The 54,124-nt window shown below is 61.7% G+C and carries 48 protein-coding genes, 1 tRNA gene and 1 pseudogene (1 of these 50 running past the window's edge); 36 read left to right on the forward strand and 14 right to left on the reverse strand.

Annotated features, from left to right (window positions below; all coding sequences use genetic code 11):
• The 7 genes in view from ACZM22_RS04645 to ACZM22_RS04675 are tightly spaced (at most 27 nt apart) and all read left to right on the forward strand, a layout consistent with a single transcriptional unit that may run on beyond the window.
• Nucleotides 1-203: the 3' end of a UDP-N-acetylmuramoyl-tripeptide--D-alanyl-D-alanine ligase gene (locus ACZM22_RS04645; RefSeq protein WP_489543257.1), read on the forward strand. The gene continues 1,153 nt to the left of window position 1, outside the view; only the last 203 of its 1,356 coding nucleotides appear in the window; its start codon lies beyond the left edge, outside the window; the stop codon is at nt 201-203.
• Nucleotides 200-2,104: a ribosomal protection-like ABC-F family protein gene (gene abc-f, locus ACZM22_RS04650; protein WP_489543258.1), complete on the forward strand. Its 1,905-nt coding sequence runs from the start codon at nt 200-202 to the stop codon at nt 2,102-2,104. Before ACZM22_RS04645 ends, abc-f (ACZM22_RS04650) begins: the two co-directional genes overlap by 4 nt.
• A gap of 1 nt (nt 2,105) precedes the next feature.
• On the forward strand, nt 2,106-2,594 hold the full coding sequence (locus ACZM22_RS04655; RefSeq protein ID WP_489543259.1) for a flavodoxin family protein: 489 nt from the start codon (nt 2,106-2,108) through the stop codon (nt 2,592-2,594).
• Nucleotides 2,595-2,603: 9 nt separating this feature from the next.
• A complete protein-coding gene (gene prfA, locus ACZM22_RS04660) occupies nt 2,604-3,674 on the forward strand; it encodes a peptide chain release factor 1 (protein ID WP_489543260.1) in 1,071 nt (356 codons plus the stop codon).
• A gap of 3 nt (nt 3,675-3,677) precedes the next feature.
• The gene (locus ACZM22_RS04665) at nt 3,678-4,316 is read left to right on the forward strand and encodes a lactate utilization protein (RefSeq protein ID WP_484437073.1); all 639 of its coding nucleotides are present in this window, start codon (nt 3,678-3,680) and stop codon (nt 4,314-4,316) included.
• Nucleotides 4,317-4,343: 27 nt separating this feature from the next.
• On the forward strand, nt 4,344-5,972 hold the full coding sequence (locus ACZM22_RS04670) for an L-threonylcarbamoyladenylate synthase (RefSeq protein WP_489543261.1): 1,629 nt from the start codon (nt 4,344-4,346) through the stop codon (nt 5,970-5,972).
• The gene (locus tag ACZM22_RS04675; RefSeq protein WP_483269193.1) at nt 5,965-7,359 is read left to right on the forward strand and encodes an aminopeptidase; all 1,395 of its coding nucleotides are present in this window, start codon (nt 5,965-5,967) and stop codon (nt 7,357-7,359) included. The genes ACZM22_RS04670 and ACZM22_RS04675 overlap by 8 nt, the downstream gene beginning before the upstream one ends.
• A 53-nt stretch (nt 7,360-7,412) precedes the next feature.
• On the opposite strand, the gene ACZM22_RS04680 is transcribed toward ACZM22_RS04675, so the two are convergent.
• Nucleotides 7,413-7,916, reverse strand: coding sequence for a Crp/Fnr family transcriptional regulator (locus ACZM22_RS04680; protein WP_489543262.1), 504 nt, complete (start codon nt 7,914-7,916; stop codon nt 7,413-7,415).
• Between the two features lie 142 nt (nt 7,917-8,058).
• On the opposite strand from ACZM22_RS04680, the gene ACZM22_RS04685 reads away from it, so the two are divergent.
• The 3 genes from ACZM22_RS04685 to ACZM22_RS04695 are packed head-to-tail and all read left to right on the forward strand — an operon-like array spanning nt 8,059 to nt 11,018.
• Nucleotides 8,059-8,472, forward strand: coding sequence for a Mini-ribonuclease 3 (locus tag ACZM22_RS04685; RefSeq protein WP_484424409.1), 414 nt, complete (start codon nt 8,059-8,061; stop codon nt 8,470-8,472).
• Nucleotides 8,463-10,199: an Rqc2 family fibronectin-binding protein gene (locus tag ACZM22_RS04690; protein WP_489543263.1), complete on the forward strand. Its 1,737-nt coding sequence runs from the start codon at nt 8,463-8,465 to the stop codon at nt 10,197-10,199. The genes ACZM22_RS04685 and ACZM22_RS04690 overlap by 10 nt, the downstream gene beginning before the upstream one ends.
• 12 nt (nt 10,200-10,211) lie before the next feature.
• Complete coding sequence (locus ACZM22_RS04695) at nt 10,212-11,018, forward strand: hypothetical protein (RefSeq protein WP_483269062.1); 807 nt, start codon at nt 10,212-10,214, stop codon at nt 11,016-11,018.
• 36 nt (nt 11,019-11,054) lie between these two features.
• On the opposite strand, the gene abc-f (ACZM22_RS04700) is transcribed toward ACZM22_RS04695, so the two are convergent.
• Nucleotides 11,055-12,551: a ribosomal protection-like ABC-F family protein gene (gene abc-f, locus ACZM22_RS04700; protein WP_489543264.1), complete on the reverse strand. Its 1,497-nt coding sequence runs from the start codon at nt 12,549-12,551 to the stop codon at nt 11,055-11,057.
• A gap of 697 nt (nt 12,552-13,248) precedes the next feature.
• On the opposite strand from abc-f (ACZM22_RS04700), the gene ACZM22_RS04705 reads away from it, so the two are divergent.
• Together ACZM22_RS04705 and ACZM22_RS04710 are read left to right on the forward strand one after the other, a co-directional pair.
• Nucleotides 13,249-14,877 carry a hypothetical protein gene (locus tag ACZM22_RS04705; RefSeq protein WP_489543265.1) on the forward strand — a complete coding sequence of 543 codons (1,629 nt, stop codon included), beginning with the start codon at nt 13,249-13,251 and terminating at the stop codon, nt 14,875-14,877.
• Nucleotides 14,874-16,478, forward strand: a complete 1,605-nt coding sequence (locus tag ACZM22_RS04710) for an InlB B-repeat-containing protein (protein WP_489543266.1) — start codon at nt 14,874-14,876, stop codon at nt 16,476-16,478. The genes ACZM22_RS04705 and ACZM22_RS04710 overlap by 4 nt, the downstream gene beginning before the upstream one ends.
• Nucleotides 16,479-16,643: 165 nt before the next feature.
• Here ACZM22_RS04710 and ACZM22_RS04715 read toward each other — a convergent pair whose 3' ends face one another.
• A complete protein-coding gene (locus ACZM22_RS04715; protein ID WP_417306323.1) occupies nt 16,644-16,853 on the reverse strand; it encodes a DUF378 domain-containing protein in 210 nt (69 codons plus the stop codon).
• A gap of 187 nt (nt 16,854-17,040) precedes the next feature.
• Between ACZM22_RS04715 and ACZM22_RS04720 the strand changes: the two genes are divergently transcribed.
• The 17 genes from ACZM22_RS04720 to ACZM22_RS04800 all read left to right on the forward strand — a co-directional run bounded on the left by ACZM22_RS04720 (nt 17,041) and on the right by ACZM22_RS04800 (nt 37,662).
• On the forward strand, nt 17,041-18,324 hold the full coding sequence (locus tag ACZM22_RS04720) for a DUF1015 domain-containing protein (protein WP_483268244.1): 1,284 nt from the start codon (nt 17,041-17,043) through the stop codon (nt 18,322-18,324).
• A 46-nt stretch (nt 18,325-18,370) separates the two neighbouring features.
• A complete protein-coding gene (ispE, locus tag ACZM22_RS04725; RefSeq protein WP_489543267.1) occupies nt 18,371-19,219 on the forward strand; it encodes a 4-(cytidine 5'-diphospho)-2-C-methyl-D-erythritol kinase in 849 nt (282 codons plus the stop codon).
• Between the two features lie 55 nt (nt 19,220-19,274).
• A complete protein-coding gene (locus ACZM22_RS04730) occupies nt 19,275-19,889 on the forward strand; it encodes a stage II sporulation protein R (RefSeq protein ID WP_489543268.1) in 615 nt (204 codons plus the stop codon).
• Nucleotides 19,890-19,991: 102 nt separating this feature from the next.
• Nucleotides 19,992-21,008: a FecCD family ABC transporter permease gene (locus tag ACZM22_RS04735; protein WP_489543269.1), complete on the forward strand. Its 1,017-nt coding sequence runs from the start codon at nt 19,992-19,994 to the stop codon at nt 21,006-21,008.
• The gene (locus ACZM22_RS04740; RefSeq protein WP_489543270.1) at nt 21,005-21,799 is read left to right on the forward strand and encodes an ABC transporter ATP-binding protein; all 795 of its coding nucleotides are present in this window, start codon (nt 21,005-21,007) and stop codon (nt 21,797-21,799) included. Before ACZM22_RS04735 ends, ACZM22_RS04740 begins: the two co-directional genes overlap by 4 nt.
• Nucleotides 21,780-22,541: a class I SAM-dependent methyltransferase gene (locus tag ACZM22_RS04745; RefSeq protein ID WP_489543271.1), complete on the forward strand. Its 762-nt coding sequence runs from the start codon at nt 21,780-21,782 to the stop codon at nt 22,539-22,541. The genes ACZM22_RS04740 and ACZM22_RS04745 overlap by 20 nt, the downstream gene beginning before the upstream one ends.
• A gap of 42 nt (nt 22,542-22,583) precedes the next feature.
• The gene (locus ACZM22_RS04750; RefSeq protein ID WP_489543272.1) at nt 22,584-23,699 is read left to right on the forward strand and encodes an ABC transporter substrate-binding protein; all 1,116 of its coding nucleotides are present in this window, start codon (nt 22,584-22,586) and stop codon (nt 23,697-23,699) included.
• 89 nt (nt 23,700-23,788) lie between these two features.
• Nucleotides 23,789-24,766 carry an XdhC family protein gene (locus ACZM22_RS04755; protein WP_489543273.1) on the forward strand — a complete coding sequence of 326 codons (978 nt, stop codon included), beginning with the start codon at nt 23,789-23,791 and terminating at the stop codon, nt 24,764-24,766.
• Entirely contained in the window at nt 24,747-25,244 is a 498-nt protein-coding gene (locus ACZM22_RS04760) for a nucleoside-triphosphatase (protein WP_489543274.1), read from the forward strand. The genes ACZM22_RS04755 and ACZM22_RS04760 overlap by 20 nt, the downstream gene beginning before the upstream one ends.
• Before the next feature lie 197 nt (nt 25,245-25,441).
• Nucleotides 25,442-28,756 (forward strand): PD-(D/E)XK nuclease family protein, encoded by a 3,315-nt coding sequence (locus ACZM22_RS04765; RefSeq protein WP_489543275.1) that lies wholly within the window; start codon nt 25,442-25,444, stop codon nt 28,754-28,756.
• A complete protein-coding gene (addA, locus tag ACZM22_RS04770; protein WP_489543276.1) occupies nt 28,749-32,312 on the forward strand; it encodes a helicase-exonuclease AddAB subunit AddA in 3,564 nt (1,187 codons plus the stop codon). Before ACZM22_RS04765 ends, addA begins: the two co-directional genes overlap by 8 nt.
• Nucleotides 32,313-32,419: 107 nt before the next feature.
• Entirely contained in the window at nt 32,420-32,623 is a 204-nt protein-coding gene (gene rpmE, locus ACZM22_RS04775) for a 50S ribosomal protein L31 (RefSeq protein ID WP_021859148.1), read from the forward strand.
• Between the two features lie 108 nt (nt 32,624-32,731).
• The gene (gene hflX / locus ACZM22_RS04780; protein WP_489543277.1) at nt 32,732-34,042 is read left to right on the forward strand and encodes a GTPase HflX; all 1,311 of its coding nucleotides are present in this window, start codon (nt 32,732-32,734) and stop codon (nt 34,040-34,042) included.
• The gene (locus tag ACZM22_RS04785; RefSeq protein WP_489543278.1) at nt 34,039-34,581 is read left to right on the forward strand and encodes a GNAT family N-acetyltransferase; all 543 of its coding nucleotides are present in this window, start codon (nt 34,039-34,041) and stop codon (nt 34,579-34,581) included. Before hflX ends, ACZM22_RS04785 begins: the two co-directional genes overlap by 4 nt.
• A complete protein-coding gene (locus tag ACZM22_RS04790; RefSeq protein ID WP_484425128.1) occupies nt 34,574-35,206 on the forward strand; it encodes a YigZ family protein in 633 nt (210 codons plus the stop codon). Before ACZM22_RS04785 ends, ACZM22_RS04790 begins: the two co-directional genes overlap by 8 nt.
• Nucleotides 35,207-35,375: 169 nt before the next feature.
• Nucleotides 35,376-36,950 carry a DUF1538 domain-containing protein gene (locus ACZM22_RS04795; protein WP_489543279.1) on the forward strand — a complete coding sequence of 525 codons (1,575 nt, stop codon included), beginning with the start codon at nt 35,376-35,378 and terminating at the stop codon, nt 36,948-36,950.
• Nucleotides 36,951-36,963: 13 nt separating this feature from the next.
• Entirely contained in the window at nt 36,964-37,662 is a 699-nt protein-coding gene (locus tag ACZM22_RS04800; RefSeq protein WP_489543280.1) for a P-II family nitrogen regulator, read from the forward strand.
• A gap of 26 nt (nt 37,663-37,688) precedes the next feature.
• Here ACZM22_RS04800 and ACZM22_RS04805 read toward each other — a convergent pair whose 3' ends face one another.
• The 4 genes from ACZM22_RS04805 to ACZM22_RS04820 are packed head-to-tail and all read right to left on the reverse strand — an operon-like array spanning nt 37,689 to nt 40,874.
• A complete protein-coding gene (locus ACZM22_RS04805) occupies nt 37,689-38,138 on the reverse strand; it encodes a S24/S26 family peptidase (RefSeq protein ID WP_483268852.1) in 450 nt (149 codons plus the stop codon).
• Complete coding sequence (locus ACZM22_RS04810; RefSeq protein WP_489543281.1) at nt 38,135-38,401, reverse strand: PqqD family protein; 267 nt, start codon at nt 38,399-38,401, stop codon at nt 38,135-38,137. Before ACZM22_RS04810 ends, ACZM22_RS04805 begins: the two co-directional genes overlap by 4 nt.
• Nucleotides 38,401-39,162, reverse strand: coding sequence for a hypothetical protein (locus tag ACZM22_RS04815; RefSeq protein ID WP_489543282.1), 762 nt, complete (start codon nt 39,160-39,162; stop codon nt 38,401-38,403). The genes ACZM22_RS04810 and ACZM22_RS04815 overlap by 1 nt, the downstream gene beginning before the upstream one ends.
• An 11-nt stretch (nt 39,163-39,173) precedes the next feature.
• Nucleotides 39,174-40,874, reverse strand: coding sequence for an ABC transporter ATP-binding protein (locus tag ACZM22_RS04820; protein WP_489543283.1), 1,701 nt, complete (start codon nt 40,872-40,874; stop codon nt 39,174-39,176).
• Nucleotides 40,875-41,099: 225 nt separating this feature from the next.
• On the opposite strand from ACZM22_RS04820, the gene ACZM22_RS04825 reads away from it, so the two are divergent.
• A tRNA-Arg gene (locus tag ACZM22_RS04825) sits at nt 41,100-41,176 on the forward strand.
• 116 nt (nt 41,177-41,292) lie between these two features.
• Here the strand turns inward: ACZM22_RS04825 and ACZM22_RS04830 are convergent.
• Entirely contained in the window at nt 41,293-42,444 is a 1,152-nt protein-coding gene (locus tag ACZM22_RS04830) for a tyrosine-type recombinase/integrase (protein ID WP_489543284.1), read from the reverse strand.
• A 251-nt stretch (nt 42,445-42,695) separates the two neighbouring features.
• Nucleotides 42,696-42,899: a hypothetical protein gene (locus ACZM22_RS04835; protein WP_489543285.1), complete on the reverse strand. Its 204-nt coding sequence runs from the start codon at nt 42,897-42,899 to the stop codon at nt 42,696-42,698.
• Nucleotides 42,900-43,174: 275 nt separating this feature from the next.
• Between ACZM22_RS04835 and ACZM22_RS04840 the strand changes: the two genes are divergently transcribed.
• The 6 genes from ACZM22_RS04840 to ACZM22_RS04865 all read left to right on the forward strand — a co-directional run bounded on the left by ACZM22_RS04840 (nt 43,175) and on the right by ACZM22_RS04865 (nt 47,765).
• Nucleotides 43,175-44,164, forward strand: coding sequence for an O-acetyl-ADP-ribose deacetylase (locus ACZM22_RS04840; protein WP_489543286.1), 990 nt, complete (start codon nt 43,175-43,177; stop codon nt 44,162-44,164).
• 9 nt (nt 44,165-44,173) lie between these two features.
• On the forward strand, nt 44,174-44,980 hold the full coding sequence (locus ACZM22_RS04845; protein ID WP_489543287.1) for an Nmad3 family putative nucleotide modification protein: 807 nt from the start codon (nt 44,174-44,176) through the stop codon (nt 44,978-44,980).
• A 16-nt stretch (nt 44,981-44,996) separates the two neighbouring features.
• Complete coding sequence (locus ACZM22_RS04850) at nt 44,997-45,353, forward strand: arsenate reductase family protein (protein ID WP_489543288.1); 357 nt, start codon at nt 44,997-44,999, stop codon at nt 45,351-45,353.
• Nucleotides 45,354-45,431: 78 nt separating this feature from the next.
• Complete coding sequence (locus ACZM22_RS04855; RefSeq protein WP_489543289.1) at nt 45,432-46,067, forward strand: vWA domain-containing protein; 636 nt, start codon at nt 45,432-45,434, stop codon at nt 46,065-46,067.
• Nucleotides 46,068-46,071: 4 nt separating this feature from the next.
• On the forward strand, nt 46,072-46,893 hold the full coding sequence (locus tag ACZM22_RS04860; protein WP_489543290.1) for an ADP-ribosylglycohydrolase family protein: 822 nt from the start codon (nt 46,072-46,074) through the stop codon (nt 46,891-46,893).
• 29 nt (nt 46,894-46,922) lie between these two features.
• Nucleotides 46,923-47,765, forward strand: coding sequence for a GIY-YIG nuclease family protein (locus tag ACZM22_RS04865; protein ID WP_489543291.1), 843 nt, complete (start codon nt 46,923-46,925; stop codon nt 47,763-47,765).
• Between the two features lie 703 nt (nt 47,766-48,468).
• On the opposite strand, the gene ACZM22_RS04870 is transcribed toward ACZM22_RS04865, so the two are convergent.
• The 5 genes and pseudogenes from ACZM22_RS04870 to ACZM22_RS04890 all read right to left on the reverse strand — a co-directional run.
• Nucleotides 48,469-49,932, reverse strand: a complete 1,464-nt coding sequence (locus tag ACZM22_RS04870; protein WP_489543292.1) for a cobyric acid synthase — start codon at nt 49,930-49,932, stop codon at nt 48,469-48,471.
• The gene (locus tag ACZM22_RS04875; protein WP_489543293.1) at nt 49,923-50,987 is read right to left on the reverse strand and encodes a pyridoxal phosphate-dependent aminotransferase; all 1,065 of its coding nucleotides are present in this window, start codon (nt 50,985-50,987) and stop codon (nt 49,923-49,925) included. The genes ACZM22_RS04870 and ACZM22_RS04875 overlap by 10 nt, the downstream gene beginning before the upstream one ends.
• Nucleotides 50,988-50,998: 11 nt before the next feature.
• Complete coding sequence (cbiB, locus tag ACZM22_RS04880) at nt 50,999-51,961, reverse strand: adenosylcobinamide-phosphate synthase CbiB (RefSeq protein ID WP_489543294.1); 963 nt, start codon at nt 51,959-51,961, stop codon at nt 50,999-51,001.
• Nucleotides 51,958-53,946 carry a precorrin-6A reductase gene (gene cobK / locus ACZM22_RS04885; protein WP_489543295.1) on the reverse strand — a complete coding sequence of 663 codons (1,989 nt, stop codon included), beginning with the start codon at nt 53,944-53,946 and terminating at the stop codon, nt 51,958-51,960. Before cobK ends, cbiB begins: the two co-directional genes overlap by 4 nt.
• Nucleotides 53,939-54,124: pseudogene (locus tag ACZM22_RS04890) on the reverse strand (precorrin-3B C(17)-methyltransferase); the annotation flags it as partial. The gene cobK and the pseudogene ACZM22_RS04890, both read right to left, overlap by 8 nt.

Here is a 54,124-nt window from a genome sequence, read left to right on the forward strand (position 1 = left end):
TGCATATCGACGCCGTCATCGCCGTAGGGGAGAAGGCCCGCGGCATCGCCGCCGAAGCCCCCAACGCCCAGTGGTACGCCGCAGCGGAGGACGCGCTGCCCGCCGTCCGCGCCGCCTTCGGCCCCGATACGGCTCTGTTGGTGAAGGCGTCCCACGCCATGCACATGGAGACTATTGTCAAGGAATTGGAAGCACAGACATGATCGACATTCGCGTAGAGGGACTGGTGAAGTCCTTCGACCTGGAAAAGAAAATACTGGACGGCCTGACGTTTCAGGTGGACACCGGCGAGCGGGTGGGCCTGCTGGGCCGCAATGGCGCAGGCAAGACCACGCTGTTCAAAATACTTACCGGCGAGCTGGACTACGACAGCGGCACGGTGCAGATCGCGTCGGGCCGCCGCGTGGGGCTTATCTCCCAGATCCCTGTCTATCCCGAGGGCTACACGGTGGAGGATGTGCTGCGCACCGCCTTTGCCCGCATGTTTCGCATGAAGGACGAGATGGACGCCCTGACCCTCGCCATGGAGCAGGGCGCCTCCGACGACGCCACCCTCCGGCGTTACGGCGAGCTGAATGCCCGCTTCGAGGGACTGGGCGGCTGGGATACCGACACCGCAGTGAACAAGGTGGCCAACGGCCTGAGCATCTCCGATGAGATGCGCACCCGCCTCTTCGACCGCCTGTCCGGCGGCGAAAAGACCCGTGTGAACCTGGGCCGCCTGATTCTGGAGGACACGGACGTTCTGCTGCTGGACGAGCCCACCAACCATCTGGACCTGCAGGCCACGGAGTGGCTGGAGGACTACCTCCGCAACTTCCGCGGCACCGTGGTCACCATCAGCCACGACCGTTACTTTCTGGACCGCACTGTCACCCGCATCATCGAGATACAGGACGGCAAGGCCGAGTTTTACAGCGGGAATTACAGCTTTTACGCCATTGAGAAGGAGCGTCGCTATCAGGAACGCATGAAGCAGTACCTGAAGGAGCAGGCCAAGATCCAGCAGCTGGAAAAGGCGGCGGAGCAGATGCACCTCTGGGCTTTTATGGGCAACGATGCTCTGCACAAACGGGCCTTCTCCATGGAAAAGCGTATCGAGCGGATGCGTACCACCCAGAAGCCCACCAAGGCCCGCCGACTGGAGGCCCGCTTCCAGAGCCGGGAGTTCAAGGGCGACGAGGTCCTGCAGATCAAGGGCGTCTCCAAGTCCTTTGGGGGGCGTAGACTCTTTGAGGACGTGTACCTCCGCGTGGAGGGAGGGGAACGCATTGCTCTGCTGGGCGAGAACGGCACCGGCAAGACCACCCTGCTGAACATGATCGTGGGGCTGGACGGGCCCGACACCGGTATGATCCGGCTGGGCCCCTCCGTCAAGGCCGCCTACCTGCCGCAGGTCATCCACTTCGACCATCCGGAGCGCAGCATTCTGGACACCATGCTCTACGAGCTGGACATCACGCCCCAGTCGGCCCGCAACCGTCTGGCGGCGTATCAGTTTACCGGCGAGGATGTGTTCAAGTCCGTCTCTGTGCTGTCCGGCGGCGAACTCAGCCGTCTGCGGCTGTGCATGCTGATGGACGAGAGCATCAACCTCCTGATCCTGGACGAGCCAACCAACCATCTGGACATCGACTCCCGCGAGTGGCTGGAGCAGGCAGTGGAGGACTTTGACGGCACGCTGCTGTTCGTCAGCCACGACCGCTATTTCATCAATCGCTTCGCTACCCGTGTCTGGGAGCTGGAGGACCGCGCCGTCACCGACTACCCTATGGGCTTCATGCAGTACCGCCAGGTGCGGGAGGAGGCCCGCCGCGCCGCGCCGCCCGCCGCCGTACCGGCCCAGCCGAAGAAGCCCGCCCCTGTCGGCAGGGGCAGCCGCAGTCGGCAGGCGGCCCGTAAGCAGCTGACCATCTGCGAGACGGCCATCTCCCGTTTAGAGGCGTCCGTTGCTGCGTTGGACCGCGACATGGAAGCCGCCGCCTGCGACGCGGAGAAGCTGGGCGAGCTGTACCGGCAGCGTCAGGAGGTGGAGTCCCAGCTGGAGCAGGAGATGACCCGCTGGGAGGAGCTGAGCCTGCAACTGGAGGAACAGGAGAACTGATATGAGTGATATTTTGTGCATTTACTATTCCCGCACCGGCAATACCCGCCGTGCGGTCAAGGAGATCGCCGAGGCGCTGGACGCGGAGATCGTGGCCATCACCGATGGCCGCGACCGCAGCGGCTGGAAGGGCTACCTGCGCAGCGGCATGGACGCCATGAAGCTGTCCACAAAGCCCCTGAATCCCTTTGAGACAGCCAGACCGCTGGAGGAGTACAAGCTGGTGATCGTGGGAAGCCCTGTGTGGGCGGGCCGCATGGCCAGCCCCATCCGCTCCCTCCTGAAGCGCCGCGGGCTGGAGCTGCACCGCGTGGCCTATGTGGTCACCCGCAGCACCGAGCAGCGCAGCGAGGAGGTTTATGACCAGATGGATCTCTATACCGCGGAGAAGCGGCTGTTCGCTGTGTCCCTCCGCCCGGGCAGCGAGGGCTACGAGTTCTGGCGCAACGACTTTGTGCAGAACGTCCAGCGCTGGCTGGAGCAGAACTGAGGACCCGCCATGCTGGAGAAGATGAAGGCTATCGAGGCTCGTCTGGCGGAGGTGGAACGCCAGCTGTCCGACCCCACGGTGTACACTGACCGCGAGAGGCTCACCGCCCTCAGCCGCGAGCAGAAGGAGCTGACGCCCATCGCGGCCTGCGCCCGAGCCTATGCCCAGACGGCGCAGACGGCGGAGGACGCCTGCGCCATGCTGTCGGACCCCGAGCTGCGTGAGCTGGCACAGGAGGAGCTGTCCGCCGCCAAGGCGGAGCTGGAGCGGCTGACGGAGGAGTTGAAGCGCCTGCTGCTTCCCAAAGACCCCAATGACGACAAAAACGTGATATTGGAGATACGCGCCGGCATCGGTGGGGAAGAGGGGGCCCTGTTTGCCGCCGACCTCCTGCGGATGTACACCATGTATGCCGAGCGCAAGGGCTGGACACTGAGCATCGTCAACGAAAACGACACGGAGCTGGGCGGCGTCAAGGAGGTCAGCGCCGAGGTGGAGGGCGCGGGCGCGTGGTCCCGCCTGAAGTTCGAGGCCGGCACCCACCGCGTCCAGCGCGTACCGGAGACGGAGTCCTCCGGCCGCATCCAGACCTCTGCCGCCACTGTGGCCGTCATGCCGGAGGCGGAGGAAGTGGAGTTTACCATCGACCCCAAGGATCTGCAGATCGACACGTTCCGTTCCTCCGGTGCCGGCGGCCAGCACGTCAATAAGACGGAGTCCGCCATCCGCATCACCCACCTGCCCACCGGTACGGTGGTGGAATGTCAGGACGAGCGCAGTCAGTATAAGAACAAGGACCGCGCTATGAAGATCCTCCGCTCCAAGCTGTACGAGGCGGAGCAGGCCCGCCAGAACGCCGCCATCGCCGCCACCCGCAAAAGCCAGGTGGGCACTGGCGACCGCAGCGGCAAGATACGCACCTATAACTTCCCCCAGAACCGCGTCACCGACCACCGGCTCACGGGGGACAATAAAAACTTCAACATTGCCGCCGTCATGAACGGCGACCTGGACCCCATGATCGATGCGCTGATCCTGAACGATCAGGCGCAGCGCCTGCAAGAGAGTAAGGAGGAATGAACCATGCTGGAACCCAAGAAAAAGATGTACGACAAGGCTGGCCCCCGTGTGGCCGCCGCACTGCAAAAGCGCAATATGGAGGCCTACTACTGTCCCACCGCCGCTGAAGCGGTGGAGAAGGTGCTGGAGCTGATCCCCGCCGGCGATGTGGTGAGCTGGGGCGGTGTGGCCACCGTGGACGAGTTGGGCATCAAAGGCCGCCTGCGCAGCCGGAACCAGCCGGTGATCGACCGCGACACCGCCCGCACGCCGGAGGAGCGCACCGCCATGCTGCATCAGGCCCTGACCTGTGACACATTCCTCATGAGCAGCAACGCCATCTCCGAGGACGGGCAGCTGGTGAACATCGACGGCATCGGCAATCGCGTGGCCGCCCTGTGCTTCGGACCGAAGCAGGTCATCGTGGTGGCCGGCATGAACAAGGTAGCCGCCGATCTGGATGGTGCCGTCTCCCGCGCCCGTCACATCGCCGCCCCTGCCAACGCCCAGCGCTTCGACGGCAAGACGCCCTGCGCTGTCAACGGCCAGTGCGGCGACTGCACCAGCCCCGACTGCATCTGCTCCCAGATGGTCATCACACGCTTCTGCAAGCCCGCCGGCCGCATCAAGGTGGTGCTGGTAGGCGAGGAGCTGGGCCTGTAAGTAAACTGCCGAAAAGAGGAAATTTCTTTGGAGACCAGGATATTCCATCCGGAACATGACACAAACGCCGTGGCGGAAGCGGCGGCTATCCTCCGCCGCGGCGGCCTGCTGGGCATCCCCACAGAGACGGTGTACGGCCTGGGTGCCGACGCCCTCAACGAGGATGCGGTGCGCCGCATCTTTGAGGCCAAGGGCCGCCCGCAGGACAACCCCCTCATCATCCATGTTCCCTCGGCGGACTGGCTGGAGCGGTACTGCCAAAATGTGCCTGCCGCCGCTTATCGGCTGGCGGAGAAATTCTGGCCCGGCCCGCTGACCATGATCCTGCCCCGCCGCGAGATCGTGCCCCTGCGCACCACCGGCGGACTGGAGACGGTGGGCGTCCGCTGCCCGAACCATCCCGTCACGCTGGCCATCATTGAGGCCGCCGGCGTGCCCATCGCCGCGCCCAGCGGCAACACATCCGGACGTCCCAGCCCCACCACCGCCCAGCACATGATGGACGATATGGCGGGCAAGATAGACGGCATCGTGGACGGCGGCCCCTGCGCCGTGGGGGTGGAGAGTACCATCATCGATCTGACGGTACAGCCGCCCCGCCTGCTGCGCCCGGGCGGCTTGCCGCTGGAAGCGCTGGAGCGCGTGCTGGGCGAGGTAGCCGTGGACGACGCGGTGCGCCGCAAAATGGGAGAGGGGGAGCGCCCCCGTGCCCCGGGCATGAAGTACCGCCACTACGCGCCGAAGGCCCCTGTTACGGTGGTCACCGGCCCCGCCCGCCGCAGCGCCGCCTACATACGCGACCACCTGCCGGATCACGCCGGCGTCATCTGCTTCGATGAGTACGCCCCACTGTTCGCGGGCCACATCGTCCACCGTCTCGGTGCCGCAGACGATAAGCTGTCCCAGGCCCAGCATGTGTTTGACGCCCTGCGTACCTTCGACGATACGGACGTGTCGGAGATATACGCCCAGTGTCCCGATGAATCCGGCCTGGGTTTGGCGGTGGCCAATCGTCTGAAAAAGGCGGCGGGCTTCCATGTGGTGGACGTATCGCCGCTGATCATCGGCTTTACCGGCCCCACCGGCGCGGGTAAGACCAGCGCCCTTCGTGCGCTGGAGCGTCTGGGTGGACTGGTGCTGGACTGCGACGCCGTCTATCACCAGCTGCTGCGCACCGATGCGTCCCTGCGCGCCGCCATCACTGCCGCCTTCGGCCCCGTGTTCACCCCTGACGGTGCGCTGGATCGCCAGAAGCTGGGTGCTGCGGTGTTCAGCGATCCCGCTGCACTGGACCGGCTCAACGCCATTATTTTCGACCGCCTGCCCCGCGAGCTGCTGCGCCGCGTCAACGAAAGCGACGCCGCCATGGTGGGTATCGATGCCATCAATCTGGTGGAGAGCGGTCTGTACCGTCTCTGCCGCCGCACGGTGGCCGTACTGGCTCCCACGGAGACACGGGTCCGCCGGATCATGGCCCGCGACGGTATTTCGGAGGACTATGCCCGCCTGCGGGTGCAGGCCCAGAAGCCCGACGAGTTCTACCGCGCCCGCTGTACGGACGTGCTGATGAACGACGCCGCCTCGCCGCAGGTGTTTGAAGAAATAGCCTATCAGAGATTACAACATATATTTGAGGAGGAAGCAGATCATGAGTGAAGAACTGAAGGCCCTGAAGAAGCAGCTGCTGAAGGATGACCGCAACGGCTACGATGTGCTGAGCGCGGCGGATCTGGAGAAGATGGAGGCATACTGCACCGTCTACAAGGCGTTCCTGGACGCCGGCAAGACGGAGCGCCTCAGCGCCCGCGCCGCCATCGCTCTGGCGGAGAAGCATGGCTTCGTGGAGTACAAGCGCGGCATGTCCCTGTCCGCCGGCGATAAGGTCTACTCCTGCAACCGCGGCAAGGGTCTGGTGCTGGCCGTCGTCGGCCGCCGCAGCCTGGCGGAGGGCGCCCAGATCACCGCCGCTCACATCGACTCTCCCCGTCTGGACCTGAAGCCCACCCCCCTGTATGAGGACAGCGAGCTGGCCTACTTCAAGACCCATTACTACGGCGGCGTCCGCAAGTACCAGTGGGTCACCATTCCTCTGGAGCTGCGCGGCACCGTGGTCCTGCGTGACGGCTCCGTGGTGGATGTCTGCATCGGCGAGGGTGATGAGCCCAAGCTGGTGATCACCGACCTGCTGCCCCATCTGGGCGCGGAGCAGAGCAAGAAGCCCCTGAGCGAGGCCATCCCCGGCGAGACGCTGAACATCCTGCTGGGCAGCCGTCCTCTGGGCGACGATGATGACAGCGACCGCGTGAAGATGCAGGTACTCAAGCGCCTGTACGACAAGTACGGCATCACCGAGGCCGACTTCGCCTCCGCCGAGCTGGAGACGGTGCCTGCCGTCAACGCCACCGATATCGGCCTGGACGGCAGCCTCATCGGTGCCTATGGCCACGATGACCGCGTCTGCGGCTTCGCTGCTCTGCAGGCCATTCTGGACATCGGGACGCCGGAAAAGACCGCCGTCTGCGTTCTGGCCGACAAGGAGGAGATCGGCTCCATGGGCGTCACCGGCATGCAGTCCGCCGCCTTCGACACCTTCATGAACGACCTGTGCGAGAGCCAGAACGTGGCCCTGCGCGTCTGCTATGAGAACGCCTTCTGCCTGTCCGCCGACGTCACCGCCGCCTACGACCCCAACTTCGCCGATGTGTATGAAAAGCGCAACGCCGCCTTCGTCAACCACGGCGTGGGCCTGTGCAAGTACACCGGGGCCAGGGGCAAGTCCGGCTCCTCCGATGCCAACGCCGAAACCGTGGGCTATGTCCGCGGCGTGCTGGATAAGGCCGGTGTCCGCTGGCAGATCTGCGAGATGGGCAAGATCGACGCCGGCGGCGGCGGTACGGTGGCCCAGTACATGGCCAACCGCAATATCGCCACACTGGACGCCGGCGTGCCGGTGCTGAGCATGCACGCCCCCTTCGAGGTGGTGGCCAAGCTGGATTGCTACGAGATGTACCGCGCCTGCAAGGCCCTCTACGAGTCCCTGTAAGCGTTCCTGCAAACAAAAAGAGAGACGGCTCCGCCGTCTCTCTTTTTGTTAATTTACTTTTCTTCGTCGTTTTCGGTCTTGCCCAGCATATAAGGGAACATGGCCTCGATATAGTGTACCATCTTGCTGTGCTGGGCGTACCACTCGCCGTGCTCCGCCTGAAGCCGCTCCTTGTCGCTGTAGGCCTCCAGCGCGTGGCACGTCTCCACATAGGCTTTCTGGAGCTGCCGGATGCGGGCGCTCATGTGCTGCAGGAGGCTCATGATCTTGGCGGGCCGCTCACTGAAATACTTCCCGAAGTTCTCCATGGTGATCTCGCTGACCACCAGCGGCTCCAACGCCACCACCGTGGTGTTGCGGGGACGGGACTCCAGAAAGCTGATGACGTTGAAGAAATCCCCCTCGCTGAGCGTCACCACCTCCACCTCCTCCGGCGTACCGTAGTCCTTGTAGACGACCACGCTGCCATAGAGGATGTTATACATGTTCATATCCATTTCGCCGGGCTTACAGATGATCTGACCTCTCTTGAACCGGCGCTCGCCTGTATTGGGCATATCCCTTACCTCCTGCTCTCATTTATATCACGCTGCCATATTCTATCATGCCCGCTTCGGCCTGTCGATACTTGTTCTTGCCAAATGCGCCGGAAAGTGGCATACTGTTGCAGGTAAATACGCACAAAGGAGAGGTTCTCTCATGGATTATTTTCATATCGCCCTGCCTGCCGACCAGCTGCGCACCGTCAGCTCCATCGGCTTGGCCCATGTGGGCGACGGCGTGTATGAGCTGCTGGTGCGCACGTGGCTCTGCGCCCACGGCAAGGCCACCGGCAAGGACCTGCACCGCGCCGCCATCGCTCTGGTCTGCGCGCCGGAGCAGGCCCACAGGGCCCAGCGCATCCTGCCGTTGCTGACGCCGGAGGAGGACGCCGTATTCAAGCGCGGCCGCAACGCCGCCGTCCACGGTATCCCTAAAAACGCCACCACCGCTCAGTATCATCAGGCCACAGCGCTGGAATGCCTGCTGGGGTGGCTGTACCTGCGGGGCGACACCAAGCGTGTCAACCAACTGTTCACCGTGATGATGGAGGAGGATCAGCCATGCCGTTAGACGCCATCTGCCTGCAAGGCGTAGTGGAGGAGCTGTCGCCCCAGATCACCGGCAGCCGCATCGAGAAGATCCAGCAGCCCGCCAGGGATCAGGTGGTTCTGCTGCTGCGGGGGAGCCGCCGCCTGTACCTGAACGCCGGCGGCAGCCAACCCCGCCTGCACCTGACAGAGCAGGTGCGGGACAACCCGTCCCAGCCGCCCATGTTCTGTATGCTCCTGCGCAAGCACCTGTCCGGAGGCGTCATCGAGTCCGTCCGGCAGGAGCCGCTGGAGCGCGTGGTGACGCTGACCGTGCTGGCTGCCGACGAGCTGGGGGAGCGCAGCCGCTTCACGCTGGTGTGGGAGGGTATGCCCCGCCGCGCCAACCTGATCCTCTGCGACAGGGACGGCCGTATCATCGACTGCCTGCGCCGCATTGACCTGGAGTCAGAGCAGGACCGCCAGGTGCTGCCCGGCCTTTTCTACCGCCTGCCTGCCCGTCAGAACAAGAACTCACCGCTGGATGTCACGGAGGAGGAGTTCGCCGCCCTGCTGCGGCGCGCCGCGCCGGACGCGCCGCTGGACGGCTGGCTGCTGGATACCTTCACCGCCCTGCCGCCGCTGGTGGCCCGTGAGCTGGCTTACCGCGCCTGCGGTGCCACCGACGCCCCCGTTTCGCAGGGAACACCCCTGTGGAGCGTCTTCTCCCAGTGGCAGAACGCTGTGAATGAAAATCGCTTTACACCGACTGCAATCAAACGGAACGGAGCGCTTTCTGACTTCACCTATGGCCCCATCCTCCAGTACGGTGCCTACGCCCAGTCGGAGCCCTGCGACAGCTTTTCCCACCTGCTGGATGGCTTCTATGAAAAGCGGGAGCAGGCGGAGCGGGTGAAGCAGAAGGGGCAGGATCTCCTAAAGACTGCCACCACTGCCAGGGACCGCGTCCGCCGTAAGATCGCCGCCCAGGAGAAGGAGCTGGCCGCCTGTCTGGACCGTGACCGCCTGCGCATCTGCGGCGAGCTGATCACCGCCAACCTCTATCGTATGACGCGGGGACAGAGCCGCCTCACCGCCCAGAACTACTACGACGAAAACTGCGCCGACATCGACATCCCGCTGGACGTGCGCCTGTCGCCGCAGGAGAATGCCGCCCGCTACTTCAAGCAATACACCAAGGCCAAAACGGCGGAGAAGTACCTGACGGCCCAGCTGCAAAAGGGCAGGGAGGAGCTGCAGTATCTTGAGAGCGTTCTGCAGGAGCTGTCTCAGGCCGAATCGGAGCAGGACTTCAACGATGTCCGCATCGAGCTCACCGACGGCGGCTATATCCGCCAGCGGGGCAAAAAGCAGCCCGGCTTCCAGCGGGCCTCCCGGCCACGGGAGTTCCGCACCTCCGCGGGCCTGCGTGTCCTGGTAGGCCGCAACAACCGCCAGAACGACCGTCTGACCACAAAGGACGCCGACAAGCGGGACCTCTGGCTCCACACCCAGAAGATCCATGGCAGCCACGTGATCCTCTGCACCGGCGGCGCGGAGCCGGACCAACAGAGTCTTATGGAGGCCGCGTCGCTGGCGGCGTACTTCTCCCAGGCGCAGGGCAGCACCAAGGTCCCCGTGGATTACACGCCGGTGAAGTTCGTGAAAAAGCCCGCCGGTGCCCGCCCGGGCATGGTCATCTACACCACGTACCAGACCCTGCTGGCCGACCCGGACGAGGAGTTGGTCAAGCGCTTGGCGGGGAAATAAGGAGGTATCGCCGTGAAACTCTACACCGACATCGTAACGGACTATCTGGCGGGGAGAAGCCTTGCCGCGCACGCGCAGGAGTGGTTTTTCACCCAGCCCGGCTACTGCTTTCAGGAGCCGGACGGCTCCGATGCGCAAAAGGCGGCGGTCATGCAGGTCTACGAGCAGGTGCTGCGGACTGTGGAGACGTTCGTTCCCGGCAACCGTCCGGTCTGGGACGCGCTGTTTCCGGACTGGCAGGACATTCTGCGCGGTGCGGAGACAGCGCTGATCGTGGGCTATCCGCCGCCCAACGACGCGGTGGTGCTGAAAAGCCCCGCCGGGGTGGATACCGCCGTTCTGGACATGGGCCTGTGGGTCCAGTATCTGGGCGCCGTACCGGTGGAGCGCGTGGCGCATAACCTGCTGACTCACGAGCTGTGCCATGTCTGCATCCACCGGCACCGGCCGGAGCTGGATGCGGCGCAGGAAACAGGTGACTATCTGTCCCGGCTGGATGCCTTCACTTTCGACGAGGGCTTTGCCCACTTCGTCTCCTATAATGACCGCGAAGCCAATCAGGTGGATTGGGATGCGCCTGAACTGCGGGCCGTCTGGACGCGGAGTGCCGCCGCGATGCGTTCTGCCAGACAGGAGACGCAGCCTGCACAGCAGCAGGAGCAGCTGCACAGCGCCGTCTTTGGCAGCTATTACGATAAGTATGCCTGCATGTGTGGCCTGTATTATCTGGCTCGCTGCTGGCAGGGGGGCGGCTCTGCCCGTCTGGCGGAGGAATTTGCCGCCGGTTGGCAGGGCTTTGCAGAAAAAACACTGTCCTGAAAATCAAAACCTCCGGCTTGGCCGGAGGTTTTGATTTTACAGCTCCACGGTTTTCGTGGCGATGTTCTCACAGAACACGCGGTCGTGCTCCACGAACAGCAGAGTAGGCCGGAATGCTTGCAGCAGCTCCTCAATCTGGATGCGGGAGAGAACGTCGATATAGTTCAGCGGCTCGTCCCAGACGTACAGATGGGCGGACTGGCACAGGCTTCGGGCCAGCAGCACCTTTTTCTTCTGTCCGGCAGAGTAGTCGCCCATGTCCTTCTCGAACTGCACCCGCTCGAAGCCCAGCTTCCGCAGGATCGTCAGGAACAGGCTCTCATCGAGACCGTACCCGGCGGCGTAGTCCCGCAGCCGGCCCCGCAGACCGGAGGCGTCCTGCGGCACGTAGGAGATGACCAGCCGGCTGGCTGTCTCCAAGGTGCCGGAATAGGGGATATCCTGCCCGCACAGCAGCTTGAGAACACTGGACTTGCCGCAGCCGTTTGCCCCGCACAGCGCCACGCGGTCGCCCTGCGTCACGGTGAAGGATACGCCGCTGCACACGACCCCACCGCCGTAGTCGATGGACACCTCCCGCAGCGCTGCCAGCCGCTGGGCGTGATGGGTCAGCGGATGCAGCTTCAAAGCATCGCTGCGTTCGATGTCCTTCAGCAGCGCGGACTTCTCCTCGATGGCGTTTTGCTGCCGCCGTTCCAGATTTTTCCGCCGCTGCTGCATCCGCCGGGACTGCTCGGCAACGAAGTCGCGGCCGCCCATGGCATCGGCGAGTCCCTTGACCTTGGCGGAGTTTTTCCCGATTTTCGTCCCCTCCACCCGGTCGGCCCAGTCGCTGGACTGCCGCGCCGCCTCCTTCAGCCGCCCGATCTCCTTTTTGAGCCGCTCATTCTGTGACAGCTCAAAGGCGTCCTGCCGCCGCTTGTTCTCGTACCACGAGGAAAAATTCCCCTTCTGCACCTCGATACTGCTGCGGTTGATGGACAGGATGTGATCCACGCAGCCGTCCAGAAAGGCGCGGTCGTGGGACACCAGCAGGAAGCCCTTTTTGCCGCGGAGATAGCGGCTCACCAACGCCCGCCCCAGCTGATCCAGATGGTTGGTGGGCTCGTCGATGAGGAGAAAGCGGTTTTCCCGGGAAAAGAGCATGGCCAGCAGGAGCTTGGACTGCTCGCCGCCGGACAGCGTGGAAAAGGGACGGGACAGTGCGTCCTCCGACACCTCCAGCGGCGTCAGCTCCCGCAGGAACCGCCACGGGGCCACGTCGGGACAGACGCGCTCCAGCAGCTCCATGGGACACAGCGATGGGTCCTCCACGGCGTAGGGAAAATAGTCGAAGCCCACGCTGGCGTGTATTGTGCCTTGATAGGGATACCTTCCCTCTAAGAGCCGCAGCAGCGTGGTTTTGCCTCGCCCGTTGCGGCCTGTCAGCCCCAGCCGCCAGTCGGTATCCAGCTGAAAGCTGACGTTTTCAAAGATGTTGTCGTAGCTGCCTTCATAGCAGAACGTAAGGTCGGATACTTTAATAATGGACATGGTCATGCCTCCTATACGAAAAAATGGCTGCGGGAAACAGCTCCCACAGCCAAAAACGCACACCACACCCGCCGATAGGCAGGCTATGACCACGCACAGAGCTGAGAGATACGCCAATTTCCCGCGAAAGGCACAACAAACAGGACGGTCAGCGCCGCCCGATACAATGTCGTGCCGTAGTTCAGCAGGAAATCAGGTTCATCCTCTCAACTCCTCTCTTCTTTTTTCTTATCCTACCACACGCGCCGCAAAAAAGCAACCCCGTCCTCTCCCCGCGGCCCTATCGGCTTTCCGCCGGACAGCGGAGAAGAACAGCATAATTACCAAAATAAGGGAGAAGGTGCAATTACCTTCTCCCTCAATGTTTGCGGTTTAAAAAGAACCTGATACGAGGCTTTCCATGCGTCTGTTTTTCGGCTGCTGCGGCAGACGGACTTTTTGTGTTTGCAGCGGGAATTTCTGAAAACCAGTTGAAAAGTTGATAAAAATATGCCATACTAAAATTATGCACTTGCGGGGAAAGGAGTTTTGTACCATTTGTGCCGCAAAATAATTACAGAGGGAGGACTTGATAACGGCGATGGACAAGCTGATGTTCCTATAAAAGTTAGACGATTGCCAAATTATGATTTTCGATTCATCGGACGCTTGCAATTACAACGGAACACAAAACAAGAAATAGAAAGGGGAATGTTCTATGCGAAAATTGTTGTTAAGTGTCTTACTCTGCTCTGCGTTGGTGATGGGGTTACTGCCCACTGCCGCTTTTGCGATGGAGCTGGGTAATACCTCTGAGTCGGTGGAAGAGGCTCCGACTTCCGCATTGGAGGAACAAACCGTCAACGAGGAGCTGTTGTCCGAATATGGAGAACAGAAAAATGCGCCGGGGGAAGCGAATCCGGCAGCACAGAATGATGCTGCGGAGATCTATGTCAGCAGCACCGGTAACGACGAACAGAATACCGGCACAAAAGATCTCCCTTTCGCCACGCTGGCTAAGGCGGTCGATGCCGCGGCTGACGGTGCAGCGATCTATGTCATGAGCGATCTGATCATGGATCAGTGTGCTCGTTTTTATGATAAGAGTCTTAAAATCACCAGTGGAGAGGGCGGCCCTTACACCATTACACGCAGCGCTGATTTTAACCTGCAAAGTGACACAGCCCGCAGCTGGTATAATCCCGCCATGATCGAGGTTCAGTCTTTATCGGCGAGTTCTGTCGGCCTGACTCTTTCCAAAATCATTCTGGACGATGCAGGGATGCACGAGGGTACTGTATTCGCACAGGCTGTCAGCGGTGACGGCAGCGCGGATAATACGGTTTATGTGCAGGACGCTATCATTGCCTCCAACGCTACTGTGCCCTGCACCGTGACACTGGGTAGTGGTGCTGTGCTGCGCAACTTTGGCGGTATGTCCGCTGTACGCGCCACCGACCAGGCAAAAATCGTCATGGAAAGAGGCAGTGTGATAGAGGATACCATGGCTGGCTATACGAGAACAAAAGACTCTGCGGCAGGCTCAGTCGGTCCGGCAGGTGCGATCTGGCTTCAGGGCGGTACACTCGTGATGAAGGAAGGCTCGAAGATCCAGAACATTGACGGCCGCGGAGTTTATGCAGACGGCGGTAAGGTCGAGATCGGCGGCGCCATCAGCAGCATTGCTGCAAACAAGAGCGCAATGTGGCAGGCGAATAGCGGCATCGTAATTCATCTGCGCAATAGCGCAGAGGGAGCGCTGACCTCCACCGCTCTGATTGAGAAAATCTCCGGCGGCAGCATGATCTACTGTGCGGGTGGCGCCAGATCCTTCAAAATGGAAAACGGCTCCAAAATCACGGATTGCCCCAGTCTAAACGGCAATGTCATCTTTGCACAAAACTGCACCGTCGTGATTGACGGTGAAATCAGCAATGTGCATGCCACAGGCAACCATATCCTGCAAACTGACGGCGGTACAGCGGTGACAATTGGAAAAAACGGAAGGATTCTCAATAATCGCGCGTACTATGGCGCGGTTTATATCAACGGAACGGATGAGCACTTAGATATTTACGGAAAAATCAACGGTAATATTTCTACGGATCGCGGCGGCGGTGTGGTGCTGTCCAATAATGGCGGAAACCACAACGCAGCCATGTATGAGGGTGCTGAGATCTGCAACAACAAAGCCGAGCAAACAGGCGGCGGAACCATGATATCCAAAGGCATCTTCACAATGGCGGTACGATCTCCGGCAACATTTCCGGTACAAACAGTGCAAAAGGCGAAGCTGACCGGATCGGCGGCGGCGTATTTGTCCGCAGAGGCGGCCAATTCATTATGAATGGCGGCGCGATCGAGAACAACGCCGCAACAGCCTTTGGCGGCGGTATCTGCTTTGATGCCAGTGATTATGGCGGCATGGTGCCGAAGATCGAGCTGAATGCCGGTACCATCAAAAACAATCTCAGGCAGGTCACCGTCACCGTCAATGACGAATATCAGATCACAGGCGGCATATCAAATGATTTGGCCGTCACCGGTAAAGACTATGGAAAGTGCGATCGTTACCTCTATATCTCCCGTGAGGCAGCTGTTGGAGATCGGGCAGTTTATTTCCAGACTGACAGTAAGACCGTTACCCCGGCTGACAGCAGCCTTGACATCAGGCTGGGGAACACCAGTGCTGCAAATGTAACCGCTTTGACCTATGCTTCGGATAGCATGGGCTGGAGTGATCCGTTGGCCACCTTCTGGGTTCAGCGCGACGGCGCAGCTAAGCTGACGGTGCGCGGCCTGACACTGAACGATCTGCCGGTTTATGTGCTGTCCTTGCCGGTGGATGAAACCGGAAAGGTTCTCGATGCCTCGGAGGCGCAGGTTTATGCAGCTCGGAAGACAAACACAGAAGATACAAACCCAAGAGATATAGACGTCACGCTTCCGGATGTGTCTGGAAACGGCTATGCCGTAGCCGTTGTCCAACCCTCACAGGACCACGGTGAACTGGTCATACAAGGGCCTGAAACCATTGAGAGAAATAAAACCGGTGAACACTATCCCGTGACATATACCGTAACGTATGATATGTCTGAAAGCATGGAAAGCATTATTGAACAATCGGGTGGTAAAGCTGAATATGTCCTTACGATCGATCAGGATGCCCGCCTTGTAGGAAATCCCGGCCGTTTCAACGGAGAAAGCATCAGTGTGACATATCGTCTGCCCCACTCTGAGTTCAGAGTAGGTGATGTGCTGCTTGCCTCCGCAATGCTGAGGATCACTGTCGGACAGCGCGACTATGTCATTCCCTCTAATGTGACGAAAACACGGAAGGTTGAGACGACCTATAGCCTGACAACACAGGTGAATGGTGGGAATGGAACGATTTCTGCAAGTAAAGCAGGGCTGGCGGCCGGATCGCATGAAACAATTGTTTTCACTCCCGATAGCGGCTATCAAATTGACACTGTTACGGTGAATGGTGTTAAAGCAGAGGTGCGCTCCAATATGCTGGAAGTTATCATGGACGCCGACAAGACCGTTATTGTAACATACAAGAGTATTCCGCATATCCATAACCATGGAACGGCCTGGAAGTCAGACGCAGACAACCATTGGCATGAATGCCCCTGCGGTGACAGGAAGGACATAGCGGCGCATAGCTTCAAGTGGGTGATCGATAAGGAACCCACCGCAACCAGGAAAGGCTCCAAACACGAGGAATGCACCGTCTGTGGCTATAAGAAGGCCGCTGTTGCAATTCCCGCAAAGGGTTCTACGGTGAAGCCGAGCGACCACCCCGACAAGCCCGGAAATACTGCCTCGTCAAATACCGGTGACAGCAGCGATCCCGTTTTGTGGAGCGCACTTCTGTTCATCAGCGGCGGTGCTGTTATCGGCACAACGGTTGTAAGCCGAAAGAAAAAGTACAACAGATCATAAAGCAATACGGTACCATCGATTGGCAAGGGCGTGTTTTTTCTGCCGCGGCGGCCCAGAAAGGAAAACCGTTCTCCACTTGTACCGCACCGCAGCATGTTTTGTCCATAATGATAACTAAGCGATAAACACAGAAAAAGACCGCCGAGAGGCGGTCTTTTTCTGTGTTTATGTGTTCTCCGTCCCATCCTCGCGGAACAGCAGGGTGATGCACCACAGTCCCGCGATGCCCACCAGCGTATAGATGATGCGGCTGACGGCGCCGGTCTGCCCGCCGAACAGGAAGGCCACGCAGTCGAAGCTGAAAAGCCCCACGCCTCCCCAGTTCAGCGCACCGATGATGACCAGTACCAGCGCAATGCGGTCTACGATCTTCATGAGAGTCCCTCCTTGTGTCAAGACTGCTTTCTCTCATAGTCTCCCCGCGCCGCATCGGACTATACGCAAAAATTTGTCAGCCTGCCTGAAAAATTTTGAAAATCGATTGCAAACACCGGTGATTTTTGGTAGTATGACGGGTAGGAACAAATGCATCTGCACCTTTTGATGAAAGAGGAGGAACACCATGAACAAGAAATTCGAAAAGCTGGGCTTTTATCCCGCCGACATCCTGCTGCCCAAGGGACAGGACATGACCAAGTGGGCCGTGGTGGCCTGCGACCAGTTCACTTCCGAGCCGGAGTACTGGCAGGCGGTGGAGGAGAAGGTGGGCGACGCCCCCTCCACGCTGCGTCTCATCCTGCCGGAAGCCAACCTGAAGGCCCCCAACGTGGACGAGTATATTGACGATATCAACGCCGCCATGCGCAAGTATATGGCAGACGGCGTGTTCGAGACGCTCTCCGATTCCCTGATCTACATCGAGCGCCAGCAGTCCGACGGCCGCATCCGCCACGGCCTTATCGGCATGGTGGATCTGGATGCCTACGACTTCACCCCCGGCTCCGGCGCGCTGATCCGCGCCACCGAGGGCACCGTGCTGGATCGTATCCCGCCCCGTGCCCGCGTCCGCCGCAACGCCCCCATTGAGCTGCCCCACGTCATGCTGCTGATCGATGACCCCGATAAGACCGTCATCGAGCCCCTGACCGCCGCAGCCTCCGCCATGGAGAAGCTCTACGACTTCGACCTGATGCAGAACGGCGGACACATCACCGGCTACAAGCTGTCCGACAAGCAGATCGACGCCGTGGCCGCGTCTCTGGAGGGCCTGACCACCGACGAGGCTATGCAGAAGAAGTATGGCGTCTCCGGCGTAGCACCCCTGCTGTTCGCCGTGGGCGACGGCAACCACTCTCTGGCCACCGCCAAGGCCTGCTACGAGGAGCAGAAGAAGGGCAAGACCCCCGAGGAGTACCTGGCCCTGCCCTCCCGCTTCGCGCTGGTGGAGGTGGTGAACAACCACGACGATGCTTTGCAGTTTGAGCCCATCCACCGCGTGCTGTTCGGCGTGGACCACAAGAAGTTCATGGATGCCTTCCGCGCCGCCTATCCCAACGCCTACGAGGGCAAGGGCGACGGCCACACCATCGAGTTCGTCTGGAACGGTGAGAGCCACTTCATCACCGTCCCTGACCCCAAGGTCCAGCTGGCCGTGGGCACGCTCCAGAACGTCATCGATCCCTACCTGAAGGCCAACGGCGGCGAGGTGGACTATATCCACGGCGATGACGTGACCCGCGAGCTGGGCGGCAAGCCCGGCAACATGGGCTTCCTGCTGCCCGCTATGGGCAAGGAGCAGCTGTTCAAGACCGTCATGGCCGACGGTGTGCTGCCCCGCAAGACCTTCTCCATGGGCCACGCTCAGGACAAGCGCTATTACATCGAAGCCCGCAAGATCGTGAAGTAACACCGCAAAAAAGCGCCCATCGGGCGCTTTTTTGTCAGGAGGAGCTATGGAACCACTGACCCTGTACGCCCCCGCGAAAGTGAATCTTACCCTGACCGTCGGCGACCGTCGTCCCGACGGCTACCACGACGTATCCACCGTCATGCAGGCCGTGGGCCTGTACGACACCCTGATCCTGACGCACGGCGGCGCCGGCCTGACCCTGACCTGCACAGACCCCGCCGTCCCGTCGGATGCCACCAATCTGGTGCTCCGCGCCGCCGGCAGGTTTTTCGAAGAGACGAAGCTGCCCGTGCCGGACCTGCACCTGCACCTCCGGAAGCGTATCCCGTCCCAGGCGGGACTGGGCGGCGGCAGCAGCGACGCTGCATCCACACTGCTGGCCCTGCGCACCCTGTACGCGCCGTCCCTGCCGGACGTCCAGCTGGAGCACATGGCTGCGGCGCTGGGAAGCGACGTGCCATTCTTCATCCGCGGCGGCACCGCGCTGGCCCGGGGCAGGGGAGAGCGCCTGACGCCCATGCCCCGCTTACGGGATGGCTGGTTCGTCATCGTCAAACCGCCGGAGGGCTTCTCCACCCCCGCCATGTACCGCCGTCTGGACGACCTGCCGCCGGAGCTGCCCCGCCCCGACGCCATGCCCGCCGCGCTGGCGGCGGAGGATATCCGCGCTGTGGCCGCCGCGCTCTATAACAGCTTCGAACGCGCCGTCCCACCGGACAGCGCCGTATGGGACATCGAGAGCGCCCTCCGCGCCCACGGCGCACTGGCTGCCCTGCTCAGCGGCAGCGGCAGCGCCGTGTTCGGCCTGTTCGCCCGCGAGGACACCGCCCGCGCCGCCGCCGAGACCCTGCGGGAGCGCTGGCCCATGACATTTGCGGCCCAACCTGTATAAAATCCGAAAACACCGTCCAAAATGCAGGAAAATTCCTAAATAGGACGGTGTTTTTATGCGTAAATTCCATACCTTTGAGTTGGCACTGCTGCTGGCGCTGGCCGCCGCACTGCTCTGGGGAGCCTGGTCCCTCCACCGGCAGGACGATCTGCAGGCCAAAATGATCCGCCTTCACGTTATCGCCAACTCCGATAACGCCGCCGATCAGGCACTGAAGCTTCAGGTCCGCGATGCGGTGTTGACCCGTGCGGAGGCCATATTACGGGAGTCCGCCGACATGAACGATGCCCGCCGGCGCCTGACGGACGCCCTGCCCGCCATTGGGGATGCCGCCGCGGCGGAGCTGGCGGCGCAGCACCGCGACGATCTCGTCTCCGTCTCACTGGAGGAAGCGGAGTTTCCTCTCAAGGCATACGACGGCTTTGCCCTGCCCTCCGGCGGCTATCTGGCCCTGCGGGTAGTGATCGGCGCGGGGGAGGGCCGCAACTGGTGGTGCGTGGTGTACCCGCCCCTGTGTACCGCCGCCGCGTCCGACCTGTCCCGGACCGCGCTGGGCGCCGGCCTGACGGAGGATGACCTGTCTCTCATCACCGGCGACGGCGATGGCTATGTCCTGCGATTCCGGTCGCTGGAGCTGTGGGAGCGGCTGCGGCAGTGGCTGGGTAAATAGATTTGCCGCACAACTATCCGACAATATCGCACACCGCTCCTTGCATTTTGCCCCGTTATCCTGTAAAATAGAGCACGTATTTTACAGGAGAGGAGGGGCGCCATGTCGACGCACCGGAAGCGGCCGCTGGGCCGCGTGTGCCTGATGGCGCTGGCATTGGCGGCGCTGTTCCTCCTGTCCTTCGTCTGGGGGCGCTACGATGTGCCGCTGGGCGAGGTGGTGCGCATCCTGCTGTCCCGCCTGTTCCCCCTCACCCAGACGTGGACGGACAACATGGCCATCGCCGTCCACAACGTCCGCCTGCCCCGCATCCTGATGGCCTGCCTGGTGGGCTGTGCCCTGTCCGCCGCCGGTGCCAGTTACCAGACGGTGTTCCAGAACCCCATGGCCGCGCCGGACATTCTGGGCGCGTCCTCGGGAGCCTGTTTCGGCGCGGCGCTGGCCATCCTGCTGGGACAGGGCAGCGTCATGACCACGATTTTCGCCTTTTGCTTCAGCCTGCTGACGGTGGTGCTGGTCTACCTCATCGGCAGCCGTACCAGGGGCAGCAGGGTAGTGAGCATCCTGTTGGCCGGCATCATGGTGGGCTCGCTGTTCTCCGCCGGCACCTCCTACATTAAGCTGGTGGCCGACCCCGCCAACCAACTGCCTCAGATCACCTATTGGCTCATGGGCAGCCTGTCCGGCACGCGGCTGAAAACAGTGGGCTTCGCTGCCGCCTGCATGGCGGTTGGCTTGGTGCCCCTTCTGCTGCTGCGCTGGCGCATGAATCTGCTGACCTTGTCACCGGACGAGGCCCGCTCCATGGGCGTCAATACCGACCGGATCCGTCTGGCGGTGATCCTCTGTGCCACGGTGCTCACCGCGGCCAGCGTCTCCGTCTCCGGCATGATCGGCTGGGTGGGTCTGGTGATCCCGCACCTGAGCCGCCGCATCGTGGGCAACGACTGCCGGTATCTTCTGCCCATGTCCATGGTGTTCGGCGCAGGGTTTCTGCTGCTGGTGGACGATCTGGCCCGCTGCCTGACGGCGGTGGAGATCCCCATCGGTATCCTGACAGCATTTGTGGGCGCACCCTTCTTTGTCTATCTCATGGTAAAGGGGGAGGACCGCCTGTGAAGCTGACTGTAAAGGAGCTTACCTATACATATCGCGGTGGCCATACGGCGCTGCGGAACATCTCTTTCGCGGCCTGGCAGGGAGAGCTTTTGTCGGTGCTGGGCCCCAACGGCGCGGGGAAAAGTACCCTGTTCCGCTGCATTCTGGGCGGTCTGCCGGACTATGGCGGTGCCATCCTGCTGGACGGGCGGGATGCCCGCACTTTGGACCAGCGGACGCTGGCCGCCCATATCGCCTACATCCCCCAGATACACCGCCCTACCTTTGGTTATTCCGTGCTGGACACGGTGCTGATGGGTCTGACCCGCCAGCTCTCGCCGTTCCGCTCCCCCTCCGCCCAGCAGGAGCAGCAGGCTTTGGCCACTCTGGAGCAGTTGGGCGTAGTGCATCTGACCTACCGTAATTTTGCGGAGCTGTCCGGCGGCGAGCAGCAACTGGTGCTGATCGCCCGTGCTCTGTGTCAGCAGGCGGACATTCTGGTGATGGACGAACCCACGTCCTCGCTGGACTACGGCAATCAGCTTCGTGTGCTGCGCTGCGTCCATGATCTGTCCCGTCAGGGCTACACGGTGGTGCTCTCTACCCACGATCCCCAGCACGCTCTGCGCTTTTCCGACCGTGTGCTGGCTCTGTCCGGCGGCGCGGTAGCCGCGTTTGGTGCAACAAAGGAGGTTTTGACAGCAGAATTGCTCCGCCGTCTCTACGGCGTGGACGCGGCTCTGTTGGACACGGCCTACGGCCCCGCCATCGTGCCGAAAGGAGGAGAGGACCGTGTTCCGCTGGACGGATGACATGATTCGCTACATGGCGGATGCCGGACGCCAGACGGATTTCCACCGCCGCCTGACGGCGGAGCTGCTGCCGTATCTGTCGCCGCAGGATCGTGTCTGCGACGCAGGCTGCGGTCTGGGATTTCTCTCGCTGGCGCTGGCGCCCCATGTCCGCCATGTGACGGCGGCGGACTGCGATGCCCAGGCCCTCTCGGTGCTGAAAGAGGAGCTGGCTGCGCGGCACATTGAAAACGTGACGCCGCTATGTACAGATATTTTCACTGACCGTCCCGCCGAACCCTACGACGCCATGGTGTTCTGCTTCTTCGGCAGCATGGACGAAATACTGTCCGTGGCCAGATCCCGGTGCCGCGGCACGGTCATCGCCGTCAAGCGCGACCATAGGGACCATCGTTTTACCGTGACAAAGCAGCCCTTGGAAGAGAGTCACGGCGTGGCAGCTGCGGAAGCGCGGCTGACGGAGCTGAACATCCCCTATGAGCTGAAGCGGACGGCCTATCGCTTTGACCAGCCCTTCCGCGACTGGGAGGAGGCCCGTCTTTTTTTCGAGACGTACCGCCGCCGCGATGATGCGTCCCTTATCACGGATGGCTTCCTACGGGAGAAGCTGGAGCCTACCGGCGATGCAGCGTTTCCCTGGCACATACCGGTAGTTCGCCGTGCGGGGATATTTGTCTTTCAAACGTCAAAAATTCCTGAGAAACTTCCTCATGAAGCAAATCAGGAAGGAAAACGGAAATAAACCGGAAGTAAAAAAGGAAGAAAATGAGGAGGAAATTTGCCAATGAATGGAAAAAGATGGATGGCGCTGCTGCTGGCACTGGTGATGTCGTTCTCACTGTTTGCCTGCGGTGCAAAGCCTGCGGAGAATACCGGTGACAACAGCCAGAACACCGCCGCAGATGGCACCACGCGGGTATTCACGGACTCCTGCGGCCGCGAGGTCACAGTACCTGTGAATGTGGAAAAAATTGCTGTTTCCGGCCCTCTGGCCCAGATCGTGGTTTTCGCCATGGCACCGGATAAGCTGGTGGGTATCGCCAATGCGTGGGACGAAAGCGCTGCGGAGTTTTTGGATAAGAAATACTACAATCTGCCGATTTTGGGCCAGCTTTATGGCGGAAAAGGTGAGCTGAATCTTGAGACGCTGCTGGCCGCTGCGCCGGACGTGGTCATCGATGTTGGCGAGCCCAAGGGCAGTATTGTGGAGGATATGGATGACCTGCAGGAGCAGACCGGCATTCCCTTTGTCCACATCGATGCCTACCTTTCCTCTATGGATGATACATACGCCATGCTGGGAGACCTCCTGGCAATGCCCAACGAGGCGCAGGGGCGGGCGGACTACTGCCGCTTCGCCTATGACCGCATTGTATCCATCGCCGACAGCGTGGATAAAGTAAATCTCCTTTACATCACTGGAGATGAAGGACTTAACGTCATCGCACAGGGCTCCTTTCATGCCGAAGTCATCGACCTGCTCAGCAACAATCTGGCTGTGGTGGACGAGCCCTCCAGCAAGGGAACCGGCAACGAGGTGGACATGGAACAGATCCTCAACTGGAACCCCGATGTGATCCTGTTTGCTCCGGGCAGCATCTACGACACCGTGGCCGGCAATGAGAACTGGCAGACCATCTCCGCCATCCAGAGCGGCAAATACTATGAGGTCCCCATGGGGCCCTATAACTGGATGGGATTCCCGCCCAGCGTCCAGCGCCTGCTGGGTATGACGTGGATGGCCAAGGTCCTGTATCCCGAGGCGGTGGATTATGATCTCTATACCGAGGTCAGCACCTATTTCGAGCTGTTCTACCACTGCGACCTGACCCAGGCGCAGTACGATGCGCTGGTGGCCAACTCTATCCCCGCAGCATCTGCGGCGGATCAGGCGGCCTGATCGGAAACCATTGCAAACAAAGGACGCCCTGCGGCTTTGCGCCGCAGGGTGTCTGTGAATAGCCGCTGGTACGGCAGGAGGTAAACACGATGAATACCATTTTTCAGACGCTGGTGTACCAGCGGGAGAAGGGACAGGACACGGTGCTGGCCACCATCATCTGGGACGACGGATCCGCGCCCCGAGGTGCGGGCAGCCAGATGCTGGTGGGCCGCAACGGTCTGCTGGCCGGTACCATCGGCGGCGGCGCCGTGGAGGGGCGGTCCATTGCCATCGCCCGGGAGATGCTGGCTGACTGTACCGACAGCATGACGCGGGAGTTCCGGCTGCGCCGCGATGGCAGCGAGCAGAGCACCGGTATGGTCTGCGGCGGCGATGTGACCGTCTACTTCCGCCGTATTCCCTGCGGCGATAGGGCGTGGGATACACTGGCGGCGGAGGTGCTGCGGCGGGTCAGTACCCGCACGGTGGGCTGGCTGGTGCAGCCGCTGGACGGGAGCATGCCCTATCTGATGGATGAAAATACTGTTAAGGAAAAATGCTTTACAATGCAGCTGCCCATCGGAGAACGGGCGTTGATCTTTGGCGCGGGGCACATCTCCAAGGCACTGGTGCCGCTGCTGAGCAGTGTGGGGTTTAGGCCGGTGGTTTTTGACGACCGCCCCCAGTTCGCCACGCGGGAGCGGTTTCCCCAGGCGGACCAGGTCGTCTGCGGCGACTTCACCCGCATCCGCGACTACCTCACTGTGGAGCCGGAGGACTATGTGGTTATCATGACCAACGGCCACGAGTACGATTTCCAGTCGCAGGTGCAGGTGCTGCAGCACAAGACGGCCTACGTGGGCGTCATCGGCTCCCGCAAAAAGACGGCCTTTGTCAACCAGCGGCTGCGGGACGCAGGCATCTCCGATGAGGCCATCGCCTTTGTGCATACGCCTATCGGCACCGCCATCAAAGCCGTGACGCCGGAGGAGATCGCCGTGTCCATCGCCGGTGAGATGATCCTGGTGCGGGCAGAGCGCCGCGAGGCCAACGGGGAGGTCCGCCATGGCTGCCCCATGCACTGAGCATCTGTTCCTGACGGGCCGGAAGGGCGTGGGCAAGTCCACGCTGCTGCGAGCCGTGCTGGAAGGGAAGCGACTGGGTGGCTTTTTCACCCGTCGGATAACGGGCATCTTTGAGAGGCCCTCCATCCACCTGCTGCGGGCGGCGGAGGGCCAGCAGCCGTCGCCGGAGAATCTGGTGTGTCTCTGTGGGGAGCGGCGGACGGATCTGTTCGACCGGTTGGGGCCCGCAGCGCTGGCGGACGCGGCGGACTGCGACGTGATCGTCATGGACGAGCTGGGACCATCGGAGGCGGCGGCACTGGAATTCCAGAAGGCGGTGCTGGCAGCGCTGGACGGCGATAAGCCGGTGTACGGCGTTTTGCAGCAGGCGGACAGCGAATTCCTGGGCCGTGTGGCGGCGCACCCGCGGGTACGGGTCGTTACCGTGACGGAGGAGAACCGCGACCGGCTGCGGCAGCAGCTCTGTGGCGAAAAGTGAATTGAAAGAGTGTGTCTTTGACAGGCTCCGCACAGGTGCGGAGCGGTCAGGGGCGCGCTTTTTTTCGCAGCACAGAGGAATGTCCTTTCCTTTGGACAGTGGATACGGTATAATCAGCGTATAGACAGCGAAGGCTGCCGCAGCGCAGGGCGTGATGGCGGCGTGACCAAAAGATCACGGGAAACGAGGGATGCGGGATGGAATTACAGATCTGGATGGGCCGCGCCGGTGCGGGCAAGAGCCGCAGGGTGCTGGAGACGATGCAGGAGCGGCGGCAGCGGCCGCAGATCCTGCTGGTACCGGAGCACGCCTCCCATGAGGCGGAGCTGGATCTGTGCCGTGCGCTGGGACCCACAGCCAGCCGCGATGCGGAGGTGCTGAGCTTCCGAAATCTGGCCACCCGTGTACTGGCCCAGACCGGCGGACTGGCGGACGTGACGCTGGACGCTGGCGGCAAGCTGCTGACCATGCGGCGGGCGCTGCAGGAGGTGAGCAGCAGACTGACGGTGTTTGCGCGGCCCTCCCAACGGCCGGCGTTTCTGCGGCAGCTGGTGGCGCTGGCCGATGAGCTGTACGCCTATCAGGTGACGCCGGAGATGCTGCTGGCGCAGGTGGCGGACATGGAGGGCGCGGCTGGGGATAAGCTGCGGTCCGCGGCGCTGATCTACGGCGCCTACGATGCCCACCTGCGGGGGGAGGGGTTCGACGCCCGCTCCCGCGTGCAGAAGCTGTGCGATGCCCTGCCGGAGTCGGACTATCTGATGGGCAAGGACGTGTATGTTGACGGGTTCTCCTACTTCAATTGGGTGGAGGAGGACATTCTGGAGACGGCGCTGCGGCAGGGGAACTGCCTGACGGTGACGCTGCTGGGAGACGAGTCGGACCCGCAGCTGTTCCAGAACGCCCTGCGGCAGAGGGATCGCCTGAAACGGATGGCAGCGTTGGTACACGCAAGATGTGAAGTAGAAACACTTGTCAGCAAAAACGATGGGCCGCTGGGGTATCTGGAGCGATGCTTCTTCGATGGAGAGGAGCCGTGGCAGGGGGAGGAGCCGCCCATCCGGCTGTATCAGGCGGAGACAGCGTTCTCCGAGGCGGAATATGTGTCCGCCTGTGTGCGGCGGCTGGCCCGGCAGGGCTGCCGCTGGCGGGACATCGGTGTGGCGGCGCGGAACATGGAGGTATACGGGCCGCTTTTGGAGGCGGTGTTCCGCAGGGACGGCATCCCCGCCTACATCAGCCGGCGCAGCGACATCCTGGAAAAGCCGGTGCTGACCATGGTGCTGTCGGCGGTGGACGCTGTTACCGGAGGATTTGAGTATGAGGACGTGTTCCGGTGCCTGAAAACCGGCATGGCGGGTATCTCAGCGGCGGAGTGCGATATGCTGGAAAACTATGTGATCCGGTGGCAGATACGGGGCGGCATGTGGCTGAAGGAAGCGGATTGGACCGCCGATCCAGACGGCTACGGACAGGAGATCAGCGAAGCGCGGCGGCAGCGGCTGGAGGAGGTCAACGCAGTGCGCCGCCGCGTGCGCGTGCTGTTCCTGGAACTGAGCGAGGGACTGAAGGTAGGTAAAACCATACGGGATAAAGCAGAAGTGCTTTACAGGTTTACGGAGCACGCAGGAGTGCCGGAGACACTGAAAGCCCAGACGGCGACACTGTACGACGGAGGACAGGTGCAGCTGGCGGAGGAGTACAGCCAGCTGTGGAGCATCTTCTGCGGCGTGCTGGACCAGTTCGTGGAGCTGCTGGGCGACGTAGAGGTGGACGGGCAGGAGTTCGCCCGCTTGCTGCGGCTGGTACTGAGCCAGTACGCCGTGGCCACCATTCCCGCCACGCTGGATCAGGTGAAGGTGACGCCCATCACGCGGAACGACCGGCATACGGTGCGGCATCTGTTTTTGCTGGGCGCCAACGACAACGTGCTGCCCACGGTGGAGACGGGGGGCGGGCTGCTGGACGCCCAGGAGCGGGAGCTTCTGCAGCAGCGGGGCATCCTGCTGTCGGACGCCACATTTGACCCCCTCGGCGCGGAATTGCAGAACATCTATGCGTGCCTGGCGCAGCCTACGGCGTCGCTGACGGTGATGTGGCCGGTGACGGACGGCGCGGGCGGGCAGCTGCTGCCGTCTTTTGTGGTGGAGCGCATCGGGCGGTTGTTCCCGCAGATCACGGTGGAGCGGGAGGACGGCGCCTATCGGCGGGAGCTGCCGGCACCGGCGCTGGCGCTGGCCGGTCAGGAGATGGGCGGGCCTCTGTGGCAATATTTTGCAGGGAGCGGGCAGGCCCCGCTGCTGGCGCGGATGGAACAGGCGCGATCCATGGGCCGCGGCAGGCTGTCGCCTCAGGCGGTGCAGACGCTGTATGGGCGGCGCATTGCCATGTCCGCGTCCCGTATCGACCGGCTGAAAAGCTGCCATTTCGGGTATTTTATGGAGTACGGGCTGCGAGCCAAGGAGCGGACAAGCGCCGGTTTCGAGGCACCGGAGGTGGGCACATTCATCCACTATCTGCTGGAGAACGTAAACCGCGACGTGTGTGCGCGCGGTGGCTACGGTGAGGTGGACAAGCCTGCGCTGCGGCAGCTGGTACACCACTATGTGGACCTGTATGCCCAGACCATGATCGACGGCTACGACCAGAAGGGGGCGCGATTCCGGTATCTTTTCTCGCGGCTGCGGGAGACGGCCTGCGCCATCGTGGAGAACATCGCCGACGAGATGGCGGTGTCGGATTTCCGGCCCATTGCCTTCGAGCTGGGCTTCGGCGGGAAGGACGGCCAGCTGCCGGCCATCACCGTGACAGAGGGCAGCACGGCCCTGTCGGTGCGGGGCAAGGTAGACCGCGTGGACGGCTGGATAAAGGACGGAAAGCTGTATCTGCGGGTGGTGGACTACAAGACCGGCCAGAAGGCATTCGACCTGTCGGATGTGCGGTACGGGCTGGGTATCCAGATGCTGCTGTACCTGTTCGCCCTGCAGAAGGAGGGCAGCGGATATTTCGGGATGCCGGTGGTGCCGGCCGGCGTGCTGTATACGCCGGCGCGGGAGATCATCTCGCGGGAGGACCGCAGCATCCCGCCGGAGAAGCTGGAGGCCGTGCTGCGGCGGAAGCTGCGGCGTACCGGCATGCTGTTGAGCGAGCCGGAGGTGCTGCGGGCCATGGAGCACAGTGCGCTGGAGAAGCCGTGCTACCTGCCCATCGGGAAGGTGACGGATGGACAGCCTGCGGCGCTGCTGCCCAATCTGCTGGTGGACACGGCGGAGATGGGCAGGATGGCGCGATACATCGACAGCCTGCTGCACCGCGTGGCGCGGGAAATCGGAGACGGCAACATCGATGCCGACCCCTGTACCCGCGGGCCGCAGGACAGCGCCTGCACCTGGTGCGCGTTCCGGGCGGCATGCTGGTTCGACGAGAAACGGGACAAGCCGCGCTATCTGAGGAAAATAACGCCGGAGGAGTTCTGGCAGACGGTAGACAGGGAGGTGGAGCACCATGGGTGAGCTGAAGCTGACGGAGCAGCAGCACGCGGCGGTATTTGACCGCGGCGGAAGTCTGCTGGTGTCCGCCGCAGCCGGTTCCGGCAAGACGAAGGTACTGGTGGAGCGGGTGTTCTCCTATCTGACGCAGGAGCGCGCCAATGTGGACGATTTTCTCATCATCACCTACACCCGCGCGGCGGCGGCGGAGCTGCGGGCGCGGCTGGCCTCGGAGCTGGCGGCGCGGGTGGCGGAGACACCGGAGGACCGGCACCTGCGGCGGCAGATGTTCCGCGTGTATCAGGCGGATATCAAGACGGTGGACGGCTTCTGCGCATCGCTGCTGCGGGAGCACATCCACCTGCTGGAGCCGGTGGACGGGCGGTGTCTGACGCCGGACTTCCGTGTATTGGACGAGGCTGAGGCACAGCTGCTGCGGGAGCGGGCGCTGGAGCGGACCATGGAGACGTTCTATCAGGACATCGAAAACGGCGATGAAGAGGCGGCGCAGCTGGCGGGTACGCTGGGCGCGGGACGGGATGACAGGGCCCTGACCGCGCTGGTGCTGGAGCTGCACAGCAAGATCCAGAGCCATCCCTACCCCGAGAAGTGGCTGCGGGCCGCGGCGGAGAGCTGGCGGCAGCTGCCCTCATCGCTGGCAGACAGCGACTACGGCAGGACGGTGATGGAGGACACAGTGCGGCGGGCCTTGTTCTGGGCGGGGCAGCTGGAACGGGCCGTGGCCGCCATGGAGGACTGCGAGCCGGTATACAAGGCCAATGCGGCCCAGTTTCTGGCGGCGGCGGCAGAGCTGCGCCGGTACGAGCAGGCGTCTCAGGAGGGCTGGGACGCCATGGGCCGCGTGCAGCCGGTGCTGCAGCGGGCCGGTACGGTGAAAAACGGCGAGAACGACGAGGCCAAGGCGGCGGCCAAGGCCGTGCGGGAGAAATACAAGAAGGCCAAGGAGGAGATGACCGCGCCCTACCTCGTGACGGAGCGGGAGCATCTGGAGGATCTGCAGGCAGCAGCGCCGTCCATGCTGGCGCTGCTGCGTCTGACGGAGCGGTTCTCCCAGCGCTACCAGGCGGAGAAGGTGCGGCGCAATGCCATGGATTTCTCCGACCAGGAGCACTACGCCGTGACGCTGCTGTGCGGTCAGGACGATGAACCAACGGATCTGGCGCGGCAGGTGTCCCAGCGGTATCAGGAGATCATGGTGGACGAGTATCAGGATACCAACGAGGTGCAGGACTGCATCTTCCGGGCTATCTCCCGCGCAGGGCGGAACCTGTTCACCGTGGGCGATGTGAAGCAAAGCATCTACCGGTTCCGGCTGGCGGACCCCACCATCTTTATGGGTAAGTACCGGCAGTTCGCCGACGCGGCGGATGCCGAGGAGGGTCAGCCCCGCCGCATGGTGCTCAGCCGCAACTTCCGATCCCGCGGGGAGGTGCTGGAGGCCACTAACTTCGTCTTTTCGGACATCATGTCCCAGGAAATGGGGGAGATGGACTACACCGATCAGGAGAAGCTGTACTTCGGCGCGGCGTACTATACCCCAGCAGCGGGGCGGGAGACGGAGCTGCACGTGGTCAGTGTGGAGGACACACCGGACCAGGCGCTGGACCGCACTGAGGCGGAGGCCCGCTTTACAGCGCGGCGCATCCGGCAGCTGCTGGATGAGAAGTTCCCCGTGCAGGCGGGGGAGGGCGCAATGCGGCCGGTACGGCCGGAGGACATCGTCATCCTCATGCGGTCGCCCCGCTCGCGGATGCAGACGTTCACCCGTGCGCTGGCGCGGGAGGGCATCCCCTGCGGCAGCGGGGAGAGCGAGGACTTTTTCAGCGCCATGGAGATCGCGGTGACGGTGTCGCTGCTGGAGATCGTGGACAATCCGCGGCAGGACGTGCCGCTCATCGGCGTACTGCGCTCGCCGCTGGTGGGGTTGTCTCCCAATCAGCTGGCGGCCATCCGCGCCGTGCTGCCGGAGGGAGACTACTACGATGCGCTGTGTCAGGACGAGAGCAACGCGGCACGGGAGTTCCTGACGCTGCTGAATGAGCTGCGGCAGGCGGCGCGGGAGATGCCGGCGGACGACTTGCTGTGGTACATCTACGACCGGTGCCATGTCATGGCTATTTTCGGAGCCATGGAAGATGGGGCAATGCGGCAGGCGCGGCTGACGGCGCTGTACGACTACGCACGGCAGCTGGTGCAGAGCGGGAAGGCGGGGCTATTCGACTTCATCAGTCATCTGCGGCAGCTGCTGGAAAACGGCGATGCACCGACGCTGGGGACAGCCCAGGCGGCGGAGGGCGTGCAGATCATGAGTATCCACCGGTCCAAAGGACTGGAGTTCCCTGTGGTGATCCTGGCGGACCTCCAGCGCAGCTTCAACCGGCAGGACCTGAACCGGCCGGTGCTGGTGCATCCGGAGCTGGGGCTTGGCACGGATCGGGTGGATCGGGAAAGACACATCCGCTACGCCACCATCTCCAAGGAGGCGCTGGCGCTGCGGCTGGAACGGGAGGCCAAGGCCGAGGAGATGCGCATCCTCTATGTGGCCATGACCCGGGCCAGGGAGAAGCTTATCCTCATCGACTGCCGCAAGGGGATGGAGAAGAAGCTGCGGGATCTGACGGCCATGACCGGTATACCGGTGCCGCCGGAGGCGGTGGCCGATGCGGACTCGCCTGGGGAGTGGGTGCTGCTGTCGCTGCTGCACACGACGCAGGCAGCGGCGCTCCACGGTATGGCAGGTGTGCGGCCGGAGGCGCTGACGCAGGCGCCGGACAGCTGGTCCATCCGGCTGTGGCACGAAAACGGTGAGGCATCGGGGACGGCGGTAGAGGACGCGGAGGAGGCTGGCGTGCCTCAGGACTTCACGGAACCGGATCGGGCGGCGCTGGACTTCGTATATCCCCACGCAGCGGTGACCACGGTGCCCACCAAGATCACGGCCACCCAGTTGAAGGGGCGGGAGCTGGATCAGGAGGTGGCGGAGGGCGCAGGCACTGTCCGCAGGCCCTCGGAGCCGGAAAAGCCCCGCTTTTTGCAGGAAATACACGGACTGTCCGCCGCAGAGCGGGGTACGGCCATCCATCTCGTGATGCAGTACCTGCCGATGGACACGGCGGCGGAGGAGCAGTCCGTGGCGGCTCAGGTACAGGCGCTGGAGCAGCGGCGACTATTGACGCCGGCCCAGGCGGAGGCGGTGGACAAGCGGGCCATCGCGGCGTTTCTGCGGTCGCCGCTGGCGGATCGCATCCGCGGCGCAGAGCAGGTATGGCGGGAATACCGCTTCGCCCTGCTGATGCCAGCGGAGCGGTATGCAGGCGGCGCAGAGGGCGAGGAGATGCTCTTACAGGGTGTGGCGGATTGTGTGTTCCGGAAGGATGGCGCGCTGACGGTGGTGGACTTCAAGACCGACCGCGTCACAGCGGAGGAAGCTCCCGCCCGAGCCGAGATATACCGCGGGCAGCTCCAGGCGTACAGCGACGCACTGAGCCGCATCATGGAAATGCCGGTGGAGCGGCGGGTATTGTACTTTTTCCAGTGCGGGCAGGAAATTTCTTTGTAGATCCTGTGAAAAAAGCTTGCAATTTGGAAAGATATATGCTATCATCACAGATGCGTTTGTGGATATACCACGGCGACGAGTGAACCAGAAAGGGGTGAACATGAGCAATGAAGGAAGGAATCCATCCCAATTATCAGCAGACTACTATCAAATGCGCCTGCGGTAATGTGATTGAGACAGGTTCTACGAAGAAGGATATTCGCGTGGAAGTCTGCTCTAAGTGTCACCCCTTCTTCACCGGCAAGCAGAAGCTGGTGGATACCGGCGGACGTGTTGCCAAGTTCAACAAGCGTTTCGGTCTGGACAAGTAAAAGAGACACGTCACATCACAAGACCCGTACCGTTTGGTACGGGTCTTGTTTGTTTACATTTGCCGCAAAATACGATATACTATAAACAATTCAGTCGGGGGAGGGCCTATGGAACGAAGGACCATCGAAGAGAACAAGGAGAAGAAACGGGACTACGCGGTGCTGGTGGGGCTGCGGTCGCCGGTGCTGGGCGCGGACAGTGCCGATGAGGAGAGCCTGGCGGAGCTGGGGGCACTGGTGGAGACGGCCGGCGGAGAGCCGGTGGGCACCATCCTCCAGAGCCGCGAGAAGCCGGACCCCCACAGCTTTATCGGCGAGGGCAAGGTGGAGGAGGTCAAGCGCATGGTGGAAAACAGCGACGCCACCATGGTCATCTTCGACAACGACCTGTCACCCTCCCAGATACGGGTGCTGACGGAGCTGTGCGGTGTGCAGGTACTGGACCGCAGTGGGTTGATCCTGGACATCTTCGCCCAGCGGGCCAAAACAAAAGAGGGCTGTTTACAGGTGGAGCTGGCACAGTACCAGTACCTGCTGCCGCGGCTGGTGGGCATGTGGACCCATCTGGAGCGGCAGGCGGGCACCAGCGGCAAGGGACCTATCGGCTCCAAGGGTCCCGGCGAGACGCAGCTGGAGACGGACCGGAGGCACATCCATCGGAAGATCGACAAGTTGAAGGCAGAGCTGGAGGAGGTGCGCCGCGTGCGGGGCACCCAGCGGCAGCGCCGGATGAAAAACGAGATCCCCGTGGTGGCCATCGTGGGCTACACCAACGCGGGCAAGTCCACGCTGCTCAACGCCATCACCGGCGCGGGTATCCCCGCCAACGACCGGCTGTTCGATACGCTGGACACTACCACCCGCCTGCTGACGGTCAGCGATACGCTGGATGTGGTGATCTCCGATACGGTGGGGTTTATCCGCAAACTGCCCCATCAGCTGGTGGAGGCGTTCAAGGCCACGCTGGAGGAACTGGAGTACGCCGATCTGCTGCTGCACGTTATCGACGTGTCCAATCCGGAGTGGCGGGAGCAGGCCCGCATTGTGGATGAGCTTATCCGCGAGCTGGGCGCGGAAGGCATCCCCTGTATCCGCGTGTACAACAAGTGCGACGCGGCATTCACCGCCCAGCAGGAGCGGGAGAAGGACGCCGTATATATCTCCGCCAGGACCGGCGAGGGCATCCCTGCGCTGCTGGAGGCCGTGGATAAGCGGCTGGACAAGGGCACGAAGCGGGTGGTCATCCACCTGCCCTACGACAAGGCGGGACTGCTGGACGGGCTGTACCGCGAGGCCAAGGTGGAGGGCGTGGAATACGGCGAGACGGTGGATGTGACGGCGGTGTGTACGCCCCGTATCATGGGGCGGCTGAAGGCATATATCGAGGGCTGGGTGGAGCCCAAGGAGGACTGGGAATGATGGTGACAACGGAGCGGCTGGTGCTGCGGCCCTGGCGGGAGGAAGACGCGGAGAGTCTGTACCGCTATGCCTGCGATGGACAGGTGGGCCCCGCGGCGGGATGGAAGCCCCGCGAGTCCGTGGAGGAGAGCCGCCGGATCATCCGAACGGTGCTGTCCCAGCCGGATACGCTGGCGGTACTGCTGCGGGAACGGCCGGAGGAGACCATCGGTTCCGTGGGCGTATTTCCCACCGATGCGCCGGATGGGAAAGGTGAGCCGGAGATCGGCTACTGGATCGGACGGCCCTTCTGGGGGCAGGGGTTCATCCCTGAGGCGGTGCGGGAGCTGCTGTGCTGGTGCTTTATGGAGCGGGGCGCGGCGCGTGTTTGGTGCGGCCATTCCCCGGGGAATGACAAGTCCCGCCGCGTCATCGAGAAGTGCGGGTTCACCTATGTTTGCGACGGGCCCTCCGTGCTGTGGCCTGACGGGCAGGGGCGGCCTACCTGCTACTATGCTATCGCCCGAGAGGACTGGGAGAAGGAGGCGCGGCATGGGTGAGTTTCGCGTGCCGTTTCAGGCGGCGGACAGCGAGTTCGTGGAAAAGCGATCCCGTTTCATCAGCCATCTGCTGCCGGTGGAGTCCGAGGAGGACGCCCGGGCGTTCATCGCCCAGATCAAGAAGCAGTACTACGATGCAAGGCACAACTGCTGGTGCTATCTCATAGGGGAGAACGTGGTGCGGTACAGCGACGACGGCGAGCCCCAGGGCACGGCGGGACAGCCCATGCTCAACGTGTTCCAGCGGGAGAACGTTACCAACGTGGTATGCGTGGTGACGCGGTACTTCGGCGGCATTTTGCTGGGAGCCGGCGGGCTGACACGCGCCTATTCCAAGGGGGCGCGGGACGCTCTGTGCGCCGCAGGGTACGCGGTGATGGGGCGGTGGGCCGTGGTGGATATCCCGTGCTCCTATGCGCTGTTCGAGCGGGTGCGGCTGGAGGCCGCCGCGCAGGGCGGCACAGTGGACGACACCCAGTACGGTGCGGACATCCATCTGACGGTGTCACTGCCGGAGGAGAGAGTGGAGACCTTACAAGAACGGCTCACCGAGTTGTCCGCCGGAGGCGTCCGGCTCGCGGTGCTGTCGGCGGAGTTCCGCCCGGGGCCGCGGCAGGAGCTTTGAGCATTTATGCCGGAATGCTGGGGGAAATTTTGGTATTTTAACGGAATGTTTACAGCTTATCCCTTGTGCGCCGGCGGCGAACATGATATACTGGTGTTGTAAAGATACAAGTGCGTATCTGCCCGAAATTGGACAGATACGCCATTTTTTTAAGGAAAGGAATGGTAATTTGACGAGAAGAACGGTACAGGAGGAGCAGGCGCGCCTGCGGAAGCAGCGGAAGAAGGCACAGGGCTTTTTGTCCATCTTCAAAAAGCCCCTGCACGAGTCACTGACATCGGTGCTGCCCATCATGCTGATCGTGCTGGCGCTGGGCTTTACCATCGCGCCGGTGCCCAACAACGCCATGATGGCATTTCTGCTGGGAGGCGTGCTGCTTATCGTGGGCATGGGCCTATTTACGCTGGGGTCGGAGATGTCCATGATCCCGCTGGGTCAGGCGGTGGGCAGCGAGATCACGCGATCCAAGAATGTCTGGATCATCGTGGGCATCAGCTTCCTCATCGGCATCATTATCACCGTGGCAGAGCCGGACCTGCAGGTGCTGGCCAACCAGGTACCGGCCATTGAGAATAATGTCATCATCTGGTCCGTGGCAGTAGGCGTGGGCGTGTTTCTGGTCATCGCGCTGCTGCGCATCCTGCTGGGTATCCAGCTGAGGTGGCTGCTGATCGGGTTCTACATATTGGTGTTCGGACTTGCCATGTTCGTCTCACCGGATTTCTGGGCGGTGGCTTTTGACTCCGGCGGCGTCACTACCGGCCCCATGACCGTACCGTTCATCATGGCGCTGGGCGTGGGCGTCAGCGCCGTCCGCAGCGACAAGCAGGCAGGCGGCGACAGCTTTGGCCTGGTGGCACTGTGCTCCATCGGACCTATCATCACGGTGCTGCTGCTGGGACTTCTGTACCGGCCGGATGGCAGCGCTTACACCAACACGGTGATGCCGGATGCCAAGGACACGGTGGAGATGTTCCACGCCTATGTGGACGCGCTGCCGGAGTACTTCGCGGAGACGGCCAAGGCGCTGGCTCCCATTGCCGCGTTTCTGGTGCTGTTCCAGCTGGTGACCCGGAGGCTGAAGCGCCGCACGCTGCTGAGCATGGCGGTGGGCCTGGCCTACGTGTACGTGGGGCTTGCACTGTTCCTCACAGGCGTCAATGTGGGCTTCATGCCCGTGGGCAGCTTCTTGGGCGGCAGCATCGCGGGGCATACATATAACTGGATACTTATCCCCATCGCCATGGTCATCGGCTACTTCATCGTGCAGGCGGAGCCGGCGGTGCATGTGCTGAACAAGCAGGTGGAGGAGATCACGGCGGGAGCCATTCCCGCCCATGCCATGAACATCGCCCTGTCCGTGGGCGTGGCGGTGTCGCTGGGCCTTGCCATGATCCGCGTACTCACCGGCATCTCTATCATGTGGTTCCTCATCCCGGGCTACGCCATCAGCCTGACGCTGAGCTTTGTGGTGCCGGAGATATTTACGTCGGTGGCCTTCGACTCCGGCGGCGTGGCATCGGGTCCCATGACGGCCACATTTCTGCTGCCCTTCGCGTTGGGCGCGTGCGCGGCGGCGGGAGGAAATCTGGTGACGGATGCCTTCGGCGTGGTGGCCATGGTGGCCATGACACCGCTGGTGACCATCCAGCTGCTGGGCGTCAGCTATCAGCGGAAGTTGAAGCAGGCCAAGGCGACAACGGCGGCTCCCGTAACGGCGGAGCCCATCATCGAGCTGTGTTGACGGGGGTAACGGGATGAATAAGAGACTGTACTACATCATTACCATCACCAATCGGGTGATGGGCAGCAAGCACTTTCTGGATTTCTATCGGGCCTTCGGCGCGCCGGTAGTATTCTCGGCGCTGGGCCGCGGTACCGCCAGCGACGACGTGCTCAGCTATCTGGGACTGGAGGCCACGGAGAAATCTGTGCTGTTCTCCGTGGTGACGCCGCAGATCAAGGACGTGTTGATGCGGGAGCTGGTGGACACCATGCACATCGACCGGCCGGGCAGCGGTATCGCCGTATGCCTGCATCTGAGCAGCGTGGGCGGGAGATCCGCCATGCAGTATCTCATCTCCGGCGGCACGGACGTGGAGCCGGATCTGACGGTAAAGGAGGAGGAACGTATGAGCAATTCCGGTTATGAGCTGGTGGTGGCCATCGCCAACGGCGGCTATTCTGATATGGTGATGGAGGCGGCATCCGCCGCAGGCGCACAGGGCGGTACCGTGCTGCACACCCGCGCTGCCGATGCGGCCAACGGCAATAAGTTCTTCGGTATGGCCATCACCGAGGAGCGGGAGATGATCCTGCTGGTAACGCCGGCGGAGAAGCGTGCCGCCATCATGCAGGCCATCATGGAGAAGGCGGGAGCCCAGTCGGAGGCCCAGTCTGTGGTGTTCTCCGTGGCGCTGGACGAGGTAGCGGGCCTTTACAGCGTGGAGAGCTGAAGGTACATCGAAAAAACGCCCTGCGGTCAATCCGCAGGGCGTTTTTTATGCAGACGGCAAAGCAGAGAAGCGGCGGCGCTGCTGACGCGGCGATAGAGCCGCCACAGCGGCGACAGGGCGCACCAGATGCGGCAGTACAGCCGGTAGCCGGTGCCGGACAGGTCCACCGGACGGTCGTCGCGGTAGAAGCCGGTAAGCACGCCGATGACCTGGCTCTCCTGCACCCGCTCCGTGGTCAGGCAGTTGTCACCGCGGATGAGGTAGCCCTCCGGCAGGACGCGTATCACCCGATGCAGGACATATTTCTCCCCCACGCGATACAGCGGGACATCGTAGCAGCGCAGGCGGCCCTGGGGCGGGCGGAGAATGACGGTGTCGCGGCCCGAGCGCAGCATGGGGTACATGCTGGTGCCCCACGTGGTGGCGGCGTAGACGCCCTCGGACGCCAGCACGTCCTCAATGCGGCAGGGGGTCATGGCTCCAGAAAGCCGTTATCGGCCATCTGGCGGAGCATGGCGGCTACATCGGCGGAGGCCTGCTCCGGTGTCACGTCGTAGGTCAGGGCCAGGCGCTCCGCCAGCTGCGGCTCCGTCAGGCCCTCCTGCAGGCCCTTCCAGATGATGCCGCCGGTCTCGTTGAGCTTCACCATGCCGTGAAAGTGGCGGGCGGCGTCGCCGGTGGCTACCACCACGGGTGCGCCCAGCACCTCACGGAGAATGAATCCGGATCTGAGTTTCATCACAATGCACTTCCTTCTTCGCCACAGCCATCAGGGCGGCGGTAATTTTCGTAGGGGAGACCGGTGAGGGCCTCGAAGCTGCAGCGGACGGCGTCGTCCGTCATGCCGCAGGTCAGCCGGTACACGGGGACACGGCGCAGCAGTGCGTCCAGAAAGCCCAGAGTGAGGTACTCCAGGGCGGGATCGTCCCGATGGTACGTCTGGCGGAACAGGGGCGTCAGCGCCTGCTCCGGCGGCAGGCGGCAGATGCGGTCCGTGCCGCGCTCCAGCAGGCAGACACCGCAGAGCGGGACACTGATGGGACTTTGCCACCGCTCTTTGCCAGCCCAGGGGGAGCCCCAGACGCGGACGGTGCCGTCAGGCTCCAGCGACAGAAACGGCTTGTCGCCGTTGACCACGGTGACGCGGCTGCCCAGGTACTGCCGCCACAGTCGGACATGGGTGGTCTTGCCGGTGCCGCTGGGTGCGGTGAACAGATAGGCGGCACCATCGAAGGCGATGGCGGCGCCGTGCATCAGAAACCGGTGGTGGGCGGGGAGCTGCGCGGCCAGACTGTCGTGGATACAGAGAAATTCCAGATAGGCGGGGGAGGCTGCGCCGTCTGCCAGGCGCATCGCCGTCTCGGGTTCGGCGCAGGCGGTGAGGACGGCGGGGGACTGGGGCGGTGCGATCTCGTAATCGCGGCAGAGCCGCCGCGTCAGCGGATGCTGGGCTGTGATCTCCGCAGGAAGGCCCGCGGCATCGATCCAGAAATGTTCCATGGGGCCTCCTTTCAGGCGTCCTGCGGGGGCACCAGCGCCACCGTGCGGTCCGCGATGGACAGCGCGGCGGGACGATGAGTGACGATGAGCACGGTCTTGTCCGTCATCTGCCGCAGGTTGGACAGCAGACGGGCCTCTGTGGCCTCGTCCAGTGCGCTGGTGGCTTCGTCCAGCAGCAGCACGGGGCGGTCGGCGAAGATGGCCCGGGCGATGGCGATACGCTGGAGCTGGCCCTCGGACAGACCCGCACCCCGCTCACCAATGGGAGTGTCCAGTCCCTGCTCCAGCGCGGCGGTGAAATCGTCGGCACAGGCGATGTGCAGCGCCCGCAGGATGCGGGCTTCATCGTTGGGGGAGGGGGCGTCGGAGAAGGCTACGATCTGGCGGATGGTGCCGCTGAGCAGGTGGTTGCCCTGGGGCACGTAGGAGAACAGGCCGCGCCAGCCGGCGTCCAGGGGGCGGTCGCCATCGGCGCTCCGCAGAAAGCATGCGCCGCTGTCCAGAGGGTAGATGCCCATCAGCAGCTTCAGAATGGTGCTCTTGCCGCAGCCGGAGGGACCTGTGAGGGCGATGCAGTTGCCCTTGTCCACGGTGAGGTCCAGGTGGGAGACAGTGGACGGCGGTGTCTCGTTGCCGCGGCTATGGTAGGTGAAGCAGGCATCATGCAGGCCAAAGGCGTGCAGCTCCTGCTGATAGAAGCGGTGTATCTCCGATGTGGGGACGGGGGAGACTGTGAGATCGTCAGGGAAGTGCTCCGCCTCCCGCAGGCGCTCGGCGCTGGCCAGCATGGCGTAGAAGCGGGGAAGGTAGCCGGTGAGATTGGCGAAGGGACCCTGTATCTGGGTAATGAGCTGCTGCACGGCGGCGAACACGCCGTAGCTCATGGTGCCGTGGAGGATGCCGCTGCCGCAGTAGATGACGCCTACCAGCAGGAATCCGTACATGGCGGCGCTGAAGCCCACGTTGCACAGGTTAGAGAACCGTGTGCGGGCCATGCGGGCCTGACGGTGGGCGTCCATGCGGGCATCGGCGTCCGCCGATACGGCCTTCTCGCGTCCGAAGATACGGACTACCAGCAGGCTGGACAGGCAATCCTGCAGGTAGATACGGAGACGGCCGTTTGCCTCCTGTATCCGTTTATGCAGGCGCTTGAGGGTACGGCGGAACACGGTGGCCAACAAGGCCAGTACGATGCCTGCCGGCAGGATGATGGCGGCCAGCCGCGGCTCCATGCGCAGCAGCACCGCCGCCGCAGCAATCAGGCGGACCAGCATGCCCGCGGCATTGGGAATTACCTGAGCCAGCGTGTCCGCCGTCACGGCGGTATCAGAGGTCAGGCGATTCAGCCACTCGCCGGAGTGCACGGCGGATACGGCGGCGTAGTCCTTTCGCAGCAGCGTCTGGAACAGGCGGGCCTTGAAGCGGTTTTCCAGCGTAGCGCGGGTGTACTCACTGAGATGGCGGTCCACCGCGCGGAGAACGATCTGGAAAGCCATCAGGCTCACCAGCCAGATAGCACTGCGGACAAAGGTCTGGGTCTGGCCGGCGGTGGCCGCATCGATCAGCGCCCGCAGGATCAGCGCGTAGCCTACGCCGCACAGGGCCAGAACAGATTGCACCGCCAGCAGCAGGGCGGTGAGGTATCCGGCACGGCCCGCCACCGAGGCAATCCAACGGATGACGCCGGATGCCGGCGCAGCAGAACGGGGCATAGTATTCCTCCCCAAAATGGTCTGGATAGGCAGAAAGCTGTCGGTACGACGGCAAAATGCACATATACAACTAATTATACGGTTCAAGGCGGGCCGCGTCAAGTGATTTGGGGGCAGGAGGGAGGCTTTTGGTGTCTGCGGATAAAAAATTTTGAAATTATGAGAAAATTTCTCTTGCATTTTGTGGAGCAGTGTGATATTATAACTAAGCTGTCGTTGAGACATGCGCCGTTAGCTCAGCTGGATAGAGCGTCTGGCTACGGACCAGAAGGCCGGGGGTTCGAATCCCTCACGGCGTGCCAAAAAGACCCGAAACCTTACGGTTTTGGGTCTTTTTGTTTGCATAAGTTGTTGTTTTCTCCCGCTGCTTTTTTCTGACCCAAACGCTGACCCCAACGGGCGCGGATAGCGGAAAGGTCTATACCGCACGGGAGAGGATGCTCCCCATGGTTTGCGCCGCTTTGAGCTGGGCGGCGGTGGTGACGTGGGCGTAGGTGTCCAGCGTAAAGCCCGCGGAGTAGTGGCCCAGCATGGAGGACACCGTTTTTACATCCACGCCGTTCTGGAGCGCCATGGTCGCGAAGGTGTGGCGCAGGTCATGAAAGCGTATCCGTGGTAGCCCCGCTCGCTTTAGAACGCGGTGCAGCATGTGCAGCACGCTGTCCGGCGACATGGGGCCTCCGGTGGGCGATGGGAACACCCATTCGCTATTCCCGATCTTACATTTTTGCATTTTCAGTACGTCTATTGCGTCTGCCGACAGGGGCAGGGTGCGGTAGGCGTTTTTTGTTTTCAGCGGTGCCTCGACCACCTTGCCGTTTTGCCGGGAGATGGCTCGTTGCACCCTGACTGCACCGTGTTCAAAGTCCACATCTGTCCACTTTAGACCCAGCAGTTCGCCCCGCCGTAGGCCCGTGGCGAGGTCGAGGTAGTAGAGCTCGTACACGCCGCTGTCTTTGGCCTCCTGGAAGAAAGCACTGAGTTGGTCGGCGGTCAGGGTTTTCATCTCTTTGTGTTCGACTTTCGGCAAGGCGCAGCCCTGTGTCGGATTGCGGGTTACCAACTTCTGCTCCATGGCGAGATTGTATGCCGAGCCGATCATCTGGTGGATATTGCGGACAGTCTTTGGGGCCAGACCTTTCGGCTTTTTCTTGGCCTCAATGCGGTCTACCCGCCCGCCGTCCAACAGGTGCTTGTAGAACCGCTGTAAGTCCAGAGAAGTGCAATCTGCCAGCGGGATGCTGCCGATCTGCGGCTTGATGTGGTTTTTCAGAAAGCCTTGCGAGGTTTTGAATGTGGACGGTCTGAGTCTTACCTTCGCGTAGTTCTCCATCCAGATTTCAAGCCAACTGCCGACTGTGAAGCTTTTTGCCTTGCCATAGTCGATACCGATATTTTCTTCGATGGCGGTCTTTAGTTTCTCTTTCACTTCCGCCTGTGTCTTGCCTAGGACATTCTTGATGATGGCCTTGCCGGTCTCCGGATCGTGGCCGACGGTATAGCGGCCCTCCCATCGACCGTCTTTGCGCTTGCGGATGTTGCCCTCTCCATTCGCACGTCGTTTTGGCATAATATCACCCTCCTTTGTAACGGTATACAATACCGTAAAGGGTAGAGAAAAGCTACAGGAAGGGCGCACTATTATCAGAAAGTTATCAATTCCCAGCTGCCGCTTATCTTTGTTTATGGCGTAGCAAGATTTGAGCTGCTACGGAGACTTCCGCCGACTACAACGGTATAAAGCGTACCGATTTTCTATCAAAGCGCCGCCGCAAACCGTTGTGACACGGGGATTTGCGGCGACTTTTCTCAAATTTAGCGTCAAACCGTTCTGGGAACCTCGAAAAAAGCGTCAATTTCCAAAACCCGCAAACCCTTGCGGCAGCTCGCACTGCGGGCTGCTGTGAATAGGCATTGGCGCGAAAAGCGCCAATGCCTTTCTCCTGCTTTCTTTTTCGTCCTCGAAAAAGCCGTGAAAAGCGCAGGAAACGCAGCCATACCAACGCTTTCCAATGCATTGGTCATACGATTTTCAACACCTCCGGCACAAACGGCCACGTTTGCTTTCACCAGTGAAAGTGGGTACACACTCGGCTTTCGGAGAAAAATCGCACACAGCGGCTCGCACGCCGAAACAGGGGCGCTGTTCTCGCCGCTGCTTGGAGTATTTCGCTCCCCGCTACATTTGGGTAGATCTCCCAACGTGTAGGTTTGGGTAGATGTCCCAACGTCCATTGCAAAACCAAGTGTATTCTGCTACAATAATCTGAAAAGTCGTTAGAATGGAGGCGATACATGATATGCCCCTTATCATTGTTCGCAATGACATCACGAAAATGAGCGTGGACGCCATCGTCAACGCGGCGAAGGAATCTCTGCTGGGCGGAGGCGGCGTGGATGGCTGCATCCACCGTGCGGCGGGGCCGGAGCTGCTCCAAGAGTGCCGGACGCTGGGCGGTTGCCGAACCGGCGAGGCCAAGATCACCGGCGCGTACCGCCTGCCGTGCAAATATGTGATCCACACCGTCGGCCCTGTGTGGAACGGCGGTAAGTACGGCGAGCGGGAACAGCTCGCCTCCTGCTACCGGACGAGCCTTGCGCTGGCGAAGGAGCACGGCTGTGAGACGGTGGCATTTCCGCTGATCTCCTCCGGCGTTTTTGGCTATCCCAAGGATCAGGCGCTCCGGGTGGCGGTGGACACCATCAGCGAATTCCTCGCAGAAAACGACATGACGGTGTACATCGTCATTTTCGACCGCGCGGCGTACCAGATCGGCAATAAGCTGTTCGCGGATATCGCCGCCTACATCGACGACCACTATGTGGATGCCCACACCGACTTCCGCCGGGAGCGGATGCGCCGGATGGGCCTCGTTGAAAGCCGGATGCTGACCGCCTACGAGGACGCGCCCATGGCGGCCTCCGGGCTGGACGAGGCGCTTGCGCATTTGGACACCGGATTTTCAGAGACGCTGTTGAAGCTCATCGACCGCAGCGGAAAAAAGGACGCCGAGGTTTACAAGAAGGCCAACGTAGACCGCAAGCTGTTCTCGAAAATCCGCAACAACCCGGACTATAAGCCCTCCAAGCCCACGGCGGTGGCCTTCGCCATCGCGCTGGAGCTGAGCCTGCCGGAGACCCGCGACCTCATCGCACGCGCGGGCTACGCCCTCAGCCCCAGCAGCAAGTTTGACGTCATCATCGAGTATTTCATCATGCAGCGGGACTATGACATTTTCAAGATCAACGAGGCGCTGTTCGCGTTCGACCAGAGTTTGCTGGGGGCGTGAGGAAGAGAAATGAAAATTATACTCAGTCGAAAAGGATTTGATTCCGCAAACGGCGGCATTGTCAGCCCCATCTTTGAAGATGGCACGATGATTTCCTTTCCCATTCCCAGTGGGGATACCGATACCTATGATTCGCTCTACTACAATGGGATTCCATACTCCAAGATTTTACATGATTTGAGGTATAAGGGTGGGAACCACTGCCATGTCGACCCGGATTTGGATTTGAGTCGGCGTGCAAAGGAAATTGACGGCTGGTTTCCAGCGTTCGGTCAGCGGGATGCCGCGGCTTCTTACCTAAAGAATCTGGGTGTTGCGCCGGGAGATATTTTCCTGTTTTTTGGAAATTTCCACTTTGTTGAGTGCAAAAACGGGAAATACAAGTATTCGCGGGAGTGCGGTGATTTTTACCGTGAAAAAGATATTCAGGTGATTTGGGGCTACCTTCAGGTGGGGGAAATCCTTTCTGCGCCCGAAAAGCAAAAAGAAGCGTGGTGGCACCCCCATTCAACCGATGAGCGGACAAGCGGCACAGCGAATGTTATATTCAAGGCATCTGAGAGACTTTCTCTGGGTATCACCAAGCCCGGAGCGGGTTTGCTGCCCTTTGACAAAAAGCGCGTGCTGACGCTGGAGGGCGCAACAAAAGCAACTTGGGCGATGAATGAAGTGTACGATACGCAGCACATATACGGAAAGAGAAAGAACAGCGCAAAGGATCCAATAAAGGGATTATACTACGCGGGCATTTGGCAGGAACTTGGACTGATGGAATCGGATGCCTGCACGGAGTGGGCAAAAAGTATACTTTTATAACGAGGAGCGTAACACCATGACTTTTATCTGCTACCCCAAATGCACCACCTGCCAGAAGGCGCAGAAGTGGCTGGACGAGAACGGCATTTCCTATACATTCCGAGACATCAAAATGGAAAATCCTACTTACAACGAGCTGACCGCATGGCATGAGCGTAGCGGTCTGCCGCTGAAAAGGTTTTTTAACACCAGCGGTCTGCTATACAAATCTATGGGGCTAAAGGACAAGTTGCCCCAAATGAGCGAGGACGAGATGCTGAAGCTCCTTGCAGCAGACGGGATGCTGGTCAGGCGCCCGTTGCTGGTGGGCAATGACTTCGTGCTGGTCGGCTTCAAAGAAGCCGAGTGGGCGGAACGTCTGAAAACCCAATAAATGTCGCCCCACAGGCGACCAACCCCTCCTTCGGATGCGCTACAATGTGAGCACAGACAAACAAAGGAGGGCTTTTTTATGACGGAATTGGTTTTTATTTTGGATCGCAGCGGTTCTATGTCCGGGCTGGAATCGGACACCATCGGCGGCTTCAACTCCATGCTCGCACAGCAAAAGAAGGAGGCAGGCGAGGCGCTGGTCTCCACGGTGCTTTTCGCCAACGACAGCACGGTCATCCATGACCGCCTGCCGCTGAGCGAGGTGCCTCCCCTGACGGAAAAGGAGTATTTCACCTGCGGCTGCACGGCGCTGCTGGACGCCGTGGGCGGCGCCATCCACCACATCGGCAACATTCACAAGTACGCCCGCCGGGAGGATGTGCCGGAGAAGACGCTATTCATCATCACCACCGACGGCTACGAAAACGCCAGTCGTCGCTATGATTACGAGCGAGTGCGCCGCATGATTGAACGGCAGAAGGAGAAGTACGGCTGGGAGTTTTTGTTCCTCGGCGCAAACATTGACGCGGCCAAGGAGGCGGCACGCTTCGGCATCGGTGCGGACCGCTCGGTGAACTACAAGTGCGACGAGGCGGGCACGGCGCTGAATTACGAGGTCATCAGCGAGGCGGTGTGCAGCGTCCGCGCCGCCCGGCCGCTCAGCGCCGCATGGAAGCGCCGCATCGACGAGGACGTGCAAAAAAGAGGGAGGTAAGCGTATGTACGGAGCGATTTTGGGCGACATCGTGGGCAGCCCCTACGAGTTCGACTGCAACAACTATAAGGCGAAGGATTTTCCGCTGTTCAGCCGCCGTTCCGACTTCACCGATGACACGGTGATGACGCTGGCGGTGGCGAAGGCGCTGCTCAGCACCCGTGGGCAGGACGATGCCGCCATCAAAGCGGCACTGGTGCGGAAGATGCAGCGGCTGGGGCGTACCTACCCTGACCGGGGCTATGGCACCCATTTTGGCGGCTGGCTCTATGAGGATGACCCGCAGCCTTACCAAAGCTACGGCAACGGCAGTGCCATGCGGGCGTCTCCCGCCGCATGGCTGGCAACAGATATGGCGGAAACGCTGCGTCTGGCGCGGCTCACCGCCCAGGTGACCCACGACCACCCGGAGGGCATCAAGGGCGCACAGGCCACCGCCGCGGCCATCTTTCTCGCCCGCACGGGTCACGACAAAGCGGAAATCAAAGCGTATGTGGAGCGCGAATTCGGCTACGACCTCAGCCGCAGCTGCGATGAGATTCGTCCCACCTATCACCATGTGGAGAGCTGTCAGGAAACCGTACCGCAGGCTATTATTGCATTTCTGGAAAGCACAAGTTTTGAAGACGCGCTGCGCACGGCGGTGTCCCTCGGCGGCGACAGCGACACCCTCGCCGCCATCACCGGCAGCATCGCTGAGGCGTTCTACGGCGTGCCGGAGGAACTGCGGCAGGAGTGCCGCAAACGTCTGACGCCGGAACTGGCGGAGATTTTGCGCCGGTGGGAAAGCGCGCTTTACAACGAAAAAAACTGTGGTAGAATTTGAAATGGAGAACAAAATAAGGAGGGGCTTCCATGGCGATTCTGAATTTTTCCGATGTGCTTAAAAATGTGGGGCTTGACCCGAAGCGGGTAAAACTGATCCGGCATTCGCTGGGTGACAAGGCATTCAAGAAATGCTATGATAAGGGCATGGTGGAAGAATACACCCGCGTACAGAGTGAAACCTTCAGCAACGGGTATGATTATTGGTGCGTATTTATCAGCGACAAGAGTACGACGGCAAAGTTTTTCGCCTGCTACAAGGTAAGCGGCGGCGTTATTGACACGCAGGACACGAAGCCAAAGGGTTTCCCGCTGGAGGATTGGTTCCAAGGGCAGCGGATGTTTTACAATCTGGAGCGCATTGACCTGCTGAAGGAATACGAAGGCAGGCTCTTAATCGAATGGGGTAAAAGCGCGCTTGCCTGGGCGCAGAAAGGCACCAATGAAAAGCCTATTGTGGCCATTCGGGACAAGAAGATTTTTTCCGGCTACGAAAACGCGATCCTTACCTATGAAGAGCTTCGGGAGATCGTGCAGGACCCCACGGCATACGAAACGTGGCACACGGCGCTTTCCACCGTCAACGCGGTCTACCTCATTGTTGACCGGGAAAACGGACGGAAGTATGTTGGCTCCGCTTACGGCAAGGGAGGCTTATTGGGGCGCTGGACGCACTATGTGAAGTCGCTGCACGGCGACAACAAGTTGATGAAGGAGCTGCTCTGCGACTATCCGGATAGGTATACGCACTTTCAGTTCTCGATTTTGCAGCTCCTGCCAAAGGCCGTGACGCCCGATGAAGTGATCCAAACGGAGACCCTTTGGAAGAAAAAGCTACTGACCTATGAGCCTCTCGGCATGAATGCGAACTGACTGTTCGAATTCTCCTGCCGTACATCTGTCTTTGACCCACTTTTGACCCAGAACGGAACCGGAGCAGGCAGGGCTGGGCGGAAACAATGGAAAATCCTCCGAGTGAACGGCGGTAAAAAGCACAAATCGGAGCCGAAATGGCTCCGATTTGTGCTTGAGACAACCTACGGACCAGAAGGCCGGGGGTTCGAATCCCTCACGGCGTGCCAAAAAGACCCGAAACCGTAAGGCTTCGGGTCTTTTTGTTTGCATAAGTTACTAATTACGGATGCTGCCGATCTGCGGCTTGATGAGGTTCTTGAGGAAGCCTTGCGAGGTTTTGAATGTGGATGACCGCAGTTTGATTTTGCGTAGTTCTCCATCCAGACATCAAGCCAACTCCCCACGGCGATTGCCGGTCTCCGTATCATGGGCGACTGTGTACCGGCCCTCCCGCCGACCATTATTGCGCTTGCGGATGTTGCCTTACAGAAGCATACATCGCTCTTTCGTCAGCAGTCTTTCAAAGGCTATGTGCCATGTGGGGGAATATCGGCAGTGCCTGATAACCGCCCAGCCAGTAACAGGTAAATGCGGCAGCCTCTACCTTTGCCGGGATGCAGCAAGATAGCCCCGCAGATGTACTGGCAGATCCGTCATGCCGTCAATCAGGCGTAAGACCCTGCTCGAGCCTCTCACCGCTTTTCCATCGGAACTTGTTTCGTTATACTTCCCGGCGCAGCACTCGGTAGACAAAGGACATATCCAGTCCGCCGCGTACCACATCCGCCAGCAGGTCATATTGCCGTTCCTTGTAGCCGTAGGCGTCAAAGGTCGCCAGCGCGTCAAAGGACACGCCCTTTCTGGCGCACAGTGCTTTCAGGATCGTATCGGCGATACCCGGCGCGTCAAAAATGCCGTGGACATAGCTGCCGTATACGTTTCTGCTGCCGGTGAGGGCGGGCATCTGCTGCTGACTGCGGCCCATGTGGATCTCGTATCCCTCGTAGGCCAGGCCGTTCAGGCCGGAGAGCATTCCCTCCACACCGCGAAAGACGCCTTGCGTCTGAGTCTGCACCTTTTCACCCCGGAATTCGGTGTCCATCTCCAGCAGGCCCAAACCGTTGATCTCCGTGACACCGGCGGACTCCACCTGCTCCGGGTCGGACACGGTGCGTCCCAGCATCTGATAGCCGCCGCAGACGCCGAAGATCAGCGTGCCGGCGTCAGCCGCCTTTAAAATGGCCGCCTCCAGACCGGACTGCCGCAGCCAGCGCAGGTCGGCAATGGTGCTCTTGGTACCCGGCAGCAGGATCATGTCCGGCTGATGGAGGTCGCCCACCTGATCCACATAGCGCAGCGACACGTTTTCGTAATGTTCGAAGGGGCTGAAATCCGTGAAATTGGAGATGCGCGGCACACGGATCACCGCGATATCCAAGAGCTTTCGCTCTTTGGAGCGGTCAAACCGCTCGGTCAGGCTGTCTTCATCGTCGATGTCTACATGGGCGTAGGGGATGACCCCCGCCACCGGGATGCCGCACAGCTGCTCCAGCGTCTTCAGTCCCGGTTCCAGAATGGCCCGGTCGCCCCGAAACTTGTTGACCACCACGCCCTTGATGCGGCGGCGCTCGTCCTCCTCCAGCAGCGCCACTGTGCCGTAGAGCTGGGCGAACACGCCGCCTCGGTCGATGTCGCCCACCAGCAGCACCGGCGCGTCCACCAGCTTGGCAAGGCCCATATTGACGATATCGTCCTGCTTGAGGTTGATCTCCGCAGGGCTGCCTGCCCCCTCAATGACGATCACGTCATACTCTGCTGCCAGACTGTTGTAGGCCTCCAGCACGGCGGGGATATAGTCCCGCTTGCGGCGGAAATACTCCATGGCCTGCATATTGCCCCGCACCTGTCCGTTGACGATGACCTGACTGCCCACGTCGGTGGTGGGCTTGAGCAGGATGGGGTTCATGCGGGTATCCGGCTCGATCCCGGCGGCCTCTGCCTGCACCACCTGCGCCCGGCCCATCTCGCCGCCGTCCCTGGTAATGAAGGAGTTCAGCGCCATGTTCTGGCTCTTGAACGGCGCCACGCGGTAGCCGTCTTGCTTCAAAACGCGGCAGAGTCCCGCCGCCAGCAGGCTTTTTCCCGCATTGGACATGGTCCCCTGTATCATAATATTCATTGCCATAGTGATTTCTCCTTGCAGAATTGCCGAATGGCCGTTATCAACGCCTCGTTTTCCCCATGAGGCCGCACGGCGATGCGATACCACCCGTCGTCCAGCCCGTTGTAATTCCCACAGCCGCGGATGGCGATACCCTGCTGCAGCAACCCCTCCCGCAGCCCCAGCGGCCCGCGGAACAGCAGGTAATTGGCGTGGGACGGGCATACCCAGAAGCCCAGCGCCGTCAGGTTATCTGTGAGCCATCGCCGCTCCGTGCGGACGAGGGACAGCGTCCTTTGCAGAAAATCCCGCTCCGCCAGCGCCGCCACACCGGCGCTCTGGGCCAGCGAGGATACGTTCCACGGCGGGGACGCGGCTGCCATGTCGTGCAGCAGCGCATTGTCGGCGCACAGGCAGTACCCGAGCCGTATACCGGCCATGCCGTAGCTCTTGGTAAAGGCCTTCAGAATCAGCAGCGCCGGGTGCGCTGCCAGAAGGGACCTGGCGCTGATGCCGTCCTCCGTGAGATCGAGGAAGCACTCGTCCAGAAACAGCCGCGTCCCCTGTGCCGCGCAGACTTGCAGGATCTGTTCCAGCAGCGGCAGCGGCAGCAGCCGTCCGGTGGGGTTGTTGGGGGTGCAGAGGAATACCACCTCCGGTTTTTTCTCCTCTAAGAAGGACAGAAATCTATCGTCCAAATCAAAATTCTGCGCCTGATGCAGGAAATACCGCTCTACGCGGCAACCTACCTGCGTCAGTCCCGCCCCATATTCCACAAAGGTGGGGGCCAGCTCCACCGCCGTCCGGGGCCGCAGAGCGGTGCAGTATGCGTAGATCAGGTCCGCCGCGCCGTTTCCGCAGAGAATATAGGACGCCGGCACCTGCTCGTGGCCTGCGATAGCCTGCACCAGCCGGCGGCAGTAGGGATCTGGGTAGCGATATAGCTGGGGCAGAGACCGGCACATCGCCTCCAGTACGCCGGGAGGCGTACCAAGGGGGTTGGTGTTGGCGGAAAAATCCAACGTGATACCGCCGCCGTATACATCGCCGCCGTGTTGATTTTCTGTTTGATACAGCATCTATGTCTCCTTTACAGTGCAAAGGGCAGCTTGGCCGCACAGCTCAAAAGCAGGGCGAGGAGCGCCGTGACGGTCATCAGGCGGCACACACGGGGGATGTCCTCGTGGGTGATCTCCCGCGATGCATCGCCGATATACTCCTTTTTGTGCAGCACACCGTGGTACCACGCATCCCCGGCCAGACGCAGGCCCAGAAGCCCGGCGCAGACAGATTCCGTCTGGGCTGAGTTGGGACTGGCGTGCTTTCGGCGGTCGCGGCGGAAGATCCGCCAGCCTGCCGCCGTATCCAGCCCCATCAGGCCGCCCGCCGCCAGCATCAGAAGCGCCGACAGCCGCGCCGGGATGTAATTCACCACGTCGTCTGCCTTGGCGGGTACCAGACCGATGTTCTTATAGGGCGGCTCCACATACCCCAGCATGGAGTCCATGGTGTTCACCGCCTTGTAGAAAAAGCCCAGCGGCGCGCCGCCGATGGCCAGAAACAGCAGCGGCGCCACCACGCCGTCGGAGGTGTTCTCCGCCACCGTTTCCACGGCGGCACGGGTCACGGCGGCATCGTCCAGCCGGTCGGTGTCCCGCCCCACGATCATGGAGACGGCGTGGCGGGAGGCCGCCAGATCGCCGCTCTCCAGCGCGTCATAGACCTTCATGCTCTCATCCCGCAGGGACTTGACGGCCAGGATCTGCCAGCACATCACGCTCTCCAGCGCCAGACGCAGCCATGGGCTGACCAGACCGCTCAGCCACAGCAGCAGAGCCGGAACGGCGGTGGATACGATGACCACCGCGCCCCACAGGATGGCGCCCGCCGCCCGCTCTCCGGACGGCGTTTTGGGGCATATGCACCGCAGTGCCCGCTCCAACACGCTGATACACTTCCCAATCAGGACCACCGGATGGGGAAAGCCGTGGGGGTCACCCACCAGAAGGTCTATGCAAAAGCCGATAACAAGTGCCGCAAGCGACCACATCATGCCGTTTCTCCTCCGCCCTGCATCGTAAAAATATAAATGGGATTCTGTCCGCTCATCAGGTGGTAGCTTCCGGCTTTTCTGTCCCGCGCCGCTTGCAGGGATACCACCTCCGTCTCCGCAAAGGGGAACGCCGTCAGGCAGTCCGTCAGTTCAGCCACGGATTCCAGCGAAACGGCCGTGGCCACGATGCGGACATGGGGATTTTTTGCCAGCAGCAGCGCCACGATCTCGTGCATATTGCCGGCACTGCCGCCGATGAATGCGTGAGTGGGGGCCGGCAGACCGACGCAGGCCTCCGGCGCGCCGCCGCAGACCACCTGTAAGTTTTCCAATGCAAACCGATTACGGTTTTGCTCCAGCAGCGCTGCGGCATCCTCCCGCCGCTCTACGGCGCAGACAAGCCCCTGCTTTGCCTGTAGGGCCATTTCCACCGACACCGAGCCAGTACCGGCGCCGATGTCCCAGCAGACGCTCCGCTCCGTCAGCCGCAGCTTGGAAAGGCACACCGCCCGCACCTCACTTTTGGTCATGGGTACCACGGGCATTCCCTCCGCACTGCGGAGAAAGGCGTCGTCCGGCAGACCCGGTGTGACCACCGCGTCGGGATGGGGATTTTCGATAAGCGCCACGCTCAGAGGGGCATAGACGCCATCCGTCAGCTCTGCCGCCGTGCCGCGCACGATGCGCTCATCCGGGTAGCCCAGACGCTGTCCCACATACACAAGGACGTGGCCCAGATCACCCTCTGCCAGCGTGCGGCACAGGTCATTGATGCCGCGCTCGCCGCCTACCAGCGCGAAAAGGCGGCTGGTCGCCCGCACCTCCGGTAGGATGTTGTGCTGCCGCCCGTGGAGACTCACCACCCGGACATCCTCATAGGACGTCCGGAGCCGGGCGCACAGATAGGACAACGAGCTCAAACCCGGCAGCACCGCCGTGTCGCAGCCCTCCAGCAGCGGCAGCAGCTTTTTCGTGCCGCTGAAGAAGCCGGTATCGCCGGACATGACCACCGCAAAGCGGCGGAACTCCCGGTGGGCGCGGATAAAGTCCGCAATATCCTGCGGCGCAATGGCGTCATAGGTGGGCTGCCCCTGCCGCGCCACCGCCTCCAGCATCCGCTTTGCGCCGATGAGACAGTCCGCCGCATCAATGGTCCCACTGACCTCATGGGTCATAGCCTCCCGGCTGCCGGGGCCGATGCCGACGATCCGTACCTGCGGCCGGACGGTGCAGCCGAACCGCTTACACAGCACATCCAGCACCGCCGCAAAGGGAAGACCCTCCCGCTGGGGTGGACGTCCGATGACCACCAGACCTGCGCCCGCCTTTCGGGCGGCGGACGCCTTCGCGGGAAAGCCGCCGGCTTCGCCGCCGTCCTTGGTCACCATCCATGCGGCGTCGGCAAAACGCAGTGTGGCCAGATCCATCTCCTCGGAGAAAGGCCCCTGCATGGCGATGACATGGGTGGCCTTCAGCCCCGCTGCGCGGCAGGCCTCCAGCGAGGCATCCATAGGCAGCACCCGGGCGTATACCCGCTGGGTAAAATCGGGGATGCTGCTATACGCCGCCAGTTCCTTACTGCCGGTGGTCAGCAGGATATTGCCCCGCGTAGTCTCCAGAAATGCGGCGGCGGCCGCCGCATTCTCCACGCAGACCACATCCTCCGCCTGTTCGGAGGATTGCCGCAGCAGACGCAGATACTCCGTCTCCGTTTCCCGACAAGCTGTGCAGATGCTCTCGGTGATGGAGGTGGCATAGGGGTGGGTAGCGTCGATGACCAGATCGAACCGCGTCCCTTGCAGCATCCGGATGATGTCCTCCACCGGAATACGCCCCGCCAGGATCGTAATGTTTTCCGCTTCCGGCAGCAGCGTTTCGCCGTACTCCGTGGCTACGCATACCGTAGCCTGCACCGGCTGTCCGGCCAGGAATTCCACCAGCTCCCGGCCCTCCGTGGTGCCGGCAAACACGCAGATATTACACATTGCGGTATCCTCTGGGCGTGACCAGCTGACCGGCCACCGTTTTGACGGCAGCGCTGCCGATCAGCACGGTGCAGAACATATCCACCTCTGCCTCCCGCAGCTCTGCCAGCGTCAGGATGCGGCTGCTCTGCCCCTCACGGCCAATATTGCGCACGATGCCGCACAGCCGCTCTCCCGG

This window comes from Vescimonas sp., assembly GCF_057856985.1.

Bases quoted from the DNA above. Each gene is read 5' to 3' on its own strand.
- ispE (WP_489543267.1), top strand. From the start codon at position 18,371: ATGGAACCACTGACCCTGTACGCCCCCGCGAAAGTGAATCTTACCCTG.
- ACZM22_RS04665 (WP_484437073.1), top strand. From the start codon at position 3,678: ATGCTGGAACCCAAGAAAAAGATGTACGACAAGGCTGGCCCCCGTGTG.
- ACZM22_RS04845 (WP_489543287.1), top strand. From the start codon at position 44,174: ATGAAAATTATACTCAGTCGAAAAGGATTTGATTCCGCAAACGGCGGC.
- ACZM22_RS04820 (WP_489543283.1), bottom strand. From the start codon at position 40,874: ATGCCCCGTTCTGCTGCGCCGGCATCCGGCGTCATCCGTTGGATTGCC.
- cobK (WP_489543295.1), bottom strand. From the start codon at position 53,946: ATGTGTAATATCTGCGTGTTTGCCGGCACCACGGAGGGCCGGGAGCTG.
- ACZM22_RS04755 (WP_489543273.1), top strand. From the start codon at position 23,789: ATGAATACCATTTTTCAGACGCTGGTGTACCAGCGGGAGAAGGGACAG.
- ACZM22_RS04810 (WP_489543281.1), bottom strand. From the start codon at position 38,401: ATGAAACTCAGATCCGGATTCATTCTCCGTGAGGTGCTGGGCGCACCC.
- ACZM22_RS04730 (WP_489543268.1), top strand. From the start codon at position 19,275: ATGCGTAAATTCCATACCTTTGAGTTGGCACTGCTGCTGGCGCTGGCC.
- ACZM22_RS04705 (WP_489543265.1), top strand. From the start codon at position 13,249: ATGCGAAAATTGTTGTTAAGTGTCTTACTCTGCTCTGCGTTGGTGATG.
- ACZM22_RS04735 (WP_489543269.1), top strand. From the start codon at position 19,992: ATGTCGACGCACCGGAAGCGGCCGCTGGGCCGCGTGTGCCTGATGGCG.
- ACZM22_RS04840 (WP_489543286.1), top strand. From the start codon at position 43,175: ATGCCCCTTATCATTGTTCGCAATGACATCACGAAAATGAGCGTGGAC.
- ACZM22_RS04655 (WP_489543259.1), top strand. From the start codon at position 2,106: ATGAGTGATATTTTGTGCATTTACTATTCCCGCACCGGCAATACCCGC.
- ACZM22_RS04805 (WP_483268852.1), bottom strand. From the start codon at position 38,138: ATGACCCCCTGCCGCATTGAGGACGTGCTGGCGTCCGAGGGCGTCTAC.
- ACZM22_RS04715 (WP_417306323.1), bottom strand. From the start codon at position 16,853: ATGAAGATCGTAGACCGCATTGCGCTGGTACTGGTCATCATCGGTGCG.
- hflX (WP_489543277.1), top strand. From the start codon at position 32,732: ATGGAACGAAGGACCATCGAAGAGAACAAGGAGAAGAAACGGGACTAC.
- ACZM22_RS04785 (WP_489543278.1), top strand. From the start codon at position 34,039: ATGATGGTGACAACGGAGCGGCTGGTGCTGCGGCCCTGGCGGGAGGAA.
- ACZM22_RS04710 (WP_489543266.1), top strand. From the start codon at position 14,874: ATGAATGGCGGCGCGATCGAGAACAACGCCGCAACAGCCTTTGGCGGC.
- ACZM22_RS04790 (WP_484425128.1), top strand. From the start codon at position 34,574: ATGGGTGAGTTTCGCGTGCCGTTTCAGGCGGCGGACAGCGAGTTCGTG.
- ACZM22_RS04765 (WP_489543275.1), top strand. From the start codon at position 25,442: ATGGAATTACAGATCTGGATGGGCCGCGCCGGTGCGGGCAAGAGCCGC.
- ACZM22_RS04760 (WP_489543274.1), top strand. From the start codon at position 24,747: ATGGCTGCCCCATGCACTGAGCATCTGTTCCTGACGGGCCGGAAGGGC.
- ACZM22_RS04875 (WP_489543293.1), bottom strand. From the start codon at position 50,987: ATGCTGTATCAAACAGAAAATCAACACGGCGGCGATGTATACGGCGGC.
- ACZM22_RS04855 (WP_489543289.1), top strand. From the start codon at position 45,432: ATGACGGAATTGGTTTTTATTTTGGATCGCAGCGGTTCTATGTCCGGG.
- ACZM22_RS04750 (WP_489543272.1), top strand. From the start codon at position 22,584: ATGAATGGAAAAAGATGGATGGCGCTGCTGCTGGCACTGGTGATGTCG.
- ACZM22_RS04865 (WP_489543291.1), top strand. From the start codon at position 46,923: ATGGCGATTCTGAATTTTTCCGATGTGCTTAAAAATGTGGGGCTTGAC.
- ACZM22_RS04800 (WP_489543280.1), top strand. From the start codon at position 36,964: ATGAATAAGAGACTGTACTACATCATTACCATCACCAATCGGGTGATG.
- abc-f (WP_489543264.1), bottom strand. From the start codon at position 12,551: ATGTCCATTATTAAAGTATCCGACCTTACGTTCTGCTATGAAGGCAGC.
- ACZM22_RS04675 (WP_483269193.1), top strand. From the start codon at position 5,965: ATGAGTGAAGAACTGAAGGCCCTGAAGAAGCAGCTGCTGAAGGATGAC.
- ACZM22_RS04690 (WP_489543263.1), top strand. From the start codon at position 8,463: ATGCCGTTAGACGCCATCTGCCTGCAAGGCGTAGTGGAGGAGCTGTCG.
- prfA (WP_489543260.1), top strand. From the start codon at position 2,604: ATGCTGGAGAAGATGAAGGCTATCGAGGCTCGTCTGGCGGAGGTGGAA.
- ACZM22_RS04815 (WP_489543282.1), bottom strand. From the start codon at position 39,162: ATGGAACATTTCTGGATCGATGCCGCGGGCCTTCCTGCGGAGATCACA.
- addA (WP_489543276.1), top strand. From the start codon at position 28,749: ATGGGTGAGCTGAAGCTGACGGAGCAGCAGCACGCGGCGGTATTTGAC.
- cbiB (WP_489543294.1), bottom strand. From the start codon at position 51,961: ATGATGTGGTCGCTTGCGGCACTTGTTATCGGCTTTTGCATAGACCTT.
- ACZM22_RS04870 (WP_489543292.1), bottom strand. From the start codon at position 49,932: ATGGCAATGAATATTATGATACAGGGGACCATGTCCAATGCGGGAAAA.
- ACZM22_RS04830 (WP_489543284.1), bottom strand. From the start codon at position 42,444: ATGCCAAAACGACGTGCGAATGGAGAGGGCAACATCCGCAAGCGCAAA.
- rpmE (WP_021859148.1), top strand. From the start codon at position 32,420: ATGAAGGAAGGAATCCATCCCAATTATCAGCAGACTACTATCAAATGC.
- ACZM22_RS04850 (WP_489543288.1), top strand. From the start codon at position 44,997: ATGACTTTTATCTGCTACCCCAAATGCACCACCTGCCAGAAGGCGCAG.
- ACZM22_RS04860 (WP_489543290.1), top strand. From the start codon at position 46,072: ATGTACGGAGCGATTTTGGGCGACATCGTGGGCAGCCCCTACGAGTTC.
- ACZM22_RS04720 (WP_483268244.1), top strand. From the start codon at position 17,041: ATGAACAAGAAATTCGAAAAGCTGGGCTTTTATCCCGCCGACATCCTG.
- ACZM22_RS04835 (WP_489543285.1), bottom strand. From the start codon at position 42,899: ATGACCAATGCATTGGAAAGCGTTGGTATGGCTGCGTTTCCTGCGCTT.
- ACZM22_RS04685 (WP_484424409.1), top strand. From the start codon at position 8,059: ATGGATTATTTTCATATCGCCCTGCCTGCCGACCAGCTGCGCACCGTC.
- abc-f (WP_489543258.1), top strand. From the start codon at position 200: ATGATCGACATTCGCGTAGAGGGACTGGTGAAGTCCTTCGACCTGGAA.
- ACZM22_RS04680 (WP_489543262.1), bottom strand. From the start codon at position 7,916: ATGCCCAATACAGGCGAGCGCCGGTTCAAGAGAGGTCAGATCATCTGT.